59 protein-coding genes (1 of these 59 cut by a window edge) are annotated in these 55690 nt (G+C 66.9%); 28 read left to right on the forward strand and 31 right to left on the reverse strand.

Annotated elements, in window-relative coordinates:
* Positions 1–320, reverse strand: the 5' end (the start) of a protein-coding gene (locus tag FDA38_RS17250) for a sigma-70 family RNA polymerase sigma factor (RefSeq protein ID WP_137255025.1). The gene continues 562 nt to the left of window position 1, outside the view; only the first 320 of its 882 coding nucleotides appear in the window; it begins with the start codon at positions 318–320; its stop codon lies off the left edge, out of view.
* A 44-nt stretch (positions 321–364) separates the two neighbouring features.
* On the opposite strand from FDA38_RS17250, the gene FDA38_RS17255 reads away from it, so the two are divergent.
* Entirely contained in the window at positions 365–1027 is a 663-nt protein-coding gene (locus tag FDA38_RS17255) for an FMN-dependent NADH-azoreductase (RefSeq protein ID WP_170989760.1), read from the forward strand.
* On the opposite strand, the gene FDA38_RS17260 is transcribed toward FDA38_RS17255, so the two are convergent.
* Genes FDA38_RS17260 through FDA38_RS17270 form a run of 3 tightly spaced genes read right to left on the reverse strand, consistent with a single transcriptional unit; the run spans position 986 to position 3281 of the window.
* The gene (locus FDA38_RS17260) at positions 986–1729 is read right to left on the reverse strand and encodes an ABC transporter permease (protein WP_137255027.1); all 744 of its coding nucleotides are present in this window, start codon (positions 1727–1729) and stop codon (positions 986–988) included. The genes FDA38_RS17255 and FDA38_RS17260 overlap by 42 nt on opposite strands.
* Positions 1726–2373: a DedA family protein gene (locus tag FDA38_RS17265; RefSeq protein ID WP_137255028.1), complete on the reverse strand. Its 648-nt coding sequence runs from the start codon at positions 2371–2373 to the stop codon at positions 1726–1728. The genes FDA38_RS17260 and FDA38_RS17265 overlap by 4 nt, the downstream gene beginning before the upstream one ends.
* Complete coding sequence (locus FDA38_RS17270; protein ID WP_137255029.1) at positions 2370–3281, reverse strand: ATP-binding cassette domain-containing protein; 912 nt, start codon at positions 3279–3281, stop codon at positions 2370–2372. Before FDA38_RS17270 ends, FDA38_RS17265 begins: the two co-directional genes overlap by 4 nt.
* Positions 3282–3459: 178 nt before the next feature.
* Here FDA38_RS17270 and thrS (FDA38_RS17275) point away from each other — a divergent pair, with 178 nt between their 5' ends.
* Together thrS (FDA38_RS17275) and FDA38_RS17280 are read left to right on the forward strand one after the other, a co-directional pair.
* On the forward strand, positions 3460–5481 hold the full coding sequence (gene thrS, locus FDA38_RS17275; RefSeq protein WP_137255030.1) for a threonine--tRNA ligase: 2022 nt from the start codon (positions 3460–3462) through the stop codon (positions 5479–5481).
* Positions 5478–6050 (forward strand): HIT family protein, encoded by a 573-nt coding sequence (locus FDA38_RS17280; protein WP_137255031.1) that lies wholly within the window; start codon positions 5478–5480, stop codon positions 6048–6050. The genes thrS (FDA38_RS17275) and FDA38_RS17280 overlap by 4 nt, the downstream gene beginning before the upstream one ends.
* Here the strand turns inward: FDA38_RS17280 and FDA38_RS17285 are convergent.
* Positions 6047–6979 (reverse strand): hypothetical protein, encoded by a 933-nt coding sequence (locus tag FDA38_RS17285; RefSeq protein WP_137255032.1) that lies wholly within the window; start codon positions 6977–6979, stop codon positions 6047–6049. The two genes, FDA38_RS17280 and FDA38_RS17285, sit on opposite strands and share 4 nt — an antisense overlap.
* 92 nt (positions 6980–7071) lie before the next feature.
* Positions 7072–8010, reverse strand: a complete 939-nt coding sequence (locus tag FDA38_RS17290) for a hypothetical protein (RefSeq protein ID WP_233714767.1) — start codon at positions 8008–8010, stop codon at positions 7072–7074.
* Between the two features lie 109 nt (positions 8011–8119).
* On the opposite strand from FDA38_RS17290, the gene pgsA reads away from it, so the two are divergent.
* Genes pgsA through FDA38_RS17305 form a run of 3 tightly spaced genes read left to right on the forward strand, consistent with a single transcriptional unit; the run spans position 8120 to position 10776 of the window.
* Entirely contained in the window at positions 8120–8785 is a 666-nt protein-coding gene (gene pgsA / locus FDA38_RS17295; protein ID WP_137255033.1) for a phosphatidylinositol phosphate synthase, read from the forward strand.
* Positions 8786–8787: 2 nt separating this feature from the next.
* Complete coding sequence (locus tag FDA38_RS17300; protein ID WP_137255034.1) at positions 8788–9654, forward strand: phosphatidylinositol mannoside acyltransferase; 867 nt, start codon at positions 8788–8790, stop codon at positions 9652–9654.
* 24 nt (positions 9655–9678) lie between these two features.
* Entirely contained in the window at positions 9679–10776 is a 1098-nt protein-coding gene (locus FDA38_RS17305) for a glycosyltransferase family 4 protein (protein WP_137255035.1), read from the forward strand.
* On the opposite strand, the gene FDA38_RS17310 is transcribed toward FDA38_RS17305, so the two are convergent.
* Positions 10769–11173 (reverse strand): HIT family protein, encoded by a 405-nt coding sequence (locus FDA38_RS17310; protein WP_137255036.1) that lies wholly within the window; start codon positions 11171–11173, stop codon positions 10769–10771. The two genes, FDA38_RS17305 and FDA38_RS17310, sit on opposite strands and share 8 nt — an antisense overlap.
* 63 nt (positions 11174–11236) lie before the next feature.
* Here FDA38_RS17310 and FDA38_RS17315 point away from each other — a divergent pair, with 63 nt between their 5' ends.
* From FDA38_RS17315 to FDA38_RS17325, 3 genes are read left to right on the forward strand one after another with little or no spacing between them, the layout of a single operon-like run.
* Positions 11237–11671, forward strand: coding sequence for a hypothetical protein (locus FDA38_RS17315; protein ID WP_137255037.1), 435 nt, complete (start codon positions 11237–11239; stop codon positions 11669–11671).
* On the forward strand, positions 11668–12543 hold the full coding sequence (locus FDA38_RS17320) for a tetratricopeptide repeat protein (RefSeq protein ID WP_137255038.1): 876 nt from the start codon (positions 11668–11670) through the stop codon (positions 12541–12543). Before FDA38_RS17315 ends, FDA38_RS17320 begins: the two co-directional genes overlap by 4 nt.
* Entirely contained in the window at positions 12540–13790 is a 1251-nt protein-coding gene (locus FDA38_RS17325) for a tetratricopeptide repeat protein (RefSeq protein ID WP_137255039.1), read from the forward strand. The genes FDA38_RS17320 and FDA38_RS17325 overlap by 4 nt, the downstream gene beginning before the upstream one ends.
* Position 13791: 1 nt before the next feature.
* Here FDA38_RS17325 and FDA38_RS17330 read toward each other — a convergent pair whose 3' ends face one another.
* Positions 13792–15930, reverse strand: coding sequence for an elongation factor G-like protein EF-G2 (locus tag FDA38_RS17330; protein WP_137255040.1), 2139 nt, complete (start codon positions 15928–15930; stop codon positions 13792–13794).
* 120 nt (positions 15931–16050) lie between these two features.
* Here FDA38_RS17330 and FDA38_RS17335 point away from each other — a divergent pair, with 120 nt between their 5' ends.
* Positions 16051–17937 carry a DUF2207 domain-containing protein gene (locus FDA38_RS17335; protein WP_137255041.1) on the forward strand — a complete coding sequence of 629 codons (1887 nt, stop codon included), beginning with the start codon at positions 16051–16053 and terminating at the stop codon, positions 17935–17937.
* Positions 17938–18000: 63 nt separating this feature from the next.
* Here the strand turns inward: FDA38_RS17335 and FDA38_RS17340 are convergent, their stop codons facing one another.
* The 3 genes from FDA38_RS17340 to FDA38_RS17350 are packed head-to-tail and all read right to left on the reverse strand — an operon-like array spanning position 18001 to position 21457.
* Positions 18001–18528: a ferritin gene (locus tag FDA38_RS17340; RefSeq protein ID WP_137255042.1), complete on the reverse strand. Its 528-nt coding sequence runs from the start codon at positions 18526–18528 to the stop codon at positions 18001–18003.
* Entirely contained in the window at positions 18525–20444 is a 1920-nt protein-coding gene (locus tag FDA38_RS17345) for a DUF2264 domain-containing protein (protein WP_137255043.1), read from the reverse strand. The genes FDA38_RS17340 and FDA38_RS17345 overlap by 4 nt, the downstream gene beginning before the upstream one ends.
* Positions 20441–21457 carry a hydroxyacid dehydrogenase gene (locus FDA38_RS17350; RefSeq protein WP_233714768.1) on the reverse strand — a complete coding sequence of 339 codons (1017 nt, stop codon included), beginning with the start codon at positions 21455–21457 and terminating at the stop codon, positions 20441–20443. Before FDA38_RS17350 ends, FDA38_RS17345 begins: the two co-directional genes overlap by 4 nt.
* A 175-nt stretch (positions 21458–21632) precedes the next feature.
* On the opposite strand from FDA38_RS17350, the gene FDA38_RS17355 reads away from it, so the two are divergent.
* The 3 genes from FDA38_RS17355 (at position 21633) to thrS (FDA38_RS17365) (ending at position 24819) form a co-directional block, all read left to right on the forward strand.
* Positions 21633–22547: a proteasome assembly chaperone family protein gene (locus tag FDA38_RS17355; RefSeq protein WP_137255044.1), complete on the forward strand. Its 915-nt coding sequence runs from the start codon at positions 21633–21635 to the stop codon at positions 22545–22547.
* Between the two features lie 43 nt (positions 22548–22590).
* Entirely contained in the window at positions 22591–23436 is an 846-nt protein-coding gene (locus FDA38_RS17360) for an acyl-CoA thioesterase (protein WP_137255045.1), read from the forward strand.
* A 147-nt stretch (positions 23437–23583) separates the two neighbouring features.
* Positions 23584–24819, forward strand: coding sequence for a threonine--tRNA ligase (gene thrS, locus FDA38_RS17365; RefSeq protein WP_137255046.1), 1236 nt, complete (start codon positions 23584–23586; stop codon positions 24817–24819).
* On the opposite strand, the gene FDA38_RS17370 is transcribed toward thrS (FDA38_RS17365), so the two are convergent.
* Genes FDA38_RS17370 through FDA38_RS17385 form a run of 4 tightly spaced genes read right to left on the reverse strand, consistent with a single transcriptional unit; the run spans position 24785 to position 29010 of the window.
* Positions 24785–25642 carry a MaoC family dehydratase gene (locus tag FDA38_RS17370; RefSeq protein WP_137255047.1) on the reverse strand — a complete coding sequence of 286 codons (858 nt, stop codon included), beginning with the start codon at positions 25640–25642 and terminating at the stop codon, positions 24785–24787. The genes thrS (FDA38_RS17365) and FDA38_RS17370 overlap by 35 nt on opposite strands.
* A gap of 1 nt (position 25643) precedes the next feature.
* Positions 25644–26990, reverse strand: a complete 1347-nt coding sequence (locus FDA38_RS17375; protein ID WP_137255048.1) for a 3-oxoacyl-ACP reductase — start codon at positions 26988–26990, stop codon at positions 25644–25646.
* 8 nt (positions 26991–26998) lie between these two features.
* Positions 26999–28276, reverse strand: a complete 1278-nt coding sequence (locus FDA38_RS17380; RefSeq protein WP_137255049.1) for an acetyl-CoA C-acetyltransferase — start codon at positions 28274–28276, stop codon at positions 26999–27001.
* Positions 28273–29010 carry a TetR/AcrR family transcriptional regulator gene (locus FDA38_RS17385; RefSeq protein WP_137255050.1) on the reverse strand — a complete coding sequence of 246 codons (738 nt, stop codon included), beginning with the start codon at positions 29008–29010 and terminating at the stop codon, positions 28273–28275. The genes FDA38_RS17380 and FDA38_RS17385 overlap by 4 nt, the downstream gene beginning before the upstream one ends.
* Before the next feature lie 97 nt (positions 29011–29107).
* On the opposite strand from FDA38_RS17385, the gene FDA38_RS17390 reads away from it, so the two are divergent.
* Both FDA38_RS17390 and FDA38_RS43685 read left to right on the forward strand, forming a co-directional pair.
* Positions 29108–30430 (forward strand): acyl-CoA dehydrogenase family protein, encoded by a 1323-nt coding sequence (locus tag FDA38_RS17390; RefSeq protein ID WP_233714769.1) that lies wholly within the window; start codon positions 29108–29110, stop codon positions 30428–30430.
* Positions 30431–30965: 535 nt separating this feature from the next.
* Positions 30966–31046 carry a hypothetical protein gene (locus FDA38_RS43685; RefSeq protein ID WP_380090520.1) on the forward strand — a complete coding sequence of 27 codons (81 nt, stop codon included), beginning with the start codon at positions 30966–30968 and terminating at the stop codon, positions 31044–31046.
* A 13-nt stretch (positions 31047–31059) separates the two neighbouring features.
* On the opposite strand, the gene FDA38_RS17400 is transcribed toward FDA38_RS43685, so the two are convergent.
* From FDA38_RS17400 to FDA38_RS43420, 9 genes are all read right to left on the reverse strand, one after another.
* A complete protein-coding gene (locus tag FDA38_RS17400; RefSeq protein WP_137255051.1) occupies positions 31060–32391 on the reverse strand; it encodes a tyrosine-type recombinase/integrase in 1332 nt (443 codons plus the stop codon).
* 249 nt (positions 32392–32640) lie between these two features.
* A complete protein-coding gene (locus FDA38_RS42265; RefSeq protein WP_170989761.1) occupies positions 32641–32910 on the reverse strand; it encodes a hypothetical protein in 270 nt (89 codons plus the stop codon).
* 189 nt (positions 32911–33099) lie between these two features.
* Positions 33100–33357 (reverse strand): hypothetical protein, encoded by a 258-nt coding sequence (locus FDA38_RS17410; protein WP_137255053.1) that lies wholly within the window; start codon positions 33355–33357, stop codon positions 33100–33102.
* A gap of 12 nt (positions 33358–33369) precedes the next feature.
* Positions 33370–34203 (reverse strand): alpha/beta fold hydrolase, encoded by an 834-nt coding sequence (locus FDA38_RS17415; RefSeq protein ID WP_137255054.1) that lies wholly within the window; start codon positions 34201–34203, stop codon positions 33370–33372.
* A gap of 27 nt (positions 34204–34230) precedes the next feature.
* Complete coding sequence (locus FDA38_RS17420) at positions 34231–34653, reverse strand: DoxX family protein (protein WP_137255055.1); 423 nt, start codon at positions 34651–34653, stop codon at positions 34231–34233.
* Positions 34654–34756: 103 nt separating this feature from the next.
* Entirely contained in the window at positions 34757–35602 is an 846-nt protein-coding gene (locus tag FDA38_RS17425) for an ABC transporter permease (protein ID WP_137255056.1), read from the reverse strand.
* The gene (locus FDA38_RS17430; RefSeq protein WP_137255057.1) at positions 35599–36564 is read right to left on the reverse strand and encodes an ATP-binding cassette domain-containing protein; all 966 of its coding nucleotides are present in this window, start codon (positions 36562–36564) and stop codon (positions 35599–35601) included. The genes FDA38_RS17425 and FDA38_RS17430 overlap by 4 nt, the downstream gene beginning before the upstream one ends.
* Before the next feature lie 101 nt (positions 36565–36665).
* Positions 36666–37259 (reverse strand): PadR family transcriptional regulator, encoded by a 594-nt coding sequence (locus FDA38_RS17435; RefSeq protein ID WP_137255058.1) that lies wholly within the window; start codon positions 37257–37259, stop codon positions 36666–36668.
* A gap of 277 nt (positions 37260–37536) precedes the next feature.
* Positions 37537–37659, reverse strand: coding sequence for a hypothetical protein (locus FDA38_RS43420; RefSeq protein WP_267901751.1), 123 nt, complete (start codon positions 37657–37659; stop codon positions 37537–37539).
* A gap of 621 nt (positions 37660–38280) precedes the next feature.
* Between FDA38_RS43420 and FDA38_RS17440 the strand changes: the two genes are divergently transcribed.
* Together FDA38_RS17440 and FDA38_RS17445 are read left to right on the forward strand one after the other, a co-directional pair.
* On the forward strand, positions 38281–38541 hold the full coding sequence (locus FDA38_RS17440) for a hypothetical protein (RefSeq protein WP_137255059.1): 261 nt from the start codon (positions 38281–38283) through the stop codon (positions 38539–38541).
* Positions 38538–38789 carry a hypothetical protein gene (locus FDA38_RS17445; RefSeq protein ID WP_137255060.1) on the forward strand — a complete coding sequence of 84 codons (252 nt, stop codon included), beginning with the start codon at positions 38538–38540 and terminating at the stop codon, positions 38787–38789. The genes FDA38_RS17440 and FDA38_RS17445 overlap by 4 nt, the downstream gene beginning before the upstream one ends.
* Positions 38790–39078: 289 nt before the next feature.
* Here FDA38_RS17445 and FDA38_RS17450 read toward each other — a convergent pair whose 3' ends face one another.
* Both FDA38_RS17450 and FDA38_RS17455 read right to left on the reverse strand, forming a co-directional pair.
* On the reverse strand, positions 39079–39408 hold the full coding sequence (locus FDA38_RS17450) for a hypothetical protein (RefSeq protein WP_137255061.1): 330 nt from the start codon (positions 39406–39408) through the stop codon (positions 39079–39081).
* 26 nt (positions 39409–39434) lie between these two features.
* Positions 39435–39779 (reverse strand): hypothetical protein, encoded by a 345-nt coding sequence (locus tag FDA38_RS17455; RefSeq protein ID WP_137255062.1) that lies wholly within the window; start codon positions 39777–39779, stop codon positions 39435–39437.
* Positions 39780–40062: 283 nt separating this feature from the next.
* On the opposite strand from FDA38_RS17455, the gene FDA38_RS17460 reads away from it, so the two are divergent.
* From FDA38_RS17460 to FDA38_RS17500, 9 genes are all read left to right on the forward strand, one after another.
* Positions 40063–41448, forward strand: coding sequence for a helix-turn-helix domain-containing protein (locus FDA38_RS17460; protein WP_137255063.1), 1386 nt, complete (start codon positions 40063–40065; stop codon positions 41446–41448).
* Positions 41445–42335: a phosphotransferase gene (locus FDA38_RS17465; protein WP_137255064.1), complete on the forward strand. Its 891-nt coding sequence runs from the start codon at positions 41445–41447 to the stop codon at positions 42333–42335. The genes FDA38_RS17460 and FDA38_RS17465 overlap by 4 nt, the downstream gene beginning before the upstream one ends.
* Positions 42336–43441: 1106 nt before the next feature.
* Positions 43442–44116 (forward strand): hypothetical protein, encoded by a 675-nt coding sequence (locus FDA38_RS17470; RefSeq protein WP_137255065.1) that lies wholly within the window; start codon positions 43442–43444, stop codon positions 44114–44116.
* 381 nt (positions 44117–44497) lie between these two features.
* Positions 44498–44767: a hypothetical protein gene (locus tag FDA38_RS17475; protein ID WP_137255066.1), complete on the forward strand. Its 270-nt coding sequence runs from the start codon at positions 44498–44500 to the stop codon at positions 44765–44767.
* A complete protein-coding gene (locus tag FDA38_RS17480) occupies positions 44767–44976 on the forward strand; it encodes a sigma factor-like helix-turn-helix DNA-binding protein (RefSeq protein WP_137255067.1) in 210 nt (69 codons plus the stop codon). The genes FDA38_RS17475 and FDA38_RS17480 overlap by 1 nt, the downstream gene beginning before the upstream one ends.
* A gap of 286 nt (positions 44977–45262) precedes the next feature.
* Positions 45263–45508 carry a hypothetical protein gene (locus tag FDA38_RS17485; protein WP_137255068.1) on the forward strand — a complete coding sequence of 82 codons (246 nt, stop codon included), beginning with the start codon at positions 45263–45265 and terminating at the stop codon, positions 45506–45508.
* A 2-nt stretch (positions 45509–45510) separates the two neighbouring features.
* Positions 45511–45945, forward strand: a complete 435-nt coding sequence (locus FDA38_RS17490; protein WP_137255069.1) for a hypothetical protein — start codon at positions 45511–45513, stop codon at positions 45943–45945.
* An 88-nt stretch (positions 45946–46033) separates the two neighbouring features.
* A complete protein-coding gene (locus FDA38_RS17495; RefSeq protein WP_137255070.1) occupies positions 46034–46747 on the forward strand; it encodes a hypothetical protein in 714 nt (237 codons plus the stop codon).
* Positions 46748–47900: 1153 nt separating this feature from the next.
* Positions 47901–48395 carry a hypothetical protein gene (locus FDA38_RS17500; RefSeq protein WP_137255071.1) on the forward strand — a complete coding sequence of 165 codons (495 nt, stop codon included), beginning with the start codon at positions 47901–47903 and terminating at the stop codon, positions 48393–48395.
* A gap of 750 nt (positions 48396–49145) precedes the next feature.
* Here the strand turns inward: FDA38_RS17500 and FDA38_RS17505 are convergent.
* Both FDA38_RS17505 and FDA38_RS17515 read right to left on the reverse strand, forming a co-directional pair.
* The gene (locus FDA38_RS17505) at positions 49146–49538 is read right to left on the reverse strand and encodes a hypothetical protein (protein WP_137255072.1); all 393 of its coding nucleotides are present in this window, start codon (positions 49536–49538) and stop codon (positions 49146–49148) included.
* Positions 49539–50626: 1088 nt separating this feature from the next.
* On the reverse strand, positions 50627–50830 hold the full coding sequence (locus tag FDA38_RS17515) for a hypothetical protein (protein WP_137255073.1): 204 nt from the start codon (positions 50828–50830) through the stop codon (positions 50627–50629).
* Positions 50831–51277: 447 nt separating this feature from the next.
* Between FDA38_RS17515 and FDA38_RS17520 the strand changes: the two genes are divergently transcribed.
* Both FDA38_RS17520 and FDA38_RS17525 read left to right on the forward strand, forming a co-directional pair.
* Positions 51278–51889: a hypothetical protein gene (locus FDA38_RS17520; protein ID WP_202877704.1), complete on the forward strand. Its 612-nt coding sequence runs from the start codon at positions 51278–51280 to the stop codon at positions 51887–51889.
* A gap of 128 nt (positions 51890–52017) precedes the next feature.
* Entirely contained in the window at positions 52018–53412 is a 1395-nt protein-coding gene (locus tag FDA38_RS17525; RefSeq protein WP_137255075.1) for an NAD(P)/FAD-dependent oxidoreductase, read from the forward strand.
* On the opposite strand, the gene zwf is transcribed toward FDA38_RS17525, so the two are convergent.
* The 3 genes from zwf to FDA38_RS17535 all read right to left on the reverse strand — a co-directional run bounded on the left by zwf (position 53325) and on the right by FDA38_RS17535 (position 55480).
* Entirely contained in the window at positions 53325–54728 is a 1404-nt protein-coding gene (zwf, locus tag FDA38_RS17530; RefSeq protein WP_137255076.1) for a glucose-6-phosphate dehydrogenase, read from the reverse strand. The genes FDA38_RS17525 and zwf overlap by 88 nt on opposite strands.
* Complete coding sequence (locus FDA38_RS42270) at positions 54725–54940, reverse strand: hypothetical protein (protein ID WP_170989762.1); 216 nt, start codon at positions 54938–54940, stop codon at positions 54725–54727. The genes zwf and FDA38_RS42270 overlap by 4 nt, the downstream gene beginning before the upstream one ends.
* A gap of 78 nt (positions 54941–55018) precedes the next feature.
* Positions 55019–55480: a DUF6325 family protein gene (locus FDA38_RS17535; RefSeq protein ID WP_137255077.1), complete on the reverse strand. Its 462-nt coding sequence runs from the start codon at positions 55478–55480 to the stop codon at positions 55019–55021.
* Positions 55481–55690: the final 210 nt, after the last annotated feature.

Below are 55690 nucleotides of genomic sequence, written 5' to 3' on the forward strand. Positions count from 1 at the left end.
CGGCTGACCGAGTCCGCGACCAGTGCCTCGTCCTCGGGCGTACGGCGTACCGCTGGCAACTGCTCCAACTCGTCGGGATCCTCCGGCGGGGCCTTGCGGCCGCGCAGCATGTCCAAGCAGATCCGTGTCACCACAGTGCGGAGCCAGCCGCCCAGATTGTCGATGCCGTCCGTGCGGTCGAGCCGGATCCAGGCCTCCTGCACCGCGTCCTCGGCCTCACTGTGCGAGCCCAGCAGCCGGTACGCCACTGCCTCCAGCTTGCCGCGCTCCGCCTCGAAGGCCTCGGTCAGCCCGTCCACCTGGTCACCTTTCCGCGCCACCCGCCGTCACCCAGTCTGACGACCACGAGACAACGAAGGTGACCATGCTGTTGCATCTGGATTCCAGCGCCAATCGCTCCGACGAGTCGGTGACGCGGAGGCTGACCGCACTCTTCGCGGACCGATGGCGGTCCATCCACGGCTCGACCGAGTATCGGTACCGCGACCTCGCCGCGGACCCGGTGCCGCCCATCGACACGGCGTACTGCCAACTCGGTCGACGCTCAGAGCGGGAGGGCGTCGTACCGCTCGACCTGGTCGGTGCTCTGATCGAGAACGACGCAGAAGCCGATGCCTGGGCCCTGACCGAGCCGCTGATCAACGAGGTGATCGCGAGCAGCACCATCCTGATCGGGGCGCCGCTGTACAACTTCTCGCTGCCGGCCGCGCTCAAGACTTGGATCGACCGCATCACCTTCCCCGGTGCGTTGGCCCTGGGCGACACAGAGGTAGTGGTGATCACCAGCCGCGGCGGCGCCTACGGCCCGGGGACGCCGCGGGAGGGCTGGGATTACGAGGTGCCTTACCTGCGCGCGTACTTCACCAACTACGGCGTCCGCGACGACAACATCCGGTTCATCACCGCCGAGCTCAGCCTGGCCGGGCTCGTCCCGCACCTCGCGCACCTGCGTGGGCTGGCGGAGCGGTCCCTGGCTGAGGCCGTCTCATGCGTCGCGGCGGGTCAGTACGCGGCTGCCCAGGGCTAGGCCGCCCACAGCCCACAGGAGCAGGACGAGTGCGCTCAGGGTGGGGGACAGCGGGTCAGTGGTGCCGGTCAGGTAGTTCTGGCCGGCACCACCTGGCAGCAGCGCCGCGATCCAGACCAGTGCGCGCAACGAGCTCTGGCCGAGCATCAGCGGGACGACGAGGAGCAGCAGGAAGGCAGCCGTCAGCGTTCCCGCCGTACTGCGGACCACCCAGGCGATGCCGGCGGCGAACAGACCGGCCACGGTCGCATAGAAGGCGACCGACAGCAGGTCGGCAACGAGTCCACTCGGGTCCCACTCGGCCCAGGAGCCCGCGGCCAGACCTCCTGTCACTGAGGCGATCGCAGCCAGCAGGAGTCCGTAGCAGAACAGGACAGGCGCCAGCACGACCGCCTTCGCGAGTACGACGTTCCGCCGTACCGGGGTCCAGTGCAGGGTCGAGCGGATGCTGCCGGTCGCGTACTCGGACGTCACGCTGAGCAGTGCGAAGGCGGCCACGACCACCTGCACGATCAGGATCACCGAGGCGCCGAACTCGCCGACCGGCTGCGACTCGGCCTGCGCGCGATGGGAGTTGTCGTACGCGAGGCTGAAGCCGTACTGCACCCCGAGCAGTGCGGTCAGCAGGACAGCCGCCACGATATTGAGCCAGCTCGACCGGACCGTCCACAGCTTCGTCCACTCCGACCGGACCGCGTTCATCGCCTGCCTGCTTCCACTGGTTGAGGGTCTACTTGAGCTTGAGGCTTTCGCTTGCGCAGCCGGTGCCGGACCAGCTCGACGATCAGCGTCACCAGGAGTGCCAGTCCGATCCCGAGTACGACGCCCTTGAGCGGGTTGTCCTCGAACGCCTTGCCGCCGATGAAGCCGACCAACGTGCAGTACGCGCCCCAGCTGATCGCAGCGAGAGCCGCGAATGGGGTGAAGCTCCGGAGCGGGTAGCGGACCGAGCCCATGGTCAGGGTGACCGCAGTACGGCCGCCGGGGACATAGCGGGCGACCACGAGGACCAGTCCGCCTCGCTCGGCCAGTGAGCGCCGAGCCCAAAGCACTGCGGCATGCCGCTTGGTCCCCGGCTTCACCCGGTCGAGGAGCCGCCCTCCGGCGCCGCGGCCGAGGGCGTACGAGACGTGGTCGCCGATGAAGGCGCCGACCGCCGCGACCACGATCACGGCGTACAGGTTGGGCTCACCGCTCGACGCGGCGAACACGCCGGCCGTAACGACCAGCGTCTCGCTCGGGATCGCCGGGAAGAAGCCGTCCAGCGCCGCAAAGCCCCACAGCGCCAGGTAGATCCACCAGGATGACATCAGCTCGCCGGCGAAGTGCAGGATGGCGTCGCTCACGAGGCCACCCCGTACTCGACACTGTCGGCGGTCAGCTCCATGTACGCCTCCTCGAGGGATGCCCGCTCGGTGTGCAGCTCGTGGAGCCGTATGTCGAGCTCGTGCGCGAGATCGCCGATCCGCTCGGCCGGTACGCCGGTCACGATCAGCCGGTCGTCGACGGACTCCACCCGCTCGGCCTCAGCCGTCAGCCGCTCCCGCAGTACCGCGTAGTGCTGCCGATCGGGGACGCGGACGGCGACCGTACTGCGGGACGAGCCCGCGATCACCTCCGCGACCGGCGCGTCGGCGATCAGCCGGCCGCGCCCGATCACGACCAGCTGGTCGGCAGTCAGCTGCATCTCGCTCATCAGGTGGCTGGAGACGAAAACCGTCCGGCCCTCGGCCGCGAGCGAGCGCATCAGCTCGCGGACCCAGCGGACGCCATCCGGGTCGAGACCGTTCACCGGCTCGTCGAACATCAGCACCTCGGGATCCCCGAGCAGCGCGCCGGCGATCCCGAGGCGCTGGCCCATCCCGAGCGAGAACTGACCGGCCCGCTTCCGGGTGACCGGGTCCAGGCCGACGGTCGACAGTACGGCGTCGACGCGGCTCACCGGGATGCCGTTGCTGCGCGCCATCGCGATCAGGTGGTTGCGCGCGGTCCGCCGCGGGTGCAGCGCCTTGGCGTCGAGCAGGGCGCCGACTTTGGTCAGCGGCGCGGGCCAATCGGCGTACGGCCGGCCGTCGACGTGCGCGACGCCCTCGGTCGGAGCGTCGAGGCCGAGGATCATCCGCATCGTGGTTGACTTGCCGGCGCCGTTCGGGCCGAGGAAGCCGGTCACCCGGCCGGGGGAGACGGTGAGGTCGAGCGAGTCCACGGCACGGGTGTCGCCGTAGGTCTTGGTGAGTCCTTCAAGGGTGATCACGCTGTCGAAACTACGAATCCGGGCACCCTGGGCACATCGGACCAACGGCTGGCCAGACCCCCGACTTTCGTCAGGTACGGCGGGCCTGTGGATACGCCGTCGGGTCGGTGTCGCGATGTCGATACCATCTGTGGCGTGACCGGCAATCGGCCGGGAACCCGCATCTAAGGAGTGCACCGTGTCGGAAGTCAAGGTCCATCTGGTCGGCGTCGAGGGCGAGGCTGAGCGGAGTGTGACCGAGACGACGACGATCGGGGAGCTGTTCGCCGAGATCTTCGGGCAGGACCGCTCCGCCATCGCCGCCCGCGTCAACGGTGAGCTGCGCGACCTGTCCCGGGTCGTCGCCGACGGCGACCAGATCGAGCCGGTCAAGGCAGCCTCCGAGGACGGCCGCGCGATCATCCGGCACTCGACCGCACATGTCCTCGCGCAGGCGGTGCAGGACCTGTTCCCGGACGCCAAGCTCGGCATCGGCCCGCCGGTGGAGAACGGGTTCTACTACGACTTCGACGTCCCGACGCCGTTCACGCCGGAGGACCTGACCAAGCTCGAGAAGAAGATGCAGCAGATCATCAAGGAGCGGCAGCGGTTCAGCCGCCGGGTGGTCACTGACGACGACGCCCGCGAGGAGCTCGCGAGCGAGCCGTACAAGCTCGAGCTGATCGGCATCAAGGGCTCCGCGGCCGACGCTGCCGAGGGAGCAAGCGTCGAGGTCGGCGGCGGCGAGCTGACGATCTACGACAACGTCCGGCGCGACGACAGCGTCGCCTGGAAGGACCTGTGCCGCGGCCCGCACGTCCCCGCGACCGGATACCTGGGCAACTTCAAGCTGATGCGGACGGCGGCGGCGTACTGGCGGGGGAGCGAGAAGAACCCGCAGCTCCAGCGCATCTACGGCACGGCGTGGGAGTCCCGCGACGAGCTGAAGGCCTACCTGAACCGGCTGGAGGAGGCCGCCAAGCGCGACCACCGCAAGCTCGGCACGGAGCTCGACCTGTTCAGCTTCCCGGACGAGATCGGCTCGGGCCTCGCGGTCTTCCACCCCAAGGGCGGCGTGCTGCGGAAGGTGATGGAGGACTACTCCCGCCAGCGGCACGTCGAGGACGACTACGAGTTCGTCTACTCGCCGCATATCACCAAGGCGCAGCTGTTCGAGACCTCCGGCCACCTCGACTGGTACGCCGATGGCATGTACCCGCCCATGCACCTGGACGAGGAGCGCGGCGCGGACGGGCAGATCCGCAAGCAGGGCCAGGACTACTACCTGAAGCCGATGAACTGCCCGATGCACAACCTGATCTTCGCGGCCCGCGGCCGGTCGTACCGCGAGCTGCCGCTGCGGCTGTTCGAGTTCGGCACGGTCTACCGGCTGGAGAAGTCCGGCGTCGTGCACGGCATGACCCGCGCCCGCGGGTTCACCCAGGACGACGCGCACATCTACTGCACCCGTGAGCAGATGCGTGACGAGCTGCGCAACCTGCTGACATTCGTGCTCGGGCTGCTCGCCGACTACGGCCTGGACGACTTCTACCTCGAGCTCTCCACCAAGAACCCGGACAAGTTCGTCGGCTCCGACGAGGTCTGGGAGGAGGCCACCGAGACGCTCCGGGAAGTTGCCGAGGGCTCCGGTCTCGAGCTGGTCCCGGACCCGGGCGGCGCGGCGTTCTACGGCCCGAAGATCTCGGTCCAGGCCAAGGACGCGATCGGCCGGACCTGGCAGATGTCGACGATCCAGCTGGACTTCAACCTGCCCGAGCGGTTCGAGCTGGAGTACACGGCTCCGGACGGTTCGCGGCAGCGGCCGGTGATGATCCACCGGGCGCTGTTCGGCTCGATCGAGCGGTTCGTCGCGGTCCTGACCGAGCACTACGCCGGCGCGTTCCCTCCGTGGCTCGCCCCGGTCCAGGTCATCGGCATCCCGATCACCGACGGGCATGTCGACTACCTGTTCGAGGTCGCCAAGCAGCTGAAGGCGGAGGGCATCCGGGTCGAGATCGACGCGTCCGACGACCGGATGCAGAAGAAGATCCGCAACGCGCAGAAGTCCAAGGTGCCGTACATGCTGATCGCCGGCGACGACGACATGGCGGCCGGCTCGGTCTCCTTCCGCTACCGCGACGGCGAGCAGAAGAACGGGGTACCGATCGCCGACGCCGTGGCCGAGATCGTCGAGGCCGTCAAGAAGCGCGTCCAGGTATGACACCGGACCTCCCGGACTCGCCGTACCAGCCGGAGGAGCTGGTGCGGCAGGACGGGGTCGGGGAGCCGGACGAGTTCATGCGGCTGTGGACGCCGCATCGGATGGCCTACATCGAGGGCGAGAACAAGCCGACGAGTTCGGAGGCCGGCTCGGGCTGCCCGTTCTGCCGGCTGCCCAGCCTGCCCGACGCCGACGCGCTGATCGTGCACCGCGGCGACGCGGCGTACGCCGTACTCAATCTGTACCCGTACAACCCGGGCCACCTGATGGTGGTGCCCTACCGGCACGTTGCCGACTACACCGAGCTGACCGCCGCCGAGGTCACCGACGTCGCCGAGCTGACCCGCCAGGCCATGCAGGCGGTCCGCACGGTGTCGGGCGCCCAAGGCTTCAACATCGGCATGAACCAGGGCGAGAGCGCCGGCGCAGGCATCGCCGCGCACCTGCACCAGCACGTGGTCCCGAGATGGTCCGGCGACATGAACTTCATGCCCGTGATCGCCGGCACCAAGGTCCTCCCACAACTCCTGGCCGACACCAGAGCCCTACTCGCCAAATCCTGGCCCTAGTCGCCGGCCAGCCGCTCACCGCTGAACAACTGCCAGTGGAAGTAGACCGGGTCGGCGAAGGTCCCGGGCACCTTGCGGATCATCCTGATCGTCGTTGCCGCACCGTTGGCGTGACCAATTGAATACAGGTACGCGGACCTGGTGTCCTTGTCGATGCCGAGGAGCAGGACGCCGTTCCCGCACGCCGCCGCTACCAGCGATTCGAACCCTTGCCAGGTCGAGCCGCGCACCTGCTTCACGACCCCCGGGATGATGTGCCCGCCGGCCAGCGGCAGCCGCGCCGTGTAGAGCTTGCCGGACGTCAGCGTCATCAGGAACGTGTCGTACGTCGCCGTCTGGCTGATCAGCGTCATCGCCTTCACGCCCTTGTAGCCGGACTGCCACCCGGTGATCTGCCGGCTCGGCACCCCGTCCTTGTAGGTGACGTTCCGGCGATAGAGCGTGCCGTCGGTGTGCAGCGAGTACTCCGTGTCCCGCTGCTTGGTGGCGGTGACGTACGTCGACCGGTCCAGACTGCGGTACACCTGCCAGCCCGGCCCGACCCGCGTGACCCGCTTCTGCGAGACCGCCCCGGTACCGTCCGCCGTCAGGTAGCTGGTGTCGTACATCGTCGACCCCATGATCACCGGACCCTGATGAGCCATCCCGCCGACCTCGGCCGGCCCGTACCGGACCGTCGCGCTCAGCCGGACCTGCCCGTCCGGATAGATGTCCTTGGCAACGATCCGGTCGTCGGCGACAGCGCCTTCGGCCTGGATGGTCTGCATCCGGTGATCCCCGCCGGCAGTCACCGAGCCCAGATTCAGCAGACATTCACTCGGCGTGCTGCCGACCCTGCTCGGCTGCGCTGCCGCCGTCCCGCTCGCCAGCATCCCGGCGACGAGAGCCCCGGCGGAAAGAACCCCGCCGTACTTGAACCATCTCCTCATGACTTCCCCCAGTTCAACCCGCCGTACCTGAGTTGGGTGTGCATTGCTACCACCCCCTTGGGAATGGGACGCTGGACTGGACCGGAAAGTTCTCAGCGCAGGAACAGCGGGAGCATCGGGTCGACGATGTTGGTCAGTGCGTCGAGCGTCACCTCGCGCGGCGGGTTGGTCAGCGCAGACACGCGGACCACGCGCCGGCCCTGCCGGAACACGAGCTCACCCGCCTCGGGAATGTAGTATCCGGGCTGGCCGAGCGGGGCGAATCGAGGCGGCGGTACGCGTTGGGACTCCGGGATCGTCGCCTGGTCGAACGCCTCGACGATCGACACGGTCGCGTCGAACGTCCCCCAGATGCACGTCAGCGCACCCTTCACCCGGTAGTCGCGCCGCAACTGGACATGCAGCTGGACGAACCGCTCCGCCTCCGGAGTCGACAGCTGACACGTCGAGTCCGACTGCCGGGCCGGCCGGAGGTTCTTCGGTACGGCGTCCCGCACGGCCAGTGCGATCGCAACCGCCTTGGCCCGGTCGATACCGTCCGCGTTGCTGCGGTCGATCCCGCCCGCCGGCGTGACCCGCACCGCGCGGTCACCCGTATGGAACACCAGTCGCGAATCGGCGATGAACGCGTCCGGCCCGAGCTCCGGCAGCGCCTTGAGGGCGCCCGCCCCGTCCATCAGCCGGCTGACCGTGTCGGTCTGGCTGGGCAGCGCGCTCACGCCGACCGTCACGGCCCGGTCCTCGAGCATCAGCGTGCACAGGTCCATCGCGGGCAGGCCGCCGTCGTTCCAGGAGTTCGGCTTCGCGGTGACCGGGACCCGGAGCTTGGCGGCCAGCGTGCGGGTGATCGCCGTACAGACCTGCGGTCCGGCCGCTCCCGCCGTACCGTCGAGGCCCTCGGGTTGCGGGGGAGCGATGACGGTGGGCACGACCGCGGTCGGGGGTGTCGGCGCCGGCTGTGAGTCGTCGGCGCGCTGGGCGACCGTACAGCCGCTCGCCACCAGCACAACCGCGACCACGAGCAGACGCATGCACACCTCCTCACCTGGCTCCAGCATCGCGCGATTCCAGGTCTTCTGCAGGTGGAATCGGGTGGCATGTCACCGGAAGGTGATGCTTCTCGACTACGATCGCGCTGCCATGCTTAACAGATTCCGGCAGTTCTGGACCAAGGTGATCACACCGATCGCCACCCTCCTGCTCAAGCTCGGCGTGAGCGCCGACGCGGTCACGCTGGTGGGCACCATCGGGGTGTCGGCCGGTGCGCTGATCTTCTTCCCGCGCGGCCACCTGTGGCTGGGCGTGGTCGTGATCACCTGCTTCGTGTTCTCCGACCTGATCGACGGCTTCATGGCCCGGACCTCGGGTACGTCGTCGAAGTGGGGCTCGTTCCTCGACTCGACCCTGGACCGGATCGCCGACGGCGCGATCTACGGCGGCCTGGTGATGTTCTACGCGAACTCGCGGGCCGGCAACTCGACGCTGATGGCGGCCGTGACGCTGTGGGCGCTGGTGATGGGCGCGGTCACGTCGTACGCCCGGGCGAAGGCGGAGAGCCTCGGCCTGAAGGCCAGCGGCGGGCTGGCCGAGCGCGCCGACCGGCTGGTGTTCACGCTGATCCTGGCGTTCTTCTCGGACGTGTTCAACCTGCCGATCCTGCTGGAGATCGTGATCTGGTACGTCGCCGCCGCGAGCACGATCACCGTCGTACAGCGGTCGCTCTCGGTCCGTAAGCAGGTCCTGGCCGACCCGGCGAACGCCGGCCTGGACACCCCGCCGCCCCCGGCGGAGCCCAAGAACGACTGACGATGGACGGTCTGCGGCAGCGGGCGATCGACCTGGCCTTCGCGCTCGCCTGGACCCTGGTACGGCGCCTGCCCGAACGCACGGTCACCTGGCTGTTCCGGCAGGCCGCCGACCGCACGGTCCGCCGTAACGGCCGCGGCGTACGGCGCCTGCGCGGCAACCTCGCCGTCGTACGCCCGGAGGCAACCGAGGCCGAGCTGGACGCGCTCGTCCTCGCCGGAATGCGTTCGTACCTGCGGTACTGGCAGGAGACGTTCCGCCTGTCGGAGTGGTCGGACGAGGAGATCGTCGACACCGTCCGTACGGTCAACGAGAAGCTGCTCCGCGATGCACACGCGGCCGGCCGCGGCGTCATCTGCGCGCTCCCGCACCTGGCGAACTACGACCACGCCGGCGCCTGGGCCGGCCTGACCGGGATGCCGGTCTCGACCGTCGCCGAGCGGCTCAAGCCTGAGTCGTTGTTCGACCGCTTCATCGCGTACCGCAAGAAGTTGGGCATGGAGGTCCTCCCGCTGACCGGCGGTGACGACGACGTGACCGCCGTACTCGCGGACCGCCTGCGCGCAGGCGGTTTCGTCTGCCTGGTCGCCGACCGCGACCTGTCCGAGCGCGGCATCCCGGTCACCTTCTTCGGCCGCCAATCACGGATGCCCGTCGGCCCGGCCGCGCTCAGCCTGAAGACCGGCGCCCCGCTGATCCCGGCGACGCTGCACTACGACGGCCCGGACCTCGTCATCACGTTCCACGACGCCATCGAGCCCGACGACGGCGCAGCCGCGATGACTCAGCGCTGCGCGGACGCGTTCGCGATCGGCATCGCCGCTCACCCGCAGGACTGGCACATGCTGCAGAGGATTTTCCTGAACTAGCAACAACGGGGTGAGAATCGTCCTGTGAGGATCGGCGTGGTCTGCCCGTACTCGCTGGGCACTCCCGGCGGAGTGCAGAACCATGTCCGCGATCTCGCCGAGGCGCTGCTGTCGCTCGGCCACGAGATCTCGGTCCTGGCACCGGTCGACGACTTCGACACGGCCCCGCCGTACGTCGTCTCGTCGGGCCGCGCGGTCGGCGTGCCGTACAACGGGTCCGTCGCGCGGGTGACCTTCGGCCCGCGTACGGCGGCGCGCGTGAAGGGCTGGTTGGCGGACGGGGACTTCGACGTGGTCCACGTGCACGAGCCGACCACGCCGAGCGCGTCGATCATCGCGCTCTGGTCGGCCGAGGGACCGTTCGTCGCGACGTTCCACACCTGGCAGGTCCGGTCCCGGGCGATGAGCGTGGCGTCGAGCCTGCTCCGGCCGGCGCTGGAGAAGATCGACGCCCGGATCGCGGTGTCCGAGAACGCCCGCTCGATGATGGTCCAGCACGTCGGCGGCGAGGCGGTCGTGATCCCGAACGGCCTCTACACCGCCCGGTTCAAAGGGAGTCCGCGCCCGGAGTGGATGGGCCCGGACGGCACGGTCAGCTTCCTGGGCCGGTTGGACGAGCCGCGCAAGGGCCTCGGCGTACTGCTGAACGCCGTACCGCTGCTGCTTGCCGAGCGCCCGCACCTGAAGGTGCTCGTCGCCGGCTCGGGCCAGGCGGACGAGGCGCGGCGCTCACTGCCCCCGCGGTACCGGGAGAACGTCCTGTTTCTCGGTGCGATCGACGACGAGGCCCGCGCCGACATGCTGGCCGGCTCGGACGTGTACGTCGCCCCTCACCTCGGCGGCGAGTCCTTCGGCATCGTCCTGCTGGAGGCGATGGCCGCCGGTGCACCGGTGTTGGCGAGCGACCTGCCCGCGTTCCGCCAGGTCCTGGACGGTGGCCGCCTGGGCGAGCTGTTCGACCCCGGCAACTCCGCCGAGCTCGCCGCCCGCGCCCTGCGCCTGCTGGACCGCCCGCACGAACGCGAACACCTCCGGTCCGCGGGCCTCGTCGCCGTACCGCAATACGACTGGTCGGTCCTGCTCCCGGAGCTCCTGTCCGTGTACGAACTGGTGGCTAGGTGAGCGTCGCGGCAGTGGCGTTGATCTCGTCCAGGTCTCCCGGGGTCGGGTGCCAGGGGAGCTGGAGAGGGTCGTCCTTGTAGCGGGGGATGACGTGCAGGTGGGTGTGGAACACCGACTGCCAGGCGTCGGCCCCGATGCAGCTGAGCAGGTTGGCGCCGTCGGCGTCCAGACGCTCGATCACCCGGCCGACGAGCGACTGGGCGAGCAGCGTCGCGGCCGTGAGGTCCTCGGCGGACGCCTCGCGCAGGTCGGTGGAGTGGGTCCGGGGGATCACCAGCAGGTGGCCGCGGGTCGCCGGGTTGATATCCATGAACGCGATCGCGCGGTCGTCGGACGCCACCTGGGTCGACGGGATGGTTCCGGCCACGATCCCGCAGAAGATGCAGTTCTCGCTCATCGGCACAGGCTATACACTGCGCGAGCATCACAGATTGCGGAGCCTGTCCACCCGAGGAGCCCGATGCCGGACGAACTTCTGCGCCCGACGATCGGCGCGGGTGTGGACATGTCCGTGCGCCCGTGGCGCTTGATGTCGCAGGCGTACGTCGCGTTCTTCGGCGGCGTGATCGCCTCGACGGCCGTCGCCTTCCTCAACTCGCGCCGGCTCGGTGTCGACGCGGCCAAACGCCGGCTGATCCTGCTGACCGGACTCGTCGGCCTGATCGCGGTCGTCGCTCTGTTCGTGCTGCTCGACGGTGACAGCCTGCAAATCAGCTCCCGCGTGGTGGCCGTGCTGTGCTTCCTGGTCCAGGTCCGGCTCCAGCGCCCGATGGATCGCGCGTTCCAGCTTCGCGGTACGGACTATGGATCGCTCTGGGTCGTGGGCATCGGGCTCACGATCGGCGGAGCTGTAGTGGAGGCTCTGATCCTGCTGCTGGTGACGGTGATCCGGTGAACGAACCGAGCGAAGCACGCCTGCAGATGGCGGCGCACTGGCTGCGGATCGGCCACCCGCAGCGCACTCTGGACGAGTTGCAAGGGCTGAGCGGCGAGACGGCCCTCGACTACCGGGCGTACCTGTTCCGCGGTGCCGCTCTGCACTCGCTCGACCGGAACGCCGAGGCTGTCGACGTACTGCGTGACGGTTTGGCGCAGCATGGTCCGTTCCCGGCGATGCTGCATGTGCTCGGTTCGGCCCTGCGCTCGGAGGGCCGCCTGCCCGAGGCCGAGGCCGCGTTCCTCCAGGGCTTGAGCCTCGACCCGAACGATCCCGATCTCCTGCTCGGCTACGCGCGCGTCTGCCTGGCGGCCGGACAGGCCGAGAAGGCGGGCGCGCTGGTCGAGCGTGCCGCGTCGCATGCGCCGGAGAGCGCGGCCGTTTCGGCGGCTCGTGCGCAGGTGGCGTTTGCGCTCGGCAAGGACCGCGACATGCACCGCCACAGCACGGAGGCGTTGGCGCACGACCCGGAGGACCCGAACGCGCGAGCCCTGCACGGTACGGCGTCCATGCTCACCGGCGACTCGCGCTCCGGGTACACATCGCTCGCGTCCGCGGCGGCGTCCCAACCCGATGATGCGGACCTGCGCGCGGCGGCCCGTCAGGCGAAGCTGATGAACCATCCCCTGATGCTTCCGCTGCGTCCGTTCGCCCGGGTCAATCCGCTGGTCGTCTGGATCTGCGTCGTCGCGGTCATCTACGGCCTCCGCGCGGTCGGGCTAGGGCCGCTGTCCTTCGCGTTCGCCATGATCTGGTTGGTGTTCTGCGTGTACTCGTGGGTGGTCCCACCGCTGGTCCGCCGCTGGATCAACAGGAAGTGGGGTTCATGAGTAACGACCGCATCGACGCGCTGCGGAAGGCCGTCGACGCCAGCCCGGACGACGTGATGCTCCGGCTGCTCCTGGCCGAGTCGCTCGCCACTGCCGGCGAGAACGAGGAGGCGCTCGACCAGTACGTCGTACTGCTCGATCAGCGTGGCCTTCCGGACGACCAGTTCGTGCCGGTGGGCGAGCTCGCCGCGGCGAACGGGCGGCTGGCCCTGCTGCGGAACCTGCTCGAAGCGGCCCGCCAGCAAGGGGTGGTCGAGGGCACCGGCCGGCTGCAGCAGCTCGTCGACGGCATGATCGCCGAGCGCAGCGGCGTACGGATCAAGGTCGGTCCCGAGGCGGAGCCGGACCCGCTGGGCACCGACGCGCCGAAGGAGACGACCACCTTCGACCAGGTCGGCGGGATGGAAGAGATCAAGCGGGTGATCCACCGGATGGTGATCCTCCCGCTGAGCCGGCCGGAGCTGTACGAGAAGTACGGGCGCAAGTCCGGCGGCGGCGTGATGCTCTACGGCCCACCCGGCTGCGGCAAGACGCTGCTGGCCCGAGCGACCGCGGGGGAGTGCGGTCTGCCGTTCATCAATGTCCGGATCGAGGACGTGATGGACCCGTACCTCGGGGTGTCCGAGCGCAATCTGCACGCCGCCTTCGAGCGTGCCCGCGCCAACGGTCCGTGCGTGCTGTTCCTCGACGAGTTGGACGCGCTGGCGTTCGCGCGGCACAAGCACGGTGGATCCGAGGCGCGGCGGCTGGTCGACGTACTGCTGCAGGAGCTGGACGCGATCGGCTCCGAGAACGACGGCCTGCTGGTGCTGGCCGCGACCAACGCGCCGTGGGACGTGGACGAGGCGATGCTCCGACCGGGCCGCTTCGACCGAGTGATCTTCGTACCGCCGCCGGACGAGCCGGCCCGCGCCGACATCCTGACCGTGCTGACCAAGGACGTGCCGGCCGACGGGCTCGACGTGAAGGGGCTTGCCGCGCAGACGCCGATGTTCAGCGGCGCGGATCTGCGTGCGCTTATCGAGCGCGGCGTGGACAAGGTGATCGACGAGGCGCTTTCCACCGGAGGCCAGCCGCCGCTGGACATGCGTCACCTCACCGAGGCGCTGGCCGCGGTGAAGCCGTCCACGCTCGACTGGTTGCACCGCGTCCGCTCGTACATCGAGTTCGCGAACCAGAGCGAGCGGTACGACGATGTGGCGGCGTACCTCAAATCCCGCGACGTACGCCGCCGCCTGAAGCCCTGACTCACTTGAGTTTGGACGCCACCGAATCCGGCATCGCCTCGTACCTGGAGAACTCCCGGCTGAAGGTCGCTGCCCCGTGCGACAAGGACCGCAGATCGATCGTGTAGCGAGTGATCTCCACCTGCGGTACTTCGGCCTTCACCAGCGTCCTGTCGTCGCCGACCTTGTCCGTACCGAGCAGCCGCCCGCGCCGCCCGGACAGGTCGCTCATCACCGCGCCGACCAGGTCGTCCGGCACCAGGACCGACACCAGGTCGACCGGCTCGAGCATCGCGACCCGCGAAGCCGCCGCGGCCTCGCGCAACGCCAGCCCGCCGGCCATCTGGAACGCCATGTCGGACGAGTCGACGCTGTGTGACTTCCCGTCCAGCAACGTGACCCGGATATCGACCATCGGGTACCCGGCCGCGACGCCCTTCTCCATCTGCGCCCGGACGCCCTTCTCGACGCTCGGGATGAACTGCCGCGGTACCGCCCCGCCGACGACCTTGTCGACGAACTCGAACCCGCCACCCTGCGGCAGCGGTGCGACCTCGATGTCGCAGACGGCGTACTGACCGTGGCCACCGGACTGCTTCACGTGCCGCCCGTGGCCCTTGGCCGACCCGAGGAACGTCTCCCGCAGCGGCACCCGTAGCTCGACGGTGTCCACAGTCACGCCGTACCGGCTGGACAACGCGTCCAGGACGACGTCCGAGTGCGCCTCGCCCATGCACCACAGCACGATCTGGTGGGTCTCCGGGTTCTGCTCGATCCGCAGCGTCGGATCCTCGGCCGCGAGCCGCTGCAACCCGACGCCGAGCTTGTCCTCGTCGGTCTTCGCGTGTGCTTCGACCGCGATCGGCAGCAACGGCTCGGGCATGTTCCACGGCCTCAGCAGCAGCGGATCCGTCTTGTCGGAGAGCGTGTCACCGGTCTCCGCCCGGGTCAGCCGGCCGATCGCACACATGTCACCGGCGACCACCTGACCCGCCGGCCGCTGCGTCTTACCGAGCGGGAACGACAGGGAGCCGATCCGCTCGTCCTCGTCGTGGTCCTCGTGCCCGTGGGACGCGCCGTTGTGCTCACCGAAGAACGACGTGAAATGGCCCGACACGTGAACCGTCGTGTCGGGCCTGATGGTGCCGGAGAACACCCGCACCAGGCTCACCCTGCCGACGTACGGGTCCGACGTCGTCTTCACCACCTCTGCCAGCAGCGCGCCGTCGGGGTCGCAGGCGAGTCCCTTGCGGGCCACACCGTGCGGGTTGAAGACGTCCGGGATGGTGTGCTCGGGCGGCGATGGGAACCCGCTGGTGATCACCTCGAGCAACTCGAACGTGCCGATACCGGAGGCGCTGCAGACCGGGATGACCGGGAAGAACGAGCCGCGCGCGACCGCGCGCTCGAGGTCCTCGATCAGCACCTTCTGGTCGATCTCCTCGCCTTCGAGGTACCGGTCCATCAGCGACTCGTCCTCGGACTCCTCGATGATCCCCTCGATCAGCGTGCCGCGCAGTACCTCGATCTCGTCCGCGTAGACCGGGTCCGGCGCCGAGGTCGAACGTTTGCCCCCGGAGTAGGAGAAGAACGACTGGGAGAGCAGTCCGATCAGCCCGTCACCAGCGGGCAGATAGAGCGGGAGGACCTTGTCGCCGAACGCGTCCTGCGCGGTGGCGAGCGCGTTCTGGTAGTTGGCCCGGGCGTGATCGAGCTTGGTGATCACGACGGCTCGCGGCATCCCGACGTGGGCGCACTCCTGCCAGGCGGCCTTGGTCGGCTCGTCGACGCCCTCACTGGCCGAGATGACGAACAGCGCACAGTCCGCGGCGCGGAGGCCGGCGCGCAGTTCGCCGACGAAATCGGCGTACCCCGGGGTGTCGATCAGGTTGACCTTGACGCCGTCGTGCGGCAACGAGGCGAGCGACAGGCCCACCGAGCGCTGCTGCCGGAGCTCGGCGTCGTCGAAGTCGCACACGGTGGTTCCGTCCAGGACGGTGCCGGGTCTGTTCAGGACTCCGGAGGCCACCAGCAGGGCCTCGACGAGGGTGGTCTTGCCGGAGCCCGACGGGCCGACCAGGACCACGTTGCGGATGGCGTCCGGGCTGTCCACAGCGGGCGCGGCTCCGGTGCCTTGGGAAGCATTCGTCTTGTCTGCCATGACGTTCCTCCTGGTCCACCCACGATTCCCCTAACGGACACTTCGCACAAGAGTCTTCCGGTAGCGGATTCGTCCCGGAGGTCCCACGCCCGGACCCTCGCGCTCTGTAGTGTCGCGGGCATGCGTAGGGCACTCGGGGTCGTCATCACCATGCTGGTCGCCGTTCTGGCGCTGGCCGGTTTCGCGGTTCCGGCGTCGGCGGACGCCGGTGACGAGATCAGGAACTTCAAGATCGAGTACGTCGTCTCCGCCGACGGCGTGCTGCACGTCAAGGAGACGATCGACTACGTCTTCGGCAGCACCGGCCGGCACGGCATCTACCGGGACCTGGTCACCCGCGAGCCGTACAAGGACGACGACTCGAAGGACCAGGAGTACCAGGTCTCGAACATCAAGGTCTCCACGCCCACCCCGAACGTCTCGGCCGAGTTCACCACCGACACGTTCAAGGAGAACAACGACCGCAACGAGAACACCCAGATCAAGATCGGCTCCGCGAACAGCACGGTCCCCGGCACCGAGGCGACGTACGTGATCTCGTACGACGTCCGCGGTGCGCTGCGGAACTTCGCCGACCACAGCGAGCTGTACTGGGACGCGACCGGTAGCGCCTGGTCCGCGGTGATCAATCAGGTGACCGTCAATGTCACGGTCCCGCAGGGTGTGACCCAGGTCGACTGCTTCTCCGGCGAGGCCGGTTCGACGCAGACCTGTCCGCAGAAGTCGGTCGTCGGCCAGCAGGGTGTGTTCGGCGCGTCCCAGCTCGAGCGTGGCCAGCAGTTGACGATCGTCGCCGGCATCACGGCAGGCGCCGTACAGAACGACACCCCGATCCTGGTCGACCCGCCGAACTGGCTGGAGCGCAACGGCCTGTCCTGGTTCTCGCTGATCGGCGCCGGCGTGGTCACCGCGATCTCGATCGTCCTCGCCGCCGTCTACGCCAAGTTCGGCAACAAGGACCAGCGGTACGCCGGGATGCCGCCGGGCACGTTCCCGCCGGACGGGGTCGCGGCCGAGCCGGTGAAGGACGAGCTGAGCAAGGACCAGCTCCCGGTCGCGTTCTCGCCGCCTCGCATCCCGGTGGCCGAGGGCGGGCTGCTCATCGACGCCAAGGCCACCACGGTCGAGACCGCCGCGACGCTGATCGACATGGCGGTGCGTGGCGGCGTACGGATCGACAACACCGGTGACTCGCAGAAGGCTGTCCTGCTGAACCCGGCGGTCGCGACCGCACCGCATGAGCAGGCGCTGATGTCGGGGCTGTTCCCGACGCTCCAGCCGGGTTCCGAGGTGCTGCTCAAGCGCGGCGCAGTCGGGGACAACACCATGCGGACCGCGCACACGTCGATGATCACCGCGCTGCGGGAGCAGGTGAAGCAGCGTGGGTGGTACCTGCGGATGCCGCGCGCCGGTGGTGGATCCGTGTTCAAGAACGGCTTCGGCTGCGCGTGCATGGCGATGATCGCGATCTGGGTGTTCGGCGCGGGCTTCGCCGGGACGATCACCGCGGCGGCGACCGGCGGCGCGGGCCGGGCGGTGGTGATCGCGATCCCGGTGATCGCCGTGATCGTTGCCATCGGCATCTGGATCGGGATCCGTGGCCGCGGGCAACGGAACCCGGCCGGGCGCGCGGTGACGGATCAGCTGGTGGGTTTCGAGAAGTACCTGGCCACGGCCGAGGCGGACCAGCTGCGGTTCGAGGAGGGCGAGGACATCTTCTCGAAGTACTTGCCCTGGGCCATCGCTTTCGGGATCGCCGACCGTTGGCAGAAGGTGTGCGAGCAGCTGGTCGCCGCGGGTCGGCTGACTCCGGATCCGGTTTGGTACTACGGGCCGTCGTACTACACGTCCGGCTGGACCGCGGGTGCGGTCGGCGCGACCGTCGCGAGCACCTTCGACCCGCCGCCCACACCGTCCAGCTCGGGCGGTGGAGGCGGCAGCTCGTCCGGCTTCAGCGGCGGGTCCTCCGGCGGCGGTGGCGGCGGGGGAGGCGGCGGCAGCTGGTAGATCAGCTGGGCGGGGCTGCCGGTGGGCTGCTGGGCAGGGCTGCTCGCGGGTCCGCGGGCTGGGTCAGACCGTTCCGCCGGCGGCCGGGGGAGCCGTCGGGTCGGCGGCTGCGTCACCGACGACCTCGCGGGCGAGGAAGTCCTCGAGGTGGAAGAGGTTGTCGCCGGCGCGGTTGGCCACGTTCACGAGGGTCTTCATCGCGGCGACCTCCTCGACCTGCTCCTTGAGGAACCACTGCATGAATTGCTCGCCGATGTAGTCGCTCTCGTCCCGCGCGGTCCGGGCCAGCGTCTCGATCTGCTTGGTGACGGTGATCTCCTGCGCCAGCGCGAGCTCGAGCGGCTCGAGCGCGGTCTTGAAGTCGGACTCGACCTCGCCGACCGACGGGATCTGCGGCCGGATGTCCTTGTCCAGCAGGTACTGGACCATCATCATCGCGTGATTGCGCTCTTCCAGTGACTGCTTGTAGAAGTGCGCGGCCAGCTGCGGAAGATCCTGGTCGTCGTACCAGACAGCGACTGCCACATATTGCTGTGACGCGGTGAATTCGTTCCGGATCTGCTCGTGCAGAAGCTTTTCGTACGTGCTCATCCCGTCAATCTACTCTGCCCCAACACGATCACCGGGGTATCACCGCCGGGCAGCCCGATCCGGACCGTCGTGTCCGTCACCACCACATCGATGCCCTCGGCAAGCGCCTGCGGCCGCAGCCCGTCCCGCGTGAGCACGACGGCGTTCACCAGCACGAGCGGCCGACCATGGTGCCGGGCGGTCAGGTAGGGCGTCGCCGAGTGCGCACCGAACGGGTTCACGCCCACGGCCCGATGCACTGCGGCGGTCTCGTACCCGTGCAGCCCGACCACCGCCGACACCAGACCGTCCGCGTTCCGCGCCGATGCCGCCAGGCCCGCCTCGGCGCTGCTGGTTGCCTCGGGCAAGGAATCTCCGGCGACGGCGAAGCCCGCGCTGCGGACCTGGGCGCCCTCCGGCCCGTCGACCAGGGCGCACCGGATCTCCCAGCCGTTCCACACGACCGAGGCGACCTCGATCGCCCACGGCCCGTCGTCCCCGAGCCACGCCCGGTGCCACGACGACGCCGTACGCCCGTCGACTCCCAGCCGCCGGATCCGACCCCGCCCACTGGCGACGCCGTCCGGCGACACCAACGAGATCAAGTTGTCGATCCCGGGCTCGTGGTCGGACAGGTCCGGACCGGCGTGGTTCGCGTACGCCAGCCGGTTGTAGTGCGGATCGCCCGCGGGCTCCATACCCTCCGGCTCGGCGACCGGCGCATGGTCGGCGCCGTGGTTCACCAACTGCACGACCTGGTCGTGCCGGCTCGCGTGCACGATCCATCCCGGCTTCGGCATCGCTCGTAGTTGATCGGCGTCATCGAGCGGGATCGAGTCCTCCGGGTCAGCCCACACCGGGTGCTCCGGCGGCAGGATCAGCCCGACGAACCCCTTCGAGGCCCAGTACGGCGATCCAGGCCCGAAGTACTGCTGTGTCGTCGGCAGGAACGTGTCGTACCACCCGAGCGTCAGCACGCCACGCTCGTCCGGCACGCCGTGCTGCACGAAGTGCCGTGCAATGCCCGAGCACAGCCGCCGCGTCTGCCCCGGCGTCAGGGGAGTGGAGTCGAGCAGCGCGCCCATCCAGTACGGCGCTGCCGCGGCCATGCGATAGGTGAGCGACCGCCCCTGGTAGATCGGCGCGCCGTCGTTGCCGACGAGGTGCACCGCGTCCTCGAGGAACAGCCTGATCCGCTCGCGATACAGCTTCAGCCGGTCCTCGTACTGCGCACCCGGCGTCGCGGCGGCCATCCGCGCCCACAGTCCGGGGTAGAGGTGCATCGCCCAGCCGATGTAGTTGTCGAAGTTCTGCCCGTCGCCGTCGGAGTACCACCCGTCGCCGACGTACCAGTCCTCGATCCGGTCGAGCCCGCCGTCGATGTCGTCCTGCGAGTACGGCGCTCCGACCGAGGCGAGGAACTGCTCGCTGACGACCTGGAACAGCCGCCAGTTGTTGTCGTGCGTCGTGGAGCCGATGAACCCGCCGAGCCATTCCGCGACGTGTTCCTGTGCTCGCGTATCGAGGCGGTCCCAGATCCACTCGCGGGTCTCGTGCAGCGACACCGCGATCGCCGCGGCCTCGACCATCTGCTGCGACCGCTCGGTGAGCCGCAGCCACGACTCGGGGTGGTCCGGGTTCGCGCCGTTCGCGACGCCGCGTGCGTACCGCTCGATCAGGTCCTCGCAGCCCTTGCCCTGCACGCCGGCGATCCGGAACGCAGCCAGCATGAACGATCGGGCGAAGCCCTCCAGCGCGTCGGACGCCGTACCCGATCGGCTCGGCCGCCCGGGCAGCTCGATCAGCGAGGCGGCGGGGGAGAAGTACGGCACCAGCGAGTCGAGCAGATGATCCGCCAACGCCTCCCAATGCTTACGGCTCCAACCGGTCTGCCGCGAGAGAACACGGTCGGTATCGGGCAGGACGAGGCGGGTCATGCAAGCCTTCCGAGTTCATCCGGGGTGATGGCGTGTTCGAGGGGTTGGCCGGCAGCGAGGTGTTCGAGTTCGCTCACGGCCATCTCGCCGAGGCGGGCGATCTCGTTGCCGACGGCACCGGCGACGTGCGGGGTGACGAAGACGTTCGGCAGGTCGAGCAGGGGCGAGTCCGGCGGCAGCGGCTCGGGATCGGTGACGTCGAGTACGGCGTCGATCCGGCCGGAAGCGCACTCGGCCAGCAGCGCCTCGGCATCGATGATCTTGCCCCGCGCGGTGTTGATCAGCACCGCGCCGTCCTTCAGCAGACCGAGCAGTCGCCCGTCGACCAGGCCGACCGTCTCGGGAATCAGCGGCGCGTGCACGCTGAGGATGTCACTGCGCGTGAACAACGCGTCGTTGTCGACCAGCTCAGCACCGAGCGCGGCCGCCTGGTCCGCGGTCAGGTACGGGTCGCTGATCAGCACCTCGAGGTCGAACGCGCGCAGCCGCTCGGCGACCATCTTCCCGATCCGTGACGCTCCGAGCAGGCCGACCGTCGTGCCGTAACTGCCCGGCATCGCGTGCGGGTCGGCCTTCCGCCGTTCGATCCGGTACTGCGCTGCGAGCCGGAACGCCCTCTTCCCGGCGAGCACGATCGCAGCGACCGTGAACTCGGCGACCGGTTGCGCGTTGGCGGTGGCCGCCGACGAGACCTGGATGCCGCGGTCGAACGCGGCCGGGTCGACGATCGCCTTGACCGAGCCGGCCGCGTGCAGGATCGCCTGCAGCTTCGGCGCCGCGTCGAGGACCTCCGGACCGATCCGCGGGCAGCCCCAGCCGGTGAGCAGTACGTCGACGTCCGGCAGCGCCGCGCGTACGGCGGGGTCGGCCAGGAAGCTGGTCCCGGGGCCGACCGGGAGCACGGTGGCGATCGCCTCGAGCCGCTCCCGGACCCGCGGCACGAGGACGCGGGTCCTGGCGTCGTCGTGCATCGCCAGCATGACGGTCAGGGCGGAATCTGGTTCGCTGCTCACGACGAACAACCTAGCAAGCGCTTTCCCAACCTGTCTCTCCGACCGCCGAGTCTTGGAACATCCTGAAAGTTTTGCCCGGGCCGGAATGTGTCCGGCCGCGTTGGGCGTTGTCTCCTTCAGAGGGCAGGATAGAGGTGCCTACCCGCCCTGATGGCAACCGCGAAGGAGAACGACGATGCTGCGACCGGACGACCTCTACGAGATCGTCGACGAGTCGGTGGCGACCGGCCCGGCGGCGACGCCGAAGGTCATGGTGCACTCGCTGGACGGGTTCATGGACGCGGGTCAGGCCGGCCGGGTGACTGCCGACCACCTGCTCGAGGTGCTCGACCACCGGCTGCTCGCGCGGTTCGACATCGACCTGTTGCACGACTACCGGGCCCGGCGGCCCGAGGTGACGTTCGCCGAGGACCGGTTCACCGACTACACGCCGCCGCACCTTTCGCTGCACCTGCTGACCGACGATGCCGGCGTCGAGTTCCTGTTGCTCGAGGGCGCCGAGCCGGACAACCACTGGGACCGGTTCGCCGCTGCGGTGCGTCAGCTGATCGAGCGCTACAACGTGACACTCACGGTCGGCGTCCACGGCATCCCGATGGGCGTGCCGCACACCCGGCCGCTCGGCCTGACCGCGCACGCGACCCGGCCCGAGCTGGTCACCCGCTCGAACATCTGGGACGGCGAGATGGTGCTGCCCGCGAGCGCGGGCACGATGCTCCAGGTGCGCCTGGGCGAGGCCGGCAAGGACGCGATGGGCTTCGCCGTCCACGTCCCGCACTACCTGGCCGAGAACCGCTTCCCGGGCGCCGCGCTGGCGCTGGTGCACGCGATCTCCGCCGCGACGGGCCTGCTCCTCCCTAGCAAGGCCCTGCTCGACGAGGCCGCCGTCACCGGCCGGCTGGTCGACGAGCAGGTCGAAGCCTCCGACGACGCAAGCGCAGTGGTCAAGGCGCTCGAAACGCAGTACGACGCTGCTGAGGGCTCGCTGTCCCGCAAGAGCCTGCTGGCTGATTCGACCCCGTCCGCCGACGAGCTCGGCGCCGAGGTGGAGCAGTTCCTGGCCGAGCTGAACCGCGAGGACAACGAGTAGGAGCCCGCTGCGGGTTCGGCGTACCGGCCTGTCAGGATGAGGCATGCCTGAGTCGCTGGAGGATCTGGTCGAGCTGCTCGACCTGGAGATGATCGACGTCGACCTGTTCCGGGGTCGTCAGCCGCAGACCTCGATGCAGCGGGTGTTCGGCGGCCAGGTGCTGGGTCAGGCGCTGGCCGCCGCGAGCCGCACCGTCGACCCGGAGCGGATCGTGCATTCGCTCCACGGGTACTTCCTGCGCGCGGGTGACACGTCGGTACCGATCGTGTACCGGCCGGAGCCGACCCGTGACGGTGGCTCGTTCAGCAGCCGGCGGGTGGTGGCGTCGCAGAACGGCAAGCCGATCTTCTACATGTCGGCGTCCTTCCAGCGCCCGGAGCCCGGCCTCGATCACCAGGACCCGATGCCGGACGACGTCGTACCGCCGGAGGAGGCACCTCGGTTGGCGACTGTTCTGGAAGCGCGGTCGGGGCGCGCGGCAGCGGACTGGGATCGCGAGTGGGCGGCGCTCGACGTACGCCTCGCGGGAGTGACCGGGCGGCAGTTCTGGATCCGTGCCGCAGGCAAGCTTCCCGATGATCCCGCGCTGCATGCGTGCGTGCTCGCCTATGCGAGTGACCTGACGCTGTTGGGGGCGAGTCTGCTGCCGCACGGCATCGTCATCGGTGACCGCCGGATCCAGCCGGCGTCGCTCGACCACGCGCTCTGGTTCCACCGGCCGTTCCGCGCCGACGAGTGGTTGCTGTACGACCAGTCGTCGCCTTCAGCGTCGGGCGCTCGTGGCTTCGCGACCGGCCGGCTCTATGCCCAGACCGGCGCGTTGATCGCGTCGGTGGCGCAAGAAGGTCTGATCCGGCCGGTCGGTCTGGACTCTGATCTGCTAACGTAGAAACGTGATCAAGCGCGCAGTAGTGACGACGACGCCGAGGTTCGTCCCGGCGCGCTGACATCTGACTGTCTACCGAAGCCCCGGGGCGAGTGCCCCGGGGCTTTGTTGTGTCCGGTGGTCGCTCGCTCCAAAACTCTTGGAGGAATCATGTACGACCACCGCAAGCTCGGCCGCGAACTCGGCCTGTTCGACTCCGACCCGCTGATCGGCGCAGGCCTTCCTTATTGGCTGCCCGCAGGCGCCGCCGTACGTCGCGCACTCGAGAGCTACATCTCCGAGGTCGAGCGAAGAGCCGGCTACCAGCAGGTCTATTCGCCCGTGCTCGGCAAGCGCGAGCTGTACGAGATCTCGGGCCACTGGGCGAAGTACCACGAGGACATGTATCCGCCGATGGATATGGGCGGTGAGCAACTGATCCTCCGGCCGAGCATCTGCCCGCACCACGCGCTGATGTACCGCTCCCGCTCGCACAGCTACCGCGAACTCCCACTCCGGTACTCCGAACTCGGCGGCCAGTACCGCGCCGAACTCTCCGGCGCGATCGGCGGTCTCAGCCGCGTCCGCGCCATGCAACTCAACGACGCGCACATCTTCTGCCGCCTCGACCAGGTCGCCTCTGAGGCTGCGTCCGCGCTGTCCCTGATCAACCAGGCGTACGCCGATATGGGGATCAGCGCCTCGCGTTATGTGCTTGCGCTGCCCGCGGAGGACGCGAAGTTCGGTGACCCGTCCAGCAAGTACGTCGGTGACGCCGCCAGTTGGGCCCAAGCCGCTTCGTTGCTCCGCGATGTCTTGGAGGCGGCAGGCATCGACTACGAGGAGGCTCCCGGCGACGCGGCGTTCTACGGGCCGAAGATCGACATCCAACTGGAGGATTCGGCCGGCCGCGAGTTCAGCCTGTCGACCGTCCAGATCGACTTCCACCAGCCGGCCGCGTTCGGGCTCGAGTACATCGGTGCCGATGGCAACAAGCATCGTCCGGTGATGGTGCACCGGGCGATCGTCGGCAGCATCGAGCGGGCGATGGCACAGCTGATCGAGGTACACGGCGGGGCGTTCCCGGCGTGGCTCGCGCCGGTGCAGGTCGTCGTACTCCCGATCTCGGACGACGAGGAGAAGCGTGCCGCCGAGGTGGCTCGTCGTGCGGTGGATCGCGGGCTGCGGGTGGAGGTCGCGCACGCGGACGAGGGGAGTCTCGGCGCGCGGATCCGCGAGAACCGATTGGCGCCGTACCAGGCTGTCATCGGGGCGCGTGAGGACGGCGCTGGTTTGCTCGCGGTCCGGGAGCGCGACGGCGGTCGGTGGGAGCCGGCTCCGATCGGGGAGGTGCTCGATCGGATCGCGGAGCTCAGTTCTCCTGCAGCTGTCCGATCAGGTGAGTGACCTCATGCGACTCGTCGTAGAGCGCGAAGTCGAGGGTCTTGCCGGTCTGCTGGTAGCCGAACTGGACCCGGGAGGGCAGCAGTAGTGGCTTACGGAAGTCGACGCGGACCGTGAACGCGTCCGGCAGGTGGCCGGCGCGCTGGATGGACGCGAGCGCGGCGGCCTTGGCCCACATGCCGTGGGCGATCTGGCGCGGGAACCCGAACGCCTGAGCGGTCAGCTTGAACAGGTGGATCGGGTTCCGGTCGCCGGACGCGCCGGCGTACCGGCGGCCGAGGTTGCCGCGCAGGTCCCACCAGGCGTCGGCCGAGAGGACCGGGTCGGTCAGCAGGTCCGCGTGTGCGCTCGGCGTGCCGGCCGTGCGGCTGAGCAGCGTGGTCAGATCGCTCCACACCAGCTCGTGGTCGACGAAGACCTCGCTGATGATGTCGAAGACGGTGCCCTTCGGGTGCGGGCGTTCCGGCGTACTGTGCACGCGGATCGCCGGCTCGGCGTGGATCGGGATCGGCTGCTTCTGCGTGATCGTGTTGGACAGATGCACGATCCCCATCGGCTTGTACGGGAACGAGGGGTCGGACATCAGGTCCAGGTGCAGCGGGAACGCCAGGACATGCGGGTACGTCGGCGGCAGCGCGGGCCCGGCCTGGAAGCCGGTGACATCGCGGTACGCCGTGAGGTGGTCCTGGTCGATCGCCGACCGGGGCAGCTCGAGCGTCAGGCCGTCCTCGTCCGGCTCGTAGTCGGCCCTCCTGAGGGTTGCGCGGACCGTCCGGGCGTAGAGCTGGCCGAACTTCGGCGAGTCGTCGTACCGTCGGGTCGGCATGTCAGGCGCCCAGCATGCTCTGGCCGCAGACCCGGACCACGTTGCCGGTCACGCCGGCCGAGGCCGGATCCGCGAACCACGCGATCGTCTCGGCCACGTCGATCGGCAGCCCGCCCTGCTGCAGCGAGTTGATCCGGCGGCCGACCTCGCGGATCGTGAACGGGACCTTCGCCGTCATCTCGGTCTCGATGAACCCGGGCGCGACCGCGTTGATCCGGATGTTGCGATCGGCCAGCTTCGGCGCGAGCGCCTGGACCAGGCCGATCACGCCTGCCTTCGAGGTCGCGTAGTTCGTCTGGCCGTTGTTGCCGGCGATCCCGGCCATCGACGAGACCCCGATGATCGAGCCGCCGTCCTTCAGCGCGCCGGACTCGATCAGGTGCTCGGTGATGCGCTCCGGGGCGCGCAGGTTCACGTCGAGTACGGCGTCCCACGCGTCGGTCCGCATGTTCGCCAGCCGCTTGTCCCGGGTGATACCGGCGTTGTGGACGACGATGTCGAGCCCGCCGTGCTGCTCCTGCGCGTGGGCGGCGATCCGTTGCGGGGCGTCGACTGCGGTGACGTCGAGCAGGAGCTCGGTGCCGCCGAGGCGGGTCATCACCTTGCGCAGCGGGTCCGCGTTCTGCGGTACGTCGACGCCGATGATCGTCGCGCCGTCGCGGGCCAGCGTGTTCGCGATCGCTTCGCCGATACCGCGGGCGGCACCGGTCACCAGGGCGATCCGCCCGCTCAGCGGCCGGGTCGGGTCGTTGCTGACGAGCGGGCCGGTGCCGATCCGGGCGACCTGGCCGTCGACGTACGCGGACTTGGGGGAGAGGAAGAAGCGGAGCGTGGAGTCGAGCTGCTCGTGGGCGTCCGGGGCGACGTACACGAGGTTGACCGTGGCGCCGCGCTTCACCTCCTTGCCGAGGGAGCGGGAGAAGCCCTCGAGCGCGCGCTGGGCGACGTGCTGCTCGGTGGAGGTCGCCAGCTCCGGCGTACGGCCGACGACGATCACGCGGCCGGCCGCGGCGAGCTGGCGGATGACGGGGGAGAAGAAGCGCTGCAGGCTGGTCAGGTCAGCGGTGGTGGCGGCGCCGGTCGCGTCGAAGACCAGTGCCTTCGGGCGGATGCCGATCGACGCGACGCCTTCGGTCGCCGTACTGAACGAGGCGCCGATGTCGCGCAGCAGGGCCTGGATCGCCTTGCCCGCGTCGGTCTCCCCGATCGCGCCGAAGACGACCGGCCCGTCGATCACCGGCGACCCCTCGACCCAACGCTGCAACGGCGTCGGGTCGGGCAGGCCGAGGTTCTTGACCAGGGTCTGCCCGAGCGGTGTCCGGGTGAAGGTCTGGTAGCGGTCCGTCATCTCAGCTCCTACTTCTCGAGGATGGCGACGACACCCTGGCCGCCCGCGGCGCAGATCGAGATCAGGCCCCGGCCGCCGCCGTTCTCGTCCAGTTGCTTGGCCAGCGCGGCGACGATCCGCCCGCCGGTCGCCGCGAACGGGTGACCCGCGGCCAGCGAGCTGCCGTTCACGTTCAGCTTGTCCCGGTCGATCTCGCCGAGCGGCGCGTCCAGGCCGAGCCGCTCCTTGCAGAAGATCGGATCCTCCCACGCCTTCAGCGTCGACAGCACCTGCGAGGCGAACGCTTCGTGGATCTCGTAGTAGTCGAAGTCCTGCAGGGTGAGCCCGGCTCGCTGGAGCATCCGGGGTACGGCGTACGCGGGGGCCATCAGCAGGCCCTCGGCGCCCTTCACGTAGTCGACCGCGGCCGTCTGCGAGTGGGTCAGGTACGCGAGCGGGCGCAGGCCGTGCTCGGCGGCCCACTCGTCGGTGCTCAGCAGGACGGTCGAGGCGCCGTCGGTCAGCGGGGTCGAGTTGCCGGCGGTCATCGTCGCGGTCTCGCCCTTGCCGTACACGGTCTTGAGCTTGGCCAGCTTCTCCAGGCTCGTGTCGGGCCGGAGGTTCTGGTCCTTCTCGAGACCGAGGTATGGCGTGATCAGGTCGTTCTGGAAGCCGCGGTCGTACGAGGCGGCGAGGTTGAGGTGGGACTTGAGGGCAAGCTCGTCCTGCGCCTCGCGGGTGATGCCCCACTCGAGCGCGGTCAGCGCGGCGTGGTCGCCCATCGACTTCCCGGTCCGCGGCTCGGCGTTGCGGGGGATCTCCGGTACGACGTCCTTCGGGCGGACGCGGGCGAGGACCTTCAGCCGGTCCGGGTACGTCTTGGCGCGGTTGAGGTCGAGCAGCACGTTGCGCAGGTGGTCGTTGACCGCGACCGGCGCGTCGGACGCGGTGTCGACGCCACCCGCGATGCCGGCGTCGATCTGACCGAGCGCGATCTTGTTGCCGACCAGGATCGCCGCCTCGAGCCCGGTGCCGCAGGCCTGCTGGATGTCGTACGCCGGGGTGGTGGCGGCGAGCTTGGAACCGAGGACCACCTCGCGGACCATGTTCCAGTCGCGGGCGTGCTTGAGGACCGCGCCGGCGACCACCTCGCCCACCTCCTGACCGCCGAGGCCGGCCCGGTCGACCAGACCGTTGAGCGCTGCGGTGAGCATGTCGGAGTTGGAGGCGTGCCGGTACGTCTTGTCCTGCCGGGCGAACGGAATCCGGTTTCCGGCGACGACGGCCACCTTGCGGGTCTCGGTCACGATGTCTCTCCTTTGGACTTTCGTGCGGTGGCGGAAGGTCGCTTGAGTGCTTTACGCCCCACAGCGGTCGCGAGGGTCGCGGTGATGGCAGTCTCTCGCACGGTACCGACATCCGCGTGATGCACCACCGGATGCCCGGGCTGGCCGCTCGACACGATCAGCCCGACCCTTGCCATATGCAACGACCCGAGGGTCTGCGTGTACAGGTGATTGGCCAGGTAGGCGGTGTCGACCTCGTCGAACACGCCGGTCCGCTGGCCGGCCTTGAGGATCGCGGCGATCCGGTCGAGCGGCGCGGCCATCGCCGTACCGAGTTTCATCATCACGGGCTCGGTGATCTCGCCGAACAGTTCCTCCCCGGTCCTGCGGAGCAGACTCATCGCGCAGTCCGTGAAGGCCGGGTAGGTCAGGCAGAAGTCGACGAACGTTTCACTGAGCGCCTTGAGGCGGTTGAGCGGGGCTTTTCTCGGATTGTCACTGTTGGTGAGCTGGTCGTTGAGCTCGCCGAGGTAGTCGACCAGAGTCAGCGCGAACAGCTCTTCCTTGCCGGCGAAGTGCCGGTAGATCAGCGCCTTGTTGATCCCGACCCGCTTGGCGATATCGTCGATCTGGGCGTCGATCGTGCCGCGCTCGTCGAACAGCTCGCGGGTGGCCCGGATGATGTCCCGCTCCCGGTCGCGCCGACGCTCCGCCGTGGTCCGGCGGCGTCCGATCGCGAGCAGCGCGGAGCTCATGGATCGATCTTAGCCACAGCGGTACCCTCCGGTGCAAACGACGGTTACACTCGTCGGTAACATCGTACTGCCCCTTCCTGTTCGCCGGAGGATGTTGATGACCATGACCGATCCGAAGTCCGCTGTCTCCGCCGACGTGATGGCGTTGGCCGGTGAACTCGGCGCCGAGCGGTCCCAACCGGGCTGGAGCTCGTTCTCGCTCGGGCTGAACGACGAGCAGAAGGAGATCCGCGACTGGGCCCACTCCTTCGCGGCCGACGTGATCCGCCCGGCCGCGGCCGAGTGGGACGAGCGCGAAGAGACCCCCTGGCCGGTGATCCAGGAGGCCGCCAAGATCGGCCTGTACGGCCTCGACGCGAACATCAACCTCTTCATCGATCCGTCCGGCTTGCTGATGCCGCTCGTGCACGAGGAACTGTTCTGGGGCGACGCCGGCATCGGCATGTCGCTCAAGGGCACCGGCCTGGCGTCGTCCGCGATCTTCTCCAACGGCACGCCCGAGCAGTGGAGCGAGTGGATGCCCCGCTGCTACGGCACGCCGGACGACGTACGCGTGGCTGCTTTCTGCTCGTCGGAGCCTGGTGCTGGTTCGGACGTGTCGGCGATCCGCACGCGGGCTGTCTACGACTCGTCCTCGGACGAGTGGGTGATCAACGGCCAGAAGGCCTGGGCCACGAACGGCGGCATCGCCGACATCCACGTCGTCGTCGCCACCGTCGACCCTTCGCTCGGCACCAAGGGCCAGGCCGCCTTCGTCGTACCGCGCTCCGAGGTCCGCGGCCTCGAGCAGGGCACCAAGCTCCGCAAGCACGGCCTCCGCGCCTCCCACACCGCAGACGTCTTCTTCGACAACGTCCGCATCCCCGCCGCCAACGTCCTGGGCGGCAAGGAAAAACTGGACGAACGGCTGGCCCGAGCCCGCGAAGCTACTGGCACCACCGGCCGGAACGCCTCGATGGCCACCTTCGAAATGACCCGCCACATCGTCGGCGCCCAAGCCATCGGCATCGCCCGCGCCGCCTACGAGGTAGCCCTCGACTACGCCAAGACCCGCGAACAGTTCGGCCGCCCCATCATCGACAACCAAGGCATCGCCTTCAAACTCGCCGACATGGCCATGGAAATCGACGCAGCCAGGTTGCTGGTCTGGCGCGCAGCCAACATGTCCGCCGCCCTCATGCGAGGCGAAACCCCCGACTACCGCCACGGCGAAGGCTCCATGGCCAAACTGAAGGCCGGCGAGGTCGCCGTAAAGGTCACCGAAGAAGCCATCCAAATCCTCGGCGGCAACGGCTACACCCGCGAATACCCCGTAGAACGCATGCACCGAGACGCCAAGATCTACACGATTTTCGAAGGTACGTCGGAAATCCAGCGCCTCGTCATCGCCCGAGCCATCTCCGGCATGCGAATCAGGTAAGGGCAAGCCCCCGCACGCTACGCAGGCGCTACTTTCGTCGCTCCGCTCCTCAAACGCGCCTGCTATGCGTGCACCCCGCCCACCCCCGGGCTTATCGCCCGGAGCATCCCTTCCGGCTATCGCCGGACCTTGCCGGCTATCGCCGGCGCCCTGCGGCTACCGCCGCGTTGCGCTCGCTACCGCTCGCGAGCGACCGCCCCGTGCTGCCGCCGACCGCCACCAATCAACAATCACGTCCCGGGCGCGGGCAGCCGCCAAGGTTGTCGACGCGCAAACTTGCTGGCGTGATCGTCCGGCGGCTGTGCCGCAGGGGCTACGAACCCAGCCGCCTGGCCGAGATTGGTGCCGGACAATGCAAACACTCAGGCAACTGGGACGCGGTCGACCCGCTCCCTCTACTCGACCCGTTCGCACACGGCGCCGAAGGCACTCACCGCATGACGAACGTCCCCAGAGCCCGACCAACAGCTGAATCACACACGCAATTCAGGGGCTTTCGTCGATTCGCGCGCAGGCGACTGTCACGCTGCAGCAGATCTACACCATCTTCGAAGGCACCTCCGAAATCCAACGCCTCGTCATCGCCCGAGCCATCTCAGGCATGCGCATCAGGTAGACGTTTCCGCAGGTCACAGGCTGATTCCAGGGTCATCGTGAGACTGGCCGCCGTCGGGTTCCCAGTGCGTCGTGGGGGACCGGCCGGCGGCCAGCTCCGTCACAGCTCCGTGAGCTCCCATCGCGAACAGCTGGGCCAGCCGCGAGTCGACAGCCTTCCGCGCCCGCTCGTGGGACGACGGCAGCATGTGGGTGTACAGCCGAAGCGTGAACCCCGGGTCGCCGTGGCCCAGGTACTGCGCCAGTTCTTTGATGTTGACGCCGTCAGCCAGGGTGATACTCGCGTAGTAGTGCCTGAGTGCGTGCATGCCGTTCTCGCGACTGGAGAAGTACTGCCGCCGGCCGCGGGCGTCCTTCGTCGGCTCTGGTATGACGCCCGCGTGGAAGAGCGCCGGCTTCCACACGAGCTCGTCGTACGTCCGCGCCCGGATGTGCTTGTCGTCAGTCCAGCGGAACAGCAGGTTGACCGTGTGCGGCTTCCCGTCGACCTTCTCCCACGGCAACGTGTACGCCCGCGGCTTCGCGGCCTGGATGTACTCCGTGAGCATCACGGCGACACCCTCTGACATCGGCACAGTCCGCTCGGTGTCGTTCTTGGGCCGCGCGAACACAAACTCCCGGCTCAACTTCTTCGCCTGCCGCCGAACTCGGATGATCATCTCCTCGAAGTCGATGTCCTCCTCGGCGAGCCCGAACAACTCACCTTGCCGCAGCCCACACGCAGCACCAATCGAGGCGATCGGCCTGTACTGCGGCGGATGCCCCTCCACAATCCGCAGCACAATCTCGTCGCTCCAGGCGGTCGTCTTCCCGCCCTTCTCCGCCGGCACCTTGACCACTCGAGCCTTCGCCGGATTCCGCTTGATCGCCTCATCGTCAACGGCAACCTCCAACGTTCCGTGCAACACGAGGTACGCCGTACGCGCCGTAGACGCCCCGAACCGCGCATCGAGGCCAGCCACCCAAGCCGCAATCTCAGAAGGCTTGATCGTTCGCAACTGCCGCCGCCAAAACACCGGTACGACGTGCAACCGCAAAGACGACTCGTACTTCATAGCTGTCGCCGGATCCACCACCCGAGAAGCAAGCCACCTGTCGGCAACCTCCTCAAACCGAACCTTCCCAGCCTCCGGATCGATGTACTCTCCACGCTCCCGATCCGTCTCCATCGCAGCCCCATGCCGCTCCGCAGCGGTCTTCGTCCCGAACGCCTTAGACCTCTCCTCCGGATCCACCCACCCCGCCAACCACCGCTTCCCCCGCCCCCACTTAGCCGTACGAACGCGCACAGTCGTCCCGTCGGCCTCCTTCACCGCCCGAGTCCACTGATCCTTCACGTAGGCCATCCCGCCGCTCCTCCATCATGTCGATGTGCGGCAGCTCAACGTTTGGAGTGTGGAGAGAATCGACCGTTGTCCGGGCGTGCGGCGATGGTTTGCGTGGACTGAGTCGGGTGCGGACTTGAGCGCCAGTCGAGTTCAGACCGTCCACCCCTGACCACCGTGCGCCAGGACACGCCTACCGATCTAAGGAATGCCAGGGTCGTCAGGTCGGTCCGAGGCCGCTGTTAGCAAGCGCGTTAGCAGGTCGCCCTGCTACGCCTCGGTCAGCGTGAAGCTTCCGGTGGGTGTCAAGGCGGTCACCATGACGACCATCGTGCTGTCATCTGGAAGGCAAAGCTCAAAGGCCTTGTCCAGCTCGCACAAGGCTGCGAGATCCGGACCTTCCTCAGCCCGCGTGAGCTGCCCGGCTGCCTGCCATCCTTGCTCGTCGACCACAATCGTCACCGCGACCAGGAATGCAGCCAGACAGGTCGAGCTGTTCACCCACCACTCAAGCCGTGCGGCGGTCGTTAGTGAATCCACGTCGCGATCCTGGCATGAGCGACCGGCCGACTGCTACGCAGACCAGCTCACAGATCCCCCCTTGCGTCTTCCCTCTGCTGTCTCCTCATAGGTCCTGACTGGGCGAAGCGGCAGGCGGGAAGCCGTACCCCCGGACCCTCTCCGACATAGTCGGCTCTATCGGCCCCGTCATCCCGGAGTCGTGAGGGACTAGCGGGGATGTCCTCCGTCGATACGACCGACGACGGAGCCGATGAGCAGCGAGTAGGCCAGGTCGAGTCCCACTGAAGCCCAGGTCAGTACGACGGCCCGGCCTTGCGTGGTGACGAAGACGTTGGTGACGAGCACGCCCAGGATCAGGCCTGTGATGCCGCCGACGACATCAACCTCGACACCACCTGTCCGCCCCGTGTCCCTGGCGCGACGAAGATCTGCTTGCGCGGTGCCTAATCGGTGTTCCCGCAACACCTCGCAGGCCCCTCAGTGTTCGCTGCTGAAGAACCGTAGCAACAGCGGGCCGACGGTCTGTGGGTCGACGACGTGATCCGGCCCCTCGAGGGCCTCCCGTTGAGCGTGGGGCAATTGGTCTGCAAGCTCGTCGGCTGCGCGGTCGAAGAAGTCCGAGGGCAGGCCTGCCATATAGGGGACCGTGATCGGTCCTCCGGTGGTGACCAGGACCGGTTGGGTGACCGTTGCCAGTCGATCGGCCGGCAATTGGTAGCGGTTGAGGAAGACGCTGTCGTGGACCAGCGTGGGCGCGAGGGCGACCGAATGCGCCCAATGCGCCGTCTGCTTGCCTGCCGCTTTCCTGGCCGCGATGTTGTCGTCGGAGGCGCCGCTCAAGCGCATGAACAGTTCGAGAACCTCCTCGTCTCGCCCGGCGTCGAAGGCGCGTCGGGTGTCCGCGACGTACTCCTCGAATCGCTGGCGGATGTCGTCCCCGACCGCGTAGGGCACCTCCCACACGGCGATCGTGTTGATGGCTGACCCGGCCGCGGCCGCTTCCAGCGCCAGCGCGCCACCAGAGGACGCCCCGAACAGGTGTGCCGAGCCGCCCGCCTCCGCGATCAACGCATCCAGGTCCTCGATCTCCCTCTCCACGGCGTACGGCTCGGTGAAGCCGCTTGCGCCGCGTCCCCGACGGGCATAGTTGTAGACCGTGAAGTGCTCGGCGAGAGCCGGCGCCAAGGGAGCGTTCTCCACCCCCTCGTCGAGTGCTCCGCCCACCAGAATGACGGCCGGACCGCTTCCCTTCCGGTCGTAGGCGATGGTGGTGCCATCGTTTGATGTCACGCGAAAGGCCATCTCGTTCATCTCACATCTCCGTTCGAGAGGTTTGTCTCAGCGCCTGAGCAGCGTGCCGACGACGGCCTCGGTGCGCGACCACCGCGTCCTTGCGATCACGGCCGCCACCATGAGTAAGGCGAGCGGCAGCCAAGGGCTCTGCTCGAGCACGAACTGATCGGTGATGACAGCACCGGTCAGCAATGCCGCCAACCCGAGACTGGCCAGGCCCGCCAGAGCCGGGATCAGAAGTCCAACCCCTCCCGCGACCTCCAGCGCTCCGACCAGGTACCGGAGCGACTGGCCAGCCCCGATGTCGGCGAACATGTCCACCATGACCGGGTCGCCGGCGAGCTTCGAGATTCCGCCGCCGGCGATTATCGCCGCCAGCACGACGTGCAGAATCCAGACCCCGATGCTGCTCGCCCGCCCGGGCGTGTGCGCAACGGTTTCCGAGTTTTTCTTGGGGATGGTGCTCATTCGGCTCTCCTTGTCGTGTCCGGGTCTGGTAGCGGTGATGGCTTTGGCCGAGTGGGCCGGGTTGTCGGAGTTGATTTCGACCAAGTGCTCGCGGTAGCGGCATCTACTTCTTGTTGCGGTAGAGGACCATGGTGATGGGACCGAAGACCGCGACGAGAAGTACGGACGAGACGAGCACCCAGCCGATTTCCCCGGCAGGCACCGAGCCGTCCATCAGGCCGCGTACCACGGTCGCCAGGTGGGTGATCGGGTTGACCTCGACGACCGCCTGCATCCACCCGGGCATCGTCTTCGGGTCCACGAAGATGTTGCTCACGAACGTCAGCGGGAACATCACCATCATGCTGACCCCCGCCACCGAGTTCGGCGTGCGCAGGATCAGGCTGAGCATCGTCCACAGCCACGACAGGCAGAACGAGAACACCAGCAGCAGCACCACCGAGAGCACCACGCCGACGGCGCCACCCTCCGGCCGGAACCCTAGGACCAGTCCGAGCGTGATCACGATCGCCGACCCGATCGAGTAGCGCATCACATCGCCGAGCAGGGCGCCGACCAGCGGCGACGGTCGCCACACCGGAAGTGACCTGAACCTGTCGAACACGCCCTTCTGGATGTCGGTGTTCAGCGTTATGCCGGTGTTCATGGTGATCATGACGTTCGCCTGCACCAGGATCCCGGGCAGCAGGAACTGCAGGTACTCCTGAGTTGACCCGGCGAGCGCGCCACCGAACAGGTAGGTGAACATCAGTGTGAACATGATCGGGAACATGGTCACGTCGACGAGCTGCTCCGGGACGTGTTTGATCTTCAGCAGAGCGCGCCAGCCGAATGTCAACGAGGTGCGCACCGGGCCGGGGCGAGACGGCCGCTCACCGGCCAACAGCACGCTGCGCAGCGCGTCCTCAGTGACCGGCGCCGACCCCTGCTCCGCGGACGTGGCGGTCATGCGGCATCCTCCTCGGGTGTCTCCTCGGCGGCGTGTCCGGTCAGGGTGAGGAACACCTCGTCCAGGCTCGGCTGACCGAGCGCGAACTCGGTGACGTCGATGCCGCTGCGGGACAGCTCGGCCAGGGAACGGGCGACCCGCTCGGGGTCGGAGATCCGCGCGGACAGCGCGGCCGGGTCGGCGGACGGTTCGGCCGGCACCTCGAGGACGCCGGCGAGGATCCGTTCGGCCTCGGCCCGCTGCTCGGGCGCACGTAGCCGTACGTGCAGCGAGCCGGCGCCGACCGATGCCTTGAGCTGGCCGCTCGTGCCCTCGGCGATGACCTTCCCGTGGTCGATCACCGCTATCCGGTCGGCCAGTTGGTCGGCCTCGTCGAGGTACTGCGTGGTCAGCAGCACGGTGGTGCCCTCGGCGACCATGCCCCTGACGATCTCCCAGACCTGGTTCCTGCTGCGCGGGTCGAGCCCGGTCGTGGGCTCGTCGAGGAAGATCAGTTCGGGGGTGACGACCAGGCTCGCCGCGATGTCGATGCGCCGGCGCATCCCGCCGGAGTACTTCTTCACCTGCCGGTCGGCCGCCTCGGCAAGACCGAACGCGTCGAGCAGGTCGGCCGCCCGCTCCCTGCCTCGGCGGCGTGAGTAGCCGAGCAGCCTGGCGAGCAGCAACAGGTTCTCCACCCCGGTGAGGTCTTCGTCGACCGACGCGAACTGCCCGGTAAGGCCCACCCTGCTCCGCACCGCCCGGGCGTCACGCACGACGTCGTAGCCGAGCACTAGCGCCTCTCCGGCGTCGGGGCGCAGGAGCGTGGCCAGCATGCGGATCGCGGTGGTCTTGCCCGCCCCGTTCGGACCGAGCACGCCGTACACGCCCCCGGCGCTCACGGCCAGGTCCACACCGGCGACCGCGTGGGTCGTGCCGAAGCTCTTCTTCAACCCTCTCGTCTCGATCGCGAGCTTTCCCATGGGTTCGATTCCTTCTCTCGGAGTTGCGAACGGATTGGTGAGCTAGTCAAGTTTGACTACTTGACCAGAGCTGACAAGGACGAAACGTCTAGTCAAGTTGATTAGGCGCGCATCTTGAGGTGATCGGGGGCCGTTCGCCACGAACCCGGATCATCGGCCATGGTGTAGCCGCCCTCAGACAGTCGTTTGCTCAGGCTCTTCGCCCACTCCAGTTCGGTGCGTGCCTGTCCCGCCCACAGTTCGGCCTGATCGCGGACGTGCTCGGGGGCGTCCCTATTGGGGTGCTCCCGCCACTCGGCCTGCACTACGAGCTCCGCTTCCAGTCGCGCGACCCGCTCGTTAACCTGCGCGATGGCATCTGTCCTGGTCAGCATGGGCAACATGGCGATGGACGCGTTGAGCATGTCCGGGTCGTGGGTGCGCCGCAGACCGTCGCGGACCAGTTCGACCATCTCGTCACGTCCCCGAGCAGTCGCGCGGTACAGAACGCGCTCCGGCCCGGAGTTGCCCGGCTCGGCGTGTTCGGTGAGGAGGCCATCAGCCGCCGCCTTCTTCAGCGCGTGATAAATCGAGCCGGGCTTGATCTTGGCCCAACTCTCCGCACCCCAGCTCTGCAGTTCGGACCGCACCTGGTAGCCATGCGCGCCGCCGGAGAGGTGCACGATACCGAGTACCAGGAGCTTCGTCGCCGACATGCGCCCACCTCCGCTCGACCCTCTCGTCTCGATCGCGAGCTTTCCCATGGGTTCGATTCCTTCTCCCGTGTTGCGAACGGATCGGCTGAGGCTAGTCCAGTTTGACTACTTGGCCAAAGTACACGAGGAAGAAACGTCTAGTCAAGGTTGATTAGGCGCGCATCTTGAGGTGATCGGGGACCGTTCGCCACGAACCCGGATCATCGGCCATGGTGTAGGCGCCCTCAGACAGTCACTTGTTAAGGCTCTTCGCCCACTCCAGTTCGGTGCGTGCCTGTCACGCCCACAGTTCGGCCTGATCGCGGACGTGCTCGGGGGTGTCCCGATTGGGGTGCTCCCGCCACTTGGCCTGCTCTACGAGCTCCGCTTGCGCGCCCGCCAGGGTGGTGTCAACTCCCACCAACACTAGGGTGCCCTCCTGGTCCGGGTGGTGTCAGCACCGACCTACAAACGGTGCTGGTGGAGACCTCCAAAGCCCAGGACGTATGGCTCGGGAGCTCTGCGTCGGACTGCGCTTTAGGATCGAACGGTGATCACAGGCCACAACATTGGTGCCCGGATCGTGTCCGAGTTTCCCGATGCGCGGGACTCCGTCGCGGAGGTCATCGAGATGTACGGGCAGGACGTCGTCGGCCCCGCGATGTTTTCCCGTATCGGTGGGCTTCTTTCACCCCGTGTTTCATCCGGCCATCCAGTCCAACGACGTAGCCCGCATCGAGCAGTGCTATCGCTTCCTCGAAGAAACTCCTGGACAGCCCCGATCCCGATATCGTAGATGCGGCCGTCATCCGGGTAGTGCCATGGACTCTCGGGCCGGACTGGATCGACGCGACACGTAGATTCGGTGGCCCGTTGCTTCAGGCCGAAGTCGACCAAGGGCAGGAAGGACGGCGGGCTCGATAGAGACGGCAACGTCGGCGCCCCGGGTGGCCGCCAGGCTCCAAGCTTGTCGCGGATCAGCAGGCGGATCACAGGGACTAGCGGGAGGCAGCGAACCGTCGTACCGGAAGGAGCCGAGTCCATGAGTGATAGCGACGCGAGCTCGCACGAGGAGGCGGGTGCCGAGGTTCCGAAGGACCCTGAAGGCCCGGTCCTGGGGGAAGTTCAGCCAACGCCCGAAGACGAAGTGGCTCAAGCAGTGATGCAGTGGCTCACCGAGAATCCCGACACCAACGCGGGCAGTGTTCGCATTCTCGATCACCACAAGACAGTCGTGGTCTATTGGAAAGGAGATCCGCCGACTGATCTGCAGCAAATCGTGGCGAGTCAGCAGTGCCGGTGAGCATCCGTAAGGCGATCTACAGCAGGGCCGAGCTTGTGGCCGCCGCCAGATCGCTGATGGATGCCAACAAGGGCGTCTTGACTTCGACGGGGCCGAACCATGACTTCTCCGGTGTGGGGATCACGCTCAGCTCCAAGGCGCCACAGACAGCGCTGGCAGCGGTACGGGCCCAATGCGCGGTACCGATCGAGTTCCGCGGGATTCTGGACGTTACGTACGGCCGCCCATCGTCGCGGACCCTCGATTAGCGACGTCGAATCGGCAGGTCGCGCGTCTGCTCGGTGATTACCAAGTCAGCTCGCGTCTCATGCCCGTCGGGCGCTTTCCGCTGAACAGGATCAACCGAACAGTTAGCCGCGGGTCTGCGCTCGACCGTGCGCCGCGCTGCGTCCGCTCAGGCGCAGGGGGCGCCGAGCGGACGCAACTTCGGGGCGGAAACGCCGCCCGACTCAGTGAGGTGGATCGGGCAGCGCTCCCGGTGGAGCGGCGGAACGGACGCGGGGTGCAGGGGACTTGAGGAGAACGACGGATGTCCCCTCAGCACGTCCGCTCCGCCGGCATGGTGGCGATCAGGACCTCGTGGGTGCAGCGGCGGAGGTGGTCTCTGATCTTCAGTGGGTGCCCGATTGCGGCGAGGTGGTGCAGCGTTGGAACGACGAGCGGCTGCCCGTCGGACTCCAGAAGCGATTCGAGAAGGTCGAAGGCCGCGCTGGGCGGCCCGGGCTCTTCGACGTACACCTTGGTGATCTGTAGCCTGTGCTCGGTCGCGAAGGCCTTCAGCTGTCGACGGATCGCAAGGAGCTCGCCGGTATTGCGCACGAAGGACATGGAGACGAACCCGAGGGCTGGCGTAGCCGGCACGTGCACCACTCGTTCCTTACGGGTCGAGGTGTCTAGTCGGCGACCACGATCGTGATGCCGTTGGACTCAAGTCGCTGTCGTACGGACGACGGGTCGCCGGCCACCTCGAGGTGCTGCAGGTGAGGCGTGATGATCATTCGCTGCACTTCCTGCATCACGACCGCGAGTAGATCGTGGAAGGCCTCGGGCGATGTCTCGATCTCCTCGACGTGAATCGCCACAAGCTCCGCACCGTGGGCCTGAGCGGCGTCGACAATCAGCTTCCGAGCGTTAGCCAACTCGATCTCTGCCATAAGGAAGTGCTTCCGGATGTAGCCGTACGCCCGCATGGCGTCGCCCCGCTCGTAGTGATTCGTACCTGGACGAGTGCTAGTCATCTGTCTGACCGCCGTGTCATTCGTTGCGGCCGGACAGGTCTCGCACCAGGTCCGTGATCATTGCGACAGTCAGGCCCGCAGTCAGGCAGATCACGATGAACAGTGGCGTCGTCATGTGGGCGTCCTTATCGTTGTTGTAACGCTCTGTATCCACACCATGGCGCTGCGAGGGTGGTCACCACTACAGGCAGTGCTCATCGAGCCGACCTATCGGCGGGGCCGATAGACGCGCCGGATGCGCTCGGGCTAACTTCACAGAGCCGCCTAGGGACAAGGAGTGACGATGACGGCAACGCATCCGGTGCTCAAGTCCTCCTGGTGGGATCAGCCGGAGATGCGTCCTGTCCTGGCGTCACGTGACGTCGCAGGCATCTTCCGCTGGCTGCAGCGGCACGGCTGGAGTCAGACGCAGATCGGTGCCCGCACGTGTCAGTCCCAGGGCGAGGTCTCGGAGATCCTCAACGGCCGCCACGTCAAGGCTTACGACGTCCTTGAACGCATCGCCGACGCATTCGAGATTCCCCGCGGACGGATGGGGCTCGCATACAGCTCATCTGGTCGTGGAGAGAGCGCTGAATCGCGCGAACTGACCGGTGACGATCGCAGGAACTTCGCCGGTGCGGTGGCGAGCGTGGCGTTCGGTTCGGTCAATGAGCAGGCTCGAAAATGGCTGCCCGACGTACCCAGCAGCGTGGCTTCTGTGCCGTCGGCGATTTCCGAGACCGACGTGGAACAAGTCGTGTCGATGACCGCCGAGTTCCGGAAACTCGATCAACGCTACGGCGGCGGAGCAGCGGTCGACGCTGCCCGTGGTTTCTACGGCTACGCGCGGCGGATGATCCACTCCACCGCCGATCAGCGCACACACCGGGACCTCAAGGTCTCCCTGGCCGACTTCAGCAGCATGTTGGGCTGGTCGTTCCACGACATTGGCGATCAAGCCGCAGCTCGACGCTTCTTGATGAATGCACTCGTGCTCGCGAAGGACGCCGACGAGCCCTCGCTGGCAGCATCGATCCTGTACCGCCTCGGCCGGGTAAGCATGCAGGAAGCCCAGCCTGTGGAGGCCTTGAAGATGCTTCAACTTGGCCAGCTCGCGGCACAGGACGCCGGCGATCCAGCCGAGGTCGCGAGACTCCACGCCAACGAAGCCCTGGCCTATGCGATGCTCGGCAAGCACGATCATGTAGTCGATGCTCTCGCTCGTGCAGAACACGAGATGGGCCGCGCTGACAAGCGCCGAGTATCCCCATGGACCACGCTGTACTTAACTCCTGGGGACTACTCCGGGCATCAGGCACTGGTGTACAACTCCCTGTCGGGCTACGCGAAAGATGGTGCACGGGCCCGTGAGCACGCCGTACGCGCGGTCGCATTCGCACAGCAAGCAATCACCGAATCTGGGCCCGAAAGATCGCGCCGAAGCCGGACCTTCGATCGGATCATCTTGTCGACGAACCTCCTGCGTACGAACGAGCTGGACGCCGGCATCGACGTCGCTCGTGACGTGATCAATGAAGCGCAGCATCTCCGCAGCGGCCGCGGTATGAGCCGCCTCGCCGAGATCGGCACCGCAGCCTCACAGCACACCGACAATTCGGAAGCTGTGGACCTGGTACACCAGCTCGAATCCGTCCGCACAACCGCGCCGAAGGCACTTACCGCATGACCAACCTGTCCCCAGAGCTCGACCAGCGGCTCAAACACGCTCTCAAGGGCATTTGCCAAGAAGCCGGCCTACTCCCGGACGAAGCCGAACTCATCAAGTACACGAACAACGCCGTCTACCGCCTTCCCAGCCAAGGTGTTGTCGTCAGATTCGGAGCCGGCGACCTCGCCAGCCAGCGCGCCGACCACGTCGCCCGAATCGCCACCTGGCTGGAACGCCACGACGCACCCGCTTCAAGGCTCGCGCCTGGTCTGACCCAGCCCGTCCTGTTCGAGAATTACTCAGCCACGATCTGGAAGCTCCTCGAAAGCAGCAACCCAGCATGGACCGGAGCCGAGCTGGCTGCTCCACTACTCGGCTGGCACAAGCTCGAACCGATGCCCAGCCTCAAACCCTGGGACCCCTTCAGCAGCGCCCGCAGCCGTCTCGCCATGGCCGACGGCCTCACCGCCGACGACCACGCCTGGCTCACCGAGCAGTGGGCCAACATCGAAGCCGACTACCGGGCCCTCATGCCGGACCTCCAGATGGGCCTACTCCACGGCGACGCCTACATCGGCAACCTTCTACGTGAACCCACCGGCCGCTTCGTCCTCTGCGACTTTGACGGCACGAGCATCGGCCCTCTCGCCTACGACCTGGTTGTCGCCGCTGTCAGCGCTCTACGCTTCGGCGCGAGCCAAGACCACGAAGCCCTAGCCGCCAGCTACGGCTTAGACGTCACCACCCTGACCGCCTGGCCAACCCTTAGCCGCATCCGAGAACTGGTCCTCGTCACTAGCGTCATAACCGACCTCCGCAACCGCCCCGACATCGCCAAGATTCACGCGCATCGGCTGGCCACTCTCAGATCGGGCGCAAACGAACTGTGGCACCGCTACAAGTAGTCGTGAGCGCGCCGGTCTAGAAGGGGTCACGGCTGGTCCACCCGCATCGCTGTCCGTTGCCCTCGACATCGACGACGGTGTAGTCGAACGTCGTCCCGAGTCAGGAGGGTGCTCCATTGCTCGTCGCCTACCTTCCTCCGACGTTCGTGCCGTCACGCCGGTCGGCGCGTGTGCGTGCTGCGCCGTAGACGTGTCGGGCAACCTTAAGTGCGCCGCTAGCGGTTCGGCAGTTGCATCCGAACATGAGCGCGTCGCCAGGGCCTAGCCGGCGTTAATGCATCGCGCTTGGTGAGCATTCAGCCGCATCACCAAGCGCACGTCAGACCGAAATCGGTGCTCGCTGTTCAGTCGACATGGACAGATTCATCTCGAAGCCCGTCGATTCTGTCCGGCCGGCGTGGCCATGCAACGGCGGCGACTAAACGTCGCTGCGCATGGGAGAGTGTCTTGCGGAGCGTCGCGTTGGCCAGCTGGAGCTGGGTGACTTGGCGCTGCAATCGGTCGACTTCCACGAGCAGGACGCCGACGTTCTCGGCTTCGATCACGTCGGCTGAGCGCACCCGCCGGCGGCTTCGCCAGTGCCGGAGTCGACAACGATCCGAGCAGAAGCGCTGGTCGGTTCTGGCTGCTGTGTATGTGTCGCCGCAGTGTTCGCAGACGTGCTGGCGCGCACTCAGATCGCTCCCGAACGGGGGTGGAAGGTCATCCATAAATGCTCAACGCATTTCCCGAGACCGAACCGAATACTCGTTGCAGATCGCCGCAACGCCTCGGGTGCAAGATGTGTGACAGCACTGGACCGTTCAGGATCGTAGGCCATTCCGACCCATCAGCGGAGCTGAGGTCGACATGGGCGATGGACTCGATCGGTTCATACGATCACGCACTGGCAGGGCACGAGTCCGAACGGCCGTTTGATCTCTCGCTTCACGTGGGATAGCGGTTGCAGGTTAGCAAGTTGTGAGCGCCGCTGAGTCGACGGAGCTGACGCAACTTTTGCCACGAGCTCCCACGTCACCTCCGCGGACACCATTACCTCGCCGTAGGATTGGCGCGGCTGGCGAGGAGCGCCGTTGGCCCTGCCACCTGCAGAGGAGCGAAAGGCCATGTCAGAGAATCGCCGAGATGCGACGAGGGACATAGTCTCGGGTACGTCCGGTGTGCTGGCTGAGTTGCTGACCCCAGGTATCCCCGGCGTTGGTGCTGGCGCGACACTTGCAGTCAGTACTGCGATCAGACTAGGCGAGGCGGCGCTGGAGCGGCGTCGGCGGCGTATGGGATGCGCTCTCGAGGCTGCCGCGGACATCCTGGATGTTGGTCTTCATATCCTGGAGGAACGCGCGCTCGAGTACGACGCTCGACTTGAGTTGCTCGCGCAGGTCCTGGAGGCGGCGGCCAAAACACCTATGGAGGAGAAGCTTCGGGGACTCGGCAAGGTGCTTGCACTCGGCTACCAAGACGACACCGCAGACATATCACGGGCTGCTGTGCTTGCTGCAGCCCTAGCCGATGTGGAGGCACCACATGTACGGATCCTCGCCTTGCTGCGAGCCGAGCCCACGCCAGGCGCCGACGTGCCTCAGTCGAATACACGCAGCGGGTGGAACCTCGGCCAGCTCAACGCAAGGCTGCCCGGGGATGCTGACATCCTGCCGGCTGTAGTGGCGGTCCTTGCGGGGCACGGCCTCATACTCGATGCTGCACATGCTACTTGGGACTTCATACCGCACTACACCATCTCGGCGCTGGGTCAAAGATGTTTGGAGTTGCTCGACGGCTGACGTCCAGTCCGACGAGTGGCCGGATCGCCTCGCCCTTTGTTACCTCGTTCAGGGCCTCAAGCCGCCAGTTCGATCGACCATGCTCGACCTCGGGAGTGAGTCATCGGCCGACCGGCCTTACCCGGGGCATGCTCGGCAAACCCGAACCTGGGGTCATCCTTTGCTAAACCATGCGGTGCCCTGCTTCATGCGTCCCACGGGATCAGTCGCGGACGCCTGCCCAACGCCCAGTTGACTGGTGTTGGTGCCGCTCTGCTGAAGTCGTGTGACCTTCGGCTGCAATAGAACCGCTGAAACTGAGGCTTCCTCTACATTCCGGCGTGCCTCTATCCAAAGGGCGGTGTGATCAAGGTAACATCGACCGGACCTTTGGGAGGGCTAGTGGCCGACGATCCAGTAGTCGAGGCGCTAAAGCGCATCGACACGAAGCTTGCTGCACTTCTAGCGATAGTTGTGGATGGTCATCTCCGAGACACGGAGATGGCCAAACCTCGCCCCCGAACCATCGACAAAATGCTGGTCGATGTCGGTCTGACCCAGGTCGAGGTGGCGCGCTTGCTCGGGAAGACACCCCAGGCAGTGGGACAGGTACTCCAGAAGGATAAAAAGGGGACAGGCAAGCCGCAGGCGGCCGGAGGTGGCGACAGCTAATGGCAGTCGACGACATCAACCACTTGGATGAGCTGGTGCGACTCGAGGTGCTGCGACTGCGGCGCACCACCGCGAACCAGGCTGAGACAATCATCGAACTCAGCGACGCTGGCTTCTCCGCGGGCCGTATCGCCGAGCTGCTGGGAACAACTCCGGCGACTGTGAGGAATGCCCTCGTCCGTGCCAAGAAGAACCGGGGAGGTGACTGACCCTTGCTTGCAGCACAGGAACCCACCTCACTGGAGAAGCTGATGTCAGGTGTTCTGGCGATGCTTATCGCTGAGAGGGAGGACCGATTGGCAGGCCACGACAATCGGGCTCAGGAATCGCGAAAGACTGAGGTCATCTTGTACAGTGCGGGTTTCTCATATGTGCAAATCGGTGCACTTCTAGGCAAGAAGCCCGACACTGTCAAAAAGACGATCGCGCGCGCGAAGGCAAGATCCGCTCAGATGACTGGTGATGATGGCTGACAGGAAACCAGCTGACGCGTCCGTGACAGAGGAACTCCTACTCGGGATTCTGACGCTGTTGGCTGATGAACGGGAGCAACGCATCAAGGATTCGTCGTCCGAGCCGCGAACTGAGCTGCTGCTGAGCAACGCCGGGTTAGGCAACGATGTCATCGCTCGCGCTGTCAACAAGAACCCCGACGCGGTTCGTATGGTCATCGCTCGAGCTAAGAAGTCGGTGCCGGCCAAGAAGGCGACCGCTCGAAAGACCACACCGAAGGCTGGTTGAGCATGCCAGAAACCCCTGACCTATTCGCCGAGGTTGCCAACCTGCGCGATCAGGTCGACGACATGGCGCGGAGCGTCTCTGCAATCGCCCGTAAAAGCGGCGTACGCGAGGACATCATGGAGGCAATGGATCGAGATCAGACGCTCGCCCGCATCTTCCTCCTGGTTGATGGCCGGAGAACCCAAGGTGACATAGTTAGGGAGTCCGCGCAGTCGGGTCCGAAGGTCTCTCAGGCGAGCGTCTCCCGGAAGCTTGAAAGTCTCGTGCAGGACTGGGATCTCGTTCGTCCGACGAGCCGCGGGAAGGATGGCATCCGGTACGTTCATACTTCGCTAGCAAAGGATCTCCGCATTGCGCGACTGCTCCAAAAGAAGCTAAAACCGGTGAAGAGCGCAGCCAAGGTGACGGTGAAGAAGTCTCCGAGAGCGGGCGGCTGATATGGCATCACCGGAGAACCAGGCGATTCGGGCGATCTTGAATCGGTTCCGTGAGCGGGGCTGGTCAGGAGACCAAGGTGGGTGCTCGGTGGCGTTGGCGGGTGCGATCTTGGATGACGCCTCCCTGCTCGACCGGCCGCAAGATCTGGGCGCATTGGTTCCCGAGGCTTTTCAGGTCGCGCACGGGCTAACAGGGCTCGACGTGGTCGTCGAGATCGAGCCCCTTCGGGCGCAATTGAGTGTGTTGGCTATAGAGCACCTTAAGGGAGCTCGTTTGCCGCTGATCCAACTTGACCAAATCGACACCTTCGCTCGTGTCTCGGAGGTCCCGCCCAGCGCAGTAATGGACTTGTGCCCGTTGGACCTACTCGAAGACGATGTCGAACGCATGATCGCGACGGTTATCGGCGAACCCTTCCGTCAGAAGGATTGGGGCGGTGAACTGGATGACCTCTTCACGCAGAGTGTCCAACTCGACGGACGAGCAGTTCGTGCGTCGTTCATGCTCAAGGGACGCGGTCTCGGGTCCGTGATGAAGATGAAGGATCTCGGCGCCAACGGTGATCAAGTGATGCGGATGGTGAGGCAGCCGGCTGAGTTGTTCGTTGTCCAACATGTGAACCGGATCGACGCCAGCGTGTACTCGCATCTCGAGGACGCCATCGTCGCTCGCAGAGCGGAAGGTCACGAGGTGGTCGGCTCGGTCTGGGATGGTGTCGCGGTTGCCCGTCTCGGGGTTGCGTACGGCCTGATGGACCCAAAGTCCGGGCAGATTCGGACAGAGGCGTTGCGGACAAAGTAGGTCGGCCCGGGCAGGTGCATGTCACGATGAAGTTGTGAGCAGCCACGTGCCGAGCAGGCTCCGTATCACCGATCTCGGTGGCACGGAGCAACGCGCTGTGCGCCGCTTGCTGGACCTCTTCCGCGACCACGGGTGGTCGGACACCTCAAACGCCGCCCTGGCCGCAGCACAGCGTCTAGCCGATTCGAGAACTGGGATCACGCCAAAGAACTTGGCGTCCGGTCTCCCAGACACTTTCTACCTTCGGAACGGAGTCACGAAACGTCAGTTGACTGAGGCCTTGAGCGACCTCGTTCCCGTGCGACAGCGGTAACGATGCATGAGGCGGGGCGTGTCCAGCACCAAGCACACCGTTCCTTGCCTGGGTGTGGCTGAACTGTGGCTAGCGCGTCCCGCGACCGCTACGCGGGCTCTCACGTCACCTCCTGTGAGTGTTGTTGTGGCTGGTCTGGGACTGGCTGGCAGGGTAGGTGCTGGTCTCTTCTTCTCGTTAGCGCGGAGCCTTGCCGGCCTTGGCATCGGGCGGTTGGGAGAGCATGAGCGGATCGCGGGCCGGGAGGTGTCGCGAGATGAGCGAGGAGCCTGGCGCAGACGAGCGGGTCGTAAGGCGCGCGGTGCGGCACCAGGTCGGCCGGAAGGCATCTGGGTAGCCCGAACGCGTCGATAGGCGCTCCGATCTAGATGACTCGCGGCCCGGAAGCAGCCGTCGCTCGAGCTTGAGACTGTCGACGACACGAGCACGTTGAGAGCCGGCAGTTCGCGGCTGAGCACCCCGAGATCGACGCGGGCGTCTTGGGCAATGAACACATGTCGCTCAGCGCCTGTCGCAGTTCGGCTTCGATGTCGGCAACAACCGGAGCGTCTACGATCGGTGGCCATGGCGGCTACCCAATTTGAGTCCGGTCGGCCTTATGTCCGCCGCTTGGCGTGCAAGCACGGGAACTGCTGTTCTGACCCGCTGGCGCGCCGTCGTCCGTGTGCCGCGCGGCGCAGAGTCGCAGCCGGCCTCGAGCAGGCTTGACGATTCTGCGTGTACGCCGAATTCTTGCCGGTTGAAATCTAGGCCGGAGCGCTAGGTTTCGCTACCCTTCGGAGGGTCGCCGTGTATGCGCGGTGCACCTTGGGGTGGTGTGCAATGGGGGGAAGTGAAGCGATGCGGCGAGTCGTGTCGTGGCAAAGTTTGGTTGGCGACTACCTTGGACGCCTTTTCGTCTGGCTCGTCTGCGCGTTGATTGCTGGACTCCTGCCCTTCTTTGTGTCCTTCTGGGTTCTCGAAGATTGGCGCGAGGCGTTGTGGCGTGGAGATCTACTGATCTTGACGATAGCTATCGTTGGGTCCGCCGGGCGCGATCTTTGGTTATCCAAGGGAGTGGGCGCACTCCCGCTCACGCTCGAAATTGGCGCGATCGTTGTAGTGTTTCTCTTCTCGGCAATACTATTCCCGCTGTCGCTAATGAACGATCTCGCTCAACTGTCGCATACGCCGCTGCCCGCCAGACATCTCACGAAGGACGCCGTGCTGGAGTACTCAGAGTGGCTCTTCGTTTCTTCCGTGCTGATTTCCTTGTGTGTGCTTTACAGTACGCGCGAGACACGTCGCAGCGGGGCAGTCAATAAGTCCAAATTCCGGTTAGGCGAAGAGCGATGAGTCTGGATCTCTTAGTCGGCCTCGCGAGTACACTCGCGAGCGTACTCGCGGTTGCTGGTGCGACCCTCACTCGACGAGAACGAGCGAGCGGAGTGCATTCACCTAGGTTGCGCGCGCGTCGCCTGATGACTGCTTTGCTATTGGTCACCGTGATCACCGTCCTCATTGCGAGCACCCTATTTGCAGTCAGGCGCTTCATCCTTCCGCCCGGCGAGAGTTCCTGTCGGGTCACCGGCAAGATTTTGGTGCCATACAGCGGGTCGACGGTTGATCTGACGACCAGAATCTCTGGAGTGACCACTAATGATTGCTCAAACGTCACGCTCTGGTTGGTCGTGAGCCCAGATGGTTCCCTGTCTTATCCGCTCACTCGTCTTATCCCAAGAGACGATGCGTGGCAGGCGCGTGAATCGTGTCTTCAGGCTTTCTCGCCGCAGCGGACGGACCTCGTTCTTCTGGCGGCGGAGTCAGTTGCGGACCGTATCCTGACAGAAAGTTTCGTCAGCGGGAAGGCTCTGTCAGCGTTGCCGAACAAAACAGTCGTCCTGGATAGAGTCACGGTCATTGTTCGCCAAGTTCCGCTATGTTAGTCGGCTCATTGGTTCTCAACGGTTTTCTCAAGCGCGGTGCGCGACAAACGTTTGGCGGCCTGATGTGACTCAGAAGAGGGCTAAGTCGTCACTCAACTGCACCCTGTGCCGGAGAGATAGTATAGGAGCAAGGTGCCGCCGGGCCATCGTCTCGGGTCCTTCAAGCCATGTCCCATTCTTTCGCGATTCGGTCAATCTCGTCATTCAATAGGACCGCGACATCCTGTCGATACTTGATGACTGGTGTTCCAATCGACCCGGCCAGTATCGGCGTAAGTTCCAAATCGTCTCGTAAGCTCGGATTCAGATGCGGGCGCAGTGTCTTGTACCAAGGCGTCGTGAGAAAAGATCGAAGACGATCCATTTGTGGCGAGTTGGATTCAGCCTCGCGCAGTCCCTCGCGCCATTCAGCTAACATGGCTAGGCGATCCTTGTGTAACTGTCGGCGGCGCTCAAGTTGCCAAGTTACCCACGGCGCTACAAGAGACGCGATGCCGCCGGACAGTAGGCCGGCGCCCGCGCCGATCAACGCAGTCTGAACTCCGGTGTCCACAGGCCCATTGTGACCCCTCGCCTTGCCGGGCGCTATATGACCTAGCGAGCGCTTGACTCCTCGGTCTGGTTGGAAGCTTGCAAGGTCTTGCGTTGACAGATGTCGGTGTGCTTGCTCCCCGCCAGCCCACCTGGGTGGGTAGGCCAACCCGGGGTCTGCCGGACGCTCGAAGCGAGGAGCTCGTCGTCGTGTACTTGTCACCCCGACCGGCAAGGGCGCAGGAACAAGTCGCCAACGCGAGGCTCATCGAGGCTGCTTGCCGGTCAGTTGATGCACGGCAGGAGATACCTCGCGGTATGCTCGGCTCACCAATCACCGCGGTGTAGGACGAGCATGGGATCTCCCGTTGCGCGCTCTGTCCAGTGGCGATGTGTTACTGCTGGGCGACTGCGCCTCCGCAGGAGTTCGATGAAGCTGCGTTGCGCCGAGGGTGGAGCGAGGTGACTCCGGCCCTTTCCGGCCGGCAAGCTGGCTGTCCTCTACGAGCATCGAGGTGATATCCGAGGACGCGGCAGACGCGAGGTGACGCTGGAGACGGATCGGCCTGATGGTGTCGTCCGGGAGCGCTGGCTCGGAGTCCTGGATCCAACTGAGAGATTTGCTCCTGAGTACCTGATTCTGACGTCGAAGTGTTGCTGCAGGCAAATTCTTGCTCCGTCACAGCTCCGTGAGACGTTAGCAGGCGACGATCATTGTCGAACATCGATGAGAGGTAAACCTGCAGGTCAGAGCTCGCTTTCGGTCCTCCGTCACGTGATGTCAGCGTGACCGGAAGAGATCTACACCATCTTCGAAGGCACCTCGGAGATCCAGTGGCTGGTGATAGCGCGAGCCATCTCAGGTATGCGGACCAGGTAGGTAGATCCGGGGGAGGGGGTAAGTAGCCCCTCGCCCGCTACGCAGGTGCTCCGTCGGTCCGCTCCTCCCGCACCTGCTACGCGTGCACCCACCCACCCCCGGCTCGTCGCCGGTGCATCCTTTGCGGCTGCCGCCGGGACCTTCCGGCTATCGCTGGACTTGTGGGCTGCCGCCCGCGGTGCGCTCGCCATCGCCCGCGGGTGCGCTCGCTATCGCTTGCGATGCGCTCGTTATCGCTTGCGTGTGAGTGCAGCGTGCTGTCGGCCGACCGCGATCAGCAGGTGACCCGGCGAGCGGAGGATGAGCGCGTTGCCCGGTCTGGCCGTCTGTTCGGTTGTCTGCGCCGCGTGCTCGTGCCGCACCGCATGCATAGCGTTCTCCCGGCCGGAGACGTGCTGCTGTCGCCCGCGCAGGTCCGTCTTCGGGACTGTCACGCGGTGTGACCGCCGTGTGTCTTGGTGCCGCCAAGTTCGGTGTCTGGTCACCCTGCAGGGGTGATGCCGCGATGTACCTCTCGGTATCAGTGTGGGGGCGTGCCCATGAACCTGGCCCGCACTCTCGGGCCCGACATCATCGGTGACGACTGCACGGGCTGGTGGGTCTGTGTCGCCCGCCCGGGTGATTGGGGCCGTCATTGCGGTGGCGATCGTCGGAGCGGTGCGTGGGCTGCCTGACATGGACGAGCTCGAGGCTGCCGAGGGCGGCGCCTGCCGATGACCGGCACCCCTACCGGCGACAGCGACTGACCAGCCTGCCGGTGAGGTCAGTGGATGTCCGGCCGGCAGGCGAGTGGCTACGTATCAAGCGGGGTGGGTGCAACGGGTGCTGTCAGCGGTGGGGAGTCGGGGCGGGCGGTTCGGGGTGAGGCTCGGTGGCCGAGTGTGGCCGCCGTACTGGTGGGGATCTTGTTGACACTCGCGCGGCCGAAGGAGATGCGGCTGGCGCCGGTGTGGGTGCTGCCGGGGGTCGAGGTCGTGCTGCTGGCGGTGCTGATCGCACGGGATCCGGGGCGGATCGACAAGCGGTCGTCGCTCCTGCGCGGGGTGTCGATCGTGGTCGTCGCCTTGCTGGTGCTGGACGCGATGGTGGCGACGGTGCGACTCATCGCGGTGCTGATCCGCGGCGGATCGATGACGAACTCACCTGAGAAGCTACTCGCGGCCGGCGGGGTGGTGTGGTTGTCGAACCTGATCGTGTTCGCCTTGCTGTACTGGGAACTGGACGCCGGCGGCGCTGCCAACCGGGCCCACCGGATGCCGCGGTACCTCGACCTGGCGTTCACGCAGCAGCTCAGCCCGGAGGTCGCGCGACCAGGTTGGCGGCCCGGATTCGGCGACTACCTGTACCTGGCGATGACAACGTCCACCGCGTTCAGCCCGACCGACGTGATGCCCCTCGCGCTGTGGGCCAAGATGGCCATGGGTCTCCAGTCGCTGATCTCGCTGGCCGTGGTCGGCCTCGTCGTAGCGCGCGCGGTCAACGTCTTCACCTGACGCAGCGCACTCCGCTCCCCGAGGAGGGGACCGAGGACGTCGGGACCGCCCAATCATCACTGGCGGATGATTCATCGTTGGGCACTCCAGCGGATCGTGGAGGAGTTCTGCGACTGTGAAGGAGCACTGTGACCGCGCAGACGGACGAGAGCCCGCACGTCGTCGTACTCGGCGGCGGGCTGGCCAGGGTGGGGTGCGCGCACCGCCTCGCGGACGAGGGGGTCCGGGTCACGCTGGTCGACCGCAACGACTATCACCAGTTCCAGCCGTTGCTCTACCAGGTCGCTACGTCGCAACTGCCGGCCGAGGACATCGCCCGGCCGCACCGGACCATCTTCCGCGAGCACCCGACGGTCGGGATCCGCACCGCGGACGTCGCGGAGATCGACGTCGCGAACCGCACTCTGACGCTGTCCGACGGCGATCGGATCACCGGCACGCACCTGGTCGTCGCGGCCGGCGCCCGGCCCGAGTACTTCGGGGTGCCGGGCGCGGCCGAGCACGCGTTCCCGCTCTACTCGGTCGCCGACGCGGAGCGGTTGCGGCGGCACCTGCAGTCGACGATCCACACCGGCTCGGAAACAGCGGGGGCCCTCGACGTCGTGGTGGTCGGTGGCGGCCCGACCGGCGTCGAGATCACCGGAGCACTGACCGAACTGATGGCCGCGCTGGTTGCCACGGAACGGATCTCGAAGCCAGGGACGATCATCGTGGTCGAGCGCGGCAAGACGTTGCTCGGTGCGTTCTCCAAGAAGTCCCACAAGTACGCGCGCAAGCGGCTCGCCGAACACGGCGCCGACCCGCGACTGGGGACGGGAGTCGCCGCGGTGCACGCGGACCGGGTCGAGCTCGACGACGGGTCGACGATCAGGACCCGGACGGTCATCTGGGGTGGCGGTGAGTCGGCCGCGTCCGTGGTGGGCAGCACGACCGGGCTGACCATCGGACGCGGCGGGCGGATCGACGTACAGCCGGATCTCGGCGTGGAAGGGCGTCCGCACGTCTACGCGATCGGCGATGTCGCGAACATCCCGGGCAGGCACGGCACGATCCTGCCGCAGCTGGGATCGGTGGCGCAGCAGTCCGGCGTGTGGGCCGCCGACAACATCCTGCGTGAGCTGCACGGGGACAAACGCAAACCGTTCCACTACAAGGACAAAGGCATCATGGCGATGATCGGTCGGAACGCGGCCGTCGCCGAGGTCGGCCGGCACCGGCACCAGGTGGAGGGTCCGGTCGCGTTCGCGGCCTGGCTCGGCGTGCACGCGATGCTGCTGAGCGGTGCGCACAGCAAGACCGACGCCTTCGTATCCTGGGCCTGGGACTACTTCGACCGCGACCACGCCGCGACGGTCGAATGGTCGGGCACACCGCGGCGGATCGCCTGGGGTGACGAGTCCGCCGACATCCCGCATATCATCGTCGATGAACTTGCTCAGTCTCCGATCCAGGGCATCCGCCAGCCGCCCAACCCGGCCGGCACCCGATCGGCGGCGGCCGGGCCCCAGGTCCCCGGTTCGTAGGTGTGGATCGGCGTCGGTGCGTCGAGCAACGGCTGCATCACCCGCCAGGTCTCCTCGACTGCGTCCTGCCGCGTGAAGCGCGTGCTCTGGCCGGTCATCGCCGCGTGCAGCAGAACCTCGTACGGCGTGGGACCCTCGCCACCCTCTTCGCCGAACTCCATGTCGAGCTCGATCGGCATGATCCGGGCCGCGTCGGCACGATGCGCGTCCACCTGGATCCTGACTCCGGTGGACGGGTCGAGCCTGATCACCAACTGGTTCGGCTCGGCGATGTGGCCACTGGGACCGAAGCCCAGCCGTGGTGGCCGTTTGAACACCAGGCGCAGTTCGGTCTGCGTCACCGGCAGTCGTTTGCCGGTCCGGATGAAGAACGGCACACCGGCCCACCGCCAGTTCTCGATGTCGAGGCGGAGCGCGGCGTACGTCTCGGTGGTCGAGTTCTTCGCGACTCCGTCAATGCCGAGGTAGCCGTCGTACTGGCCACGGATGTAGTGCGCGGGATCGGCTTCCTCCACGGCACGGAACAGCGTGGTGGTCGCATCCTTGAGGGTGGTGGGATCGCCGCGCGACGGTGGCTCCATCGCGGCAGCCGCGACGACCTGCATCAAATGGTTGACGACCACGTCGCGCAGCGCGCCGACCGGATCGTAGAAATGGCCGCGGTCCTCGACGCCGAAGTCCTCGGCCATCGTGATCTGGACACACTCGAGGTAGTTGCGGCTCCACAGCGGTTCGAGGACGGCGTTCGCGAACCGCAGGTACAAGATCTCCTCCAGCCCCATCTTCCCCAGGTAGTGGTCGATCCGGTACAGCTGCGACTCGTCGATGTACTGGTGCAGCTGATCGGCCAGGTCCCGGGCGGAACGCCGATCGTGGCCGAACGGCTTCTCGACGACGACCCGGGCATGGGTGGTCAGCCCGGCATCTGCCAGGCCCTGAACTACCCGGCCGAACAGGAACGGCGGGATCTCGAGGTAGAACACCGGCGTCTCAGCGCCCCTGATCGCGTCGCCGACGCGTTCGTAGACGGAAGCGTCGGCGAGGTCGCCGCTGACATACGACAGCCGGGCCACGAGGCTGTCGAAGACGGACTTGTCGATGGTGATCCCCGTGCCCTCGATCGACGTCCTGGCCCGCTCGATCAGCTGGTCGAGGGTCCAGTCGTCCGCCGCCACCCCGACGATCGGGCAGCTGAGCAGACCGCGCGCCTCCAGCCGGTAGAGCGAGCGGAACGTCATCACCTTGGCCAGGTCGCCGGTGATGCCGAAGATGACCAGTACGTCCGCGGTCCGCGGGTCCGTTGCCGCCGATGTCATACCTGTCCTCCCTCCGCGTCAGGCCGTCCGGTCTTCGCCTGACGATCAGGTTTTGCCGACGGCGGTCGACGCGTCACGCGGTACGACGGGTCAAGGATCGGGTCAACACCGTCAGTCGCGGCGATCCTCGCGGCGGTCTCGCCGGTCCTCACGCCGGTCACCGCGATCGTCTCGCCGGTCGTCGCGGCGGTCGCGGCGGCGGTGGATGCCATGTGCGACGACCACGGCACCTCCCACGGCTGCTATGGTCCTGCGCCTGCGTCGGGCTCCGAGCGGCATGGCTGATCCTCCTAGCTCTTCTTGGTCTCGTCGGCCTCTGCGGCGTCGGCCTCGATCGCGGCGAGTACGGCCTGGACCGGGATGCGTCCGCTTGCGGCCAGCTGGCCGCCGGCGTGGCGTACCGCCGCACCGAACGGCGCGGCCCACAGGTTCTCCCAGACGAGTACGGCGGCCGAGCTGCCGGGCTCGATGGTCTCGGCGAGGTCCTCGACGTCCTGCTCACTGAGCAGCATTGCGATACCGGTCTCGAACGCCCGCAGCTGCCCGATCTCGCTGTCTTCCAGATCAGTCGACTCGAACGCCTCGAAGCTGCCGTCCGCGTCCTTCATGAGGAACAGCAGGTCGAGGATCCGGATCAGGCCCCGGTCGACGTACTCGGCGAGGATCGGCGCGATCTCTCCGGTCAGCTTCGTACCCGGGAATTCGACGACGACCCAGTCGACCGGCCCCAACTCATCGATAGTGGCACTCATGCTCTACCTCCGGCGGTCAGAGTTGTTCGATGGCTCCGATCCGGGAGCACCCGGATCTGGGTACTGCACCGACGATCCGGCAGAACCCGGATCACCGCATCACCCCTGCGGGACGATTGGCGTCGCGAACCGTGCGGCGGTGTGGGGCGCGACGGCAACCGAGAAACCGAATGTCCTGCTGATCGACTGGGGGTCAACGCCTCGGTAGCA

The sequence above is a fragment of the Kribbella jiaozuonensis genome, from assembly GCF_005233875.1.
Taxonomy (GTDB): Bacteria; Actinomycetota; Actinomycetes; order Propionibacteriales; family Kribbellaceae; genus Kribbella; species Kribbella jiaozuonensis.

Excerpts from the sequence above, each read along its gene's own strand:
- FDA38_RS17255 (WP_170989760.1), top strand. The coding sequence starts at position 365 with ATGCTGTTGCATCTGGATTCCAGCGCCAATCGCTCCGACGAGTCGGTG.
- FDA38_RS17260 (WP_137255027.1), bottom strand. The coding sequence starts at position 1,729 with ATGAACGCGGTCCGGTCGGAGTGGACGAAGCTGTGGACGGTCCGGTCG.
- FDA38_RS17280 (WP_137255031.1), top strand. The coding sequence starts at position 5,478 with ATGACACCGGACCTCCCGGACTCGCCGTACCAGCCGGAGGAGCTGGTG.
- FDA38_RS17285 (WP_137255032.1), bottom strand. The coding sequence starts at position 6,979 with ATGAGGAGATGGTTCAAGTACGGCGGGGTTCTTTCCGCCGGGGCTCTC.
- FDA38_RS17290 (WP_233714767.1), bottom strand. The coding sequence starts at position 8,010 with ATGCGTCTGCTCGTGGTCGCGGTTGTGCTGGTGGCGAGCGGCTGTACG.
- pgsA (WP_137255033.1), top strand. The coding sequence starts at position 8,120 with ATGCTTAACAGATTCCGGCAGTTCTGGACCAAGGTGATCACACCGATC.
- FDA38_RS17300 (WP_137255034.1), top strand. The coding sequence starts at position 8,788 with ATGGACGGTCTGCGGCAGCGGGCGATCGACCTGGCCTTCGCGCTCGCC.
- FDA38_RS17310 (WP_137255036.1), bottom strand. The coding sequence starts at position 11,173 with ATGAGCGAGAACTGCATCTTCTGCGGGATCGTGGCCGGAACCATCCCG.
- FDA38_RS17315 (WP_137255037.1), top strand. The coding sequence starts at position 11,237 with ATGCCGGACGAACTTCTGCGCCCGACGATCGGCGCGGGTGTGGACATG.
- FDA38_RS17325 (WP_137255039.1), top strand. The coding sequence starts at position 12,540 with ATGAGTAACGACCGCATCGACGCGCTGCGGAAGGCCGTCGACGCCAGC.
- FDA38_RS17330 (WP_137255040.1), bottom strand. The coding sequence starts at position 15,930 with ATGGCAGACAAGACGAATGCTTCCCAAGGCACCGGAGCCGCGCCCGCT.
- FDA38_RS17335 (WP_137255041.1), top strand. The coding sequence starts at position 16,051 with ATGCGTAGGGCACTCGGGGTCGTCATCACCATGCTGGTCGCCGTTCTG.
- FDA38_RS17340 (WP_137255042.1), bottom strand. The coding sequence starts at position 18,528 with ATGAGCACGTACGAAAAGCTTCTGCACGAGCAGATCCGGAACGAATTC.
- FDA38_RS17345 (WP_137255043.1), bottom strand. The coding sequence starts at position 20,444 with ATGACCCGCCTCGTCCTGCCCGATACCGACCGTGTTCTCTCGCGGCAG.
- FDA38_RS17355 (WP_137255044.1), top strand. The coding sequence starts at position 21,633 with ATGCTGCGACCGGACGACCTCTACGAGATCGTCGACGAGTCGGTGGCG.
- FDA38_RS17360 (WP_137255045.1), top strand. The coding sequence starts at position 22,591 with ATGCCTGAGTCGCTGGAGGATCTGGTCGAGCTGCTCGACCTGGAGATG.
- thrS (WP_137255046.1), top strand. The coding sequence starts at position 23,584 with ATGTACGACCACCGCAAGCTCGGCCGCGAACTCGGCCTGTTCGACTCC.
- FDA38_RS17370 (WP_137255047.1), bottom strand. The coding sequence starts at position 25,642 with ATGCCGACCCGACGGTACGACGACTCGCCGAAGTTCGGCCAGCTCTAC.
- FDA38_RS17375 (WP_137255048.1), bottom strand. The coding sequence starts at position 26,990 with ATGACGGACCGCTACCAGACCTTCACCCGGACACCGCTCGGGCAGACC.
- FDA38_RS17385 (WP_137255050.1), bottom strand. The coding sequence starts at position 29,010 with ATGAGCTCCGCGCTGCTCGCGATCGGACGCCGCCGGACCACGGCGGAG.
- FDA38_RS17390 (WP_233714769.1), top strand. The coding sequence starts at position 29,108 with ATGACCATGACCGATCCGAAGTCCGCTGTCTCCGCCGACGTGATGGCG.
- FDA38_RS17400 (WP_137255051.1), bottom strand. The coding sequence starts at position 32,391 with ATGGCCTACGTGAAGGATCAGTGGACTCGGGCGGTGAAGGAGGCCGAC.
- FDA38_RS17415 (WP_137255054.1), bottom strand. The coding sequence starts at position 34,203 with ATGAACGAGATGGCCTTTCGCGTGACATCAAACGATGGCACCACCATC.
- FDA38_RS17420 (WP_137255055.1), bottom strand. The coding sequence starts at position 34,653 with ATGAGCACCATCCCCAAGAAAAACTCGGAAACCGTTGCGCACACGCCC.
- FDA38_RS17425 (WP_137255056.1), bottom strand. The coding sequence starts at position 35,602 with ATGACCGCCACGTCCGCGGAGCAGGGGTCGGCGCCGGTCACTGAGGAC.
- FDA38_RS17430 (WP_137255057.1), bottom strand. The coding sequence starts at position 36,564 with ATGGGAAAGCTCGCGATCGAGACGAGAGGGTTGAAGAAGAGCTTCGGC.
- FDA38_RS17435 (WP_137255058.1), bottom strand. The coding sequence starts at position 37,259 with ATGTCGGCGACGAAGCTCCTGGTACTCGGTATCGTGCACCTCTCCGGC.
- FDA38_RS17440 (WP_137255059.1), top strand. The coding sequence starts at position 38,281 with ATGAGTGATAGCGACGCGAGCTCGCACGAGGAGGCGGGTGCCGAGGTT.
- FDA38_RS17455 (WP_137255062.1), bottom strand. The coding sequence starts at position 39,779 with ATGACTAGCACTCGTCCAGGTACGAATCACTACGAGCGGGGCGACGCC.
- FDA38_RS17460 (WP_137255063.1), top strand. The coding sequence starts at position 40,063 with ATGACGGCAACGCATCCGGTGCTCAAGTCCTCCTGGTGGGATCAGCCG.
- FDA38_RS17465 (WP_137255064.1), top strand. The coding sequence starts at position 41,445 with ATGACCAACCTGTCCCCAGAGCTCGACCAGCGGCTCAAACACGCTCTC.
- FDA38_RS17470 (WP_137255065.1), top strand. The coding sequence starts at position 43,442 with ATGTCAGAGAATCGCCGAGATGCGACGAGGGACATAGTCTCGGGTACG.
- FDA38_RS17480 (WP_137255067.1), top strand. The coding sequence starts at position 44,767 with ATGGCAGTCGACGACATCAACCACTTGGATGAGCTGGTGCGACTCGAG.
- FDA38_RS17490 (WP_137255069.1), top strand. The coding sequence starts at position 45,511 with ATGCCAGAAACCCCTGACCTATTCGCCGAGGTTGCCAACCTGCGCGAT.
- FDA38_RS17500 (WP_137255071.1), top strand. The coding sequence starts at position 47,901 with ATGCGGCGAGTCGTGTCGTGGCAAAGTTTGGTTGGCGACTACCTTGGA.
- zwf (WP_137255076.1), bottom strand. The coding sequence starts at position 54,728 with ATGACATCGGCGGCAACGGACCCGCGGACCGCGGACGTACTGGTCATC.
- FDA38_RS42270 (WP_170989762.1), bottom strand. The coding sequence starts at position 54,940 with ATGGCATCCACCGCCGCCGCGACCGCCGCGACGACCGGCGAGACGATC.
- FDA38_RS17535 (WP_137255077.1), bottom strand. The coding sequence starts at position 55,480 with ATGAGTGCCACTATCGATGAGTTGGGGCCGGTCGACTGGGTCGTCGTC.